Genomic DNA, 44,941 nt, shown 5'->3' with positions numbered 1-44,941 from the left:
TGTCATCGATTGCACACAAACGGAACACGATTCCACGGAAATCCTTACACTACCGAACACCGTTGGAAGTATTTTTGAGTTACTTAGATGAAGCAGTTTTGTCTAGCTTAATTTGACAAATCAAATTTTATTATTTTTAGTCAATTTTTATTCACCTATAGTGTTGATCAACGACATATAGTACCTGATGACTGTTCAATAGTTTACTTCTCTTTATCTTTTTCTTTTGGGTCCCTATTGATTGAGCTAAGGGCAGCTCCAAAGGCTACGCCTAATGCAATCCCTATTCCAATATTGTCCATCATTATCCCAAAAGCAACTCCTAAGGCTATACAAATTCCCATCCACATCCCAGTATTACCTTTGTTATCGCTCTTCTTCTGTTTACTCATGATAAAGTCCTCCTCGACTTTTTCATCTCAAGCACGCTACATTGAGAAACCTAACGCACCAGTTTCATTGAATTCCTTCATTCCTAGTGACTGATAGAATGCTTTCGTTGCAGGTGAATTCTCAGTAGTTAATATAATCTGCTTTGCGTATCGGATCTCTTTTAACATCTTTTGCATTAAATACTTTCCGATTCCTTGCCTTTGATAATCAGGATGGACCAAAACATCTTGAATATAAGCAATGTATACACCGTCGCCTACGACTCTAATCAAGCCAATTAGACGTTCTCCGTCCCAAGCTGTTAAGTAATGCTTGGCTCCTTCGAGTAAACTCGTTAAGTCCGGATTATCTTGTGTGTAAGCGCTCCATCCGACACTTTCATATAAATAAATCAGTGCCTCGTGGGTAATATCGACTTTCTTTTGGTATTCAATCATTTTATAAATCCATCTTATTTAATACATCGCGAAGTACTCTTAATTCTTCTTCTGTAAAAGTTAGTCCTTTCCCCATTTTGTCGTATTCTGGACTCCAGTCTCGTATATCAAATTTGGGCTCACGTTCATTCCAACTAACTTTTGTTAATTCTTTTGACCAGCCTTTCGCATTCTCACTTAATTGGCCGTAATGTTCTATAATTTCAAATTTAAAGTCTGCCATACTATCTCTCCTCTATTATGCTGTCGCAATATCTGCGAGTTCAAAGTTAATAACTGCTACTAAATCCCTTGGGTTTACTTCCACTGAAAAGCCAACTTTTCCTCCGCTGAATAAAATAAGTTCGTACTCTTTCGCCGATTCATCTAGCACAGTCTTAAATTGCTTCTTCATCCCAATGGGTGAACAACCTCCATGCATGTAGCCTGTGAGTGGAAGTAATTCTTTTTCTTTGATCATATGAATATTTTTTTCGCCAACAGCTTTAGCGGCTTTTTTTAAATTCAATTCTTGCGTTACTGGAACAACGAAGACGTAATGTTCACCCGATTTCCCTTGTGTAACAAGGGTTTTATAAATGGGCGACTCAACCTTTAATTTGTCTACATCTTCCCATTGATAGCCAGTATACTCGATTTTATTTTGCTCAAGCACACGCATCACATTTGTTTTATCTTTTTTCGCCATTTTATCACCTGTCTTTGCCTTCTTTACACTATCATTATAACTGAAATGCAAGCTAGTATAAAATAAGAACAACTTATTCACTTCAGTGAATAACACGAACAATGGTATTTATTATACGTTTATTATCCGCTAATCATTGAAAGGTAGTCCATCTATTGCCTATTATAGATAAAAGTTATTTTTTAAAGGAGGACATCATGAATAAAGCATCACTAAAACATTTAATCGACGTGGCAGCAGGGCGAACATCGGCAGATATCGTCATTAAAAATGCACGAATTGTCGATGTCTATCAAGGGCAATTAATTGAAGGGGATATTGCGATCACAGAAGGCGTCATTGCCGGCATTGGGGGCGATTATGAAGGTAAAGAGGTTCACGACTTAGCAGGTAAGATTGTAGCACCCGGGTTAATCGAACCACATATTCATGTTGAATCTTCCTATGTGACTCCAGAAGAATTTGCACGGTTATTAGCGATTCATGGGACAACAACGGCGCTTGCAGATCCTCATGAGATTGCTAATGTGGCTGGCATGGACGGATTAAGCTACATGATTGATGCATCTCAGAATGTAGGGATTGATATCCGTTATATGATGCCTTCTTGTGTGCCTGCAACGAATATGGAAAACTCTGGCGCAGTTATCACTGCCCAAGATATGGTTCAACCAATTATTGACGGGCAAGTTGATGGTTTAGCTGAATTTATGAACTTTCCAGGTATTATTAATAATGAGGATAGCGTCATTGACAAAGTGATGGTGGCTCGTGAGCACGGCAAGCGTATTGACGGACACAGTCCGATGGTTACAGGTAAAGATTTGAACGCTTATATTGCTGCTGGGGTGGAAAATGATCATGAATGTACTACGATTGAAGAAATGCATGAGCGATTAAGTCGCGGTATGTACGTCTTCTTGCGTGAAGGGTCTGTGACACAAAACTTACGCATGTTACTTAAAGGAGTCACTTCTTCCAATAGCCGTCGCTGTCTTTTATCTGGTGACGATGTCCAAGCAAAGACACTTTTAGAGTTAGGTTATCTAGATAATAGTTTACGAATTTGTGTTGAAGAAGGTCTGGATCCAATAACTGCCATTCAAATGGCAACAATTAATACTGCTGAAGCGACACGTCTGCGTGACCGCGGAGCAATTGCACCTGGTTTACGCGCTGACTTCATTGTTTTTGATAATTTCGATAAATTAACTATTCAACGCACTTATGTTGAAGGAGAGTTGGTTGCTAAAGACGGCGAATATTTAGTTCCGATTCAGCGTGCCAATTACGAAGTCGTTGAATCGAGCGTGAAGTATAAGGATTTTAGCGAAGAGCGTTTAGTTTTACCTTTAGAGTCTGATACTGTCCGTGCCATCGAAGTCGTAGAACAGGAAGTCATTACGAATGAAGCAATTATTCAAGTGGACCGCGATGCTGATGGGATTTTTGAATATAATCCTGACATTCCAGTAGTTAAAATTGCTGTGATTGAGCGCCATCACTTAACTGGTAATGTGAGTGTGGCTCTATTGAAAAATTATGGAATGAAATACGGAGCAATTGCTCAATCGATTGCACATGACAATCATAATGTGGTTGTTGCGGGAACAAATGATTCTGATATGGCTTTTGCTGTGAAAGAATTGGAGCGACTTCAAGGCGGTGTCGTGTTAGTTAAAGACGGTCAAGTCATTGCTAATTTTCCTCTCCCAGTGGGCGGCTTGATGAGTGATTTAACAGCCGAAGAAGTGATGGCACAACAAGATACCATTAATAAAGTTGCACACGAGAAGTTAGAAATTTCTCACCGTGTTGATCCAATTATGACTTTAAGTTTCATGCCACTTTCTGTAATTCCTGCACTTAAAATTACCGACATGGGCTTGATCGATGTAACAAAATTTGAATTTGTTCCAGTATCAATTTCGGAATAAACTCTTATAGAGGCAAGCAACTGCTAACGGGCAGATTCCTTGTTTTTTTGAGTGGATGGTTGTCTGGGCAATAAGGTTGGTATGAAGCGTCACTTTGAGTTCCCATAGTATCGCTTTTCTCCATTTACCAGCCCAAAATAAAAAAGCGACATCATTTTCATGACATCGCCCTTGAATTTCGATTATTTTTGGACTAATTTTTCAATTTGCCCTAAGAATTCTTCGTTAGTATCTGTGTGACGGAGAATTCCGATGAGTTGATCAGTGTATTCAAGAGAATTTCCGACCATCATTTTGCGGAACTTCCAAATCTTGTCTAACTCTTCTTCTGGAATCAGCAATTCTTCTTTACGTGTTCCTGAACGTTGAATATCAATCGCTGGGAAGATACGGCGTTCTGCTAGTTGGCGAGATAGGTGAATTTCCATATTCCCTGTCCCTTTGAATTCTTCATAGATTAAATCATCCATACGGCTGCCTGTATCCACTAAAGCTGTCGCCAAAATAGTTAATGAACCGCCATCTTCAATATTACGCGCTGCTCCAAAAAAGCGTTTTGGGAAGTAGAATGACGCGGGATCTAACCCACCACTTAATGTACGGCCACTTGGTTTAACTACTAAGTTGTAGGCACGAGCAAGGCGTGTGATACTATCCATTAATATAACAACATCTCGGCCATCTTCAACTAAACGCATGGCGCGGTCCAAGACTAATTCTGCAATACGAATATGGTTCTCAGGTTTTTGGTCAAACGTTGATGAAACCACTTCACCATTCACGCTACGTTCGATATCTGTTACTTCTTCTGGACGCTCATCGATTAACATCACAATGAGTTCTGCATCAGGATAATTATGCGAAATCCCATTAGCAATGCTTTTTAATGTTGAAGTTTTACCGGCTTTAGGTGGTGAAACAATAAGGCCCCTTTGTCCAAATCCAATCGGTGAGAACACATCTATTAAACGGTTACTGATTGCATTTTGCTTGTACTCTAATTTAATTTGTTCTTCTGGATATAATGGCGTTAAACTTGGGAAGTGATCGCGTTCTTTCGCTTCTTCTGGGTCTTTACCATTCACGGTTGAAATTTGCATCAAACCGTAATAGCGCTCATTTGATTTTGGTGGACGCGCTGGGCCGGCTACTTTATCCCCGTTTCTTAAATCAAAACGGCGAATTTGTGAATTTGAAATATAGATATCTTCTTGACTCGGCGAGTAGTTAATTGGACGAATAAAACCAAAACCATCCCCAGGTAAAATATCTAAAACTCCTTCAACTTGGAAGAAGCCTTGTTTCTCTTCTTGTGTACGCATAATCGCTAAAGCTAATTCTTTTTTACTTAATTCACTATAGTTAGGGATTTTAAGTTCGCGGGCGTAACCATAGAGCTCTTTTACGTCTTTATTTAATAATGTTGGCAATGAAAATGCATCTGTCATTTTATCAGTTCCTTTTCTTTACTTGAATGTTTGTGGGGAGTTTGTTTTGTGGGCGAGTGGGGGTGATTTGAATACAAAAATATATTTGGACAGAATTTAATTGATCTGCCCAAATATAGTCATGTTTATTATTCTTCGACAGTGTCGTCTTCAATCATTTCAATATCGGCACCAATAGCTTTTAATTTACCTACGATGTCAGTATATCCACGTAAGATATTGCTTACACCTGTGATGACTGTCTCGCCATCAGCGATTAAAGCAGCAATTACAAGACATGCACCTGCACGTAAATCACTTGCACGGACTGGGGCACCTTGGAGTTTCGATGGGCCACTAATGCGGATAATATCACCATCTACTTTGATATTTGCTCCCATGCGGTTTAATTCTGGAATGTGTTTCACACGTTGTGGATAAATTGTATCCATAATGGTTCCTTCACCGTGAGCTTTTAAAAGTAATGGTGTGAAAGGTTGTTGTAAGTCAGTCGCAAAACCAGGGTATGGCAGTGTTTTAATATTAACCATATTTAAGTTGTCAGATTTCTTGATGTCAATCGAATCTTCACCAATCGTCATCATCGCACCCATTTCGTCTAGTTTAGCAATGTAACTTTCGATATGTTCATAAATAACGTTTGTGACACGAACATTTTCACCCATTGCGACTGCCGCTGTAATGTAAGTACCCGCTTCTATACGGTCTGGAATGATTGTATGGTTGGTACCATGCATTTCGTCGACACCTTCAATACGGATCAAGCTTGTTCCAGCACCACGGATATTTGCTCCCATTTTGTTCAGAAGTGTCACAACATCGATAATTTCTGGCTCACGTGCCGCATTTTCGATGATTGTTTTTCCTTTAGCGCGGACAGAAGCTAGAATCGCGTTGATTGTTGCTCCCACTGATACAACGTCCATGTAAATTCTTGAACCTTCTAGGCCATTTGGCGTTGATAAAGTAATCACACCAAATTCGTCTTCAACCGTTGCTCCAAGTGAACGGAAAGCTTTAATATGTTGGTCAATTGGACGAGGTCCTAAGAAACATCCTCCAGGTAGTCCGATAACACCTTCACCAAATTTCGATAAAGTTGCTCCCATAAAGTAATAAGATGCACGTAAACTTTGGATTTTTCCTGTTGGCATTGGAATTGACACCATATCTGTTGGGTCAATCATTAGTGTATTATTTTTAAATTCGGTTTTTACATTAAATTCAGCAAGGATTTCAAGTAATGAGTGAACATCTTGAATATCTGGCACGCCTTCAAGTACAACTGGTGAATCAGCGATAATTGCGGCTGGTATTAGTGCCACCGTACTGTTTTTTGCTCCGTTAATTGTAATTTCGCCGTTTAGAGGTTTTCCTCCACGAATAACTAATTTTTTCATGTTTCGCTCCTTAATTCGTTCTGTCTTGTATATTATTTTTAATTGCTTTATTTATTTCGTTCAAAATCGCCCATTGGCGCTTGTCATCTAGTCCAGCAAGTATTAGTGCTTCCTGAAGGAGACGATGAATTTGTTTCACGTTCATCCCCGAATGACGTTCAACTAGTTCATCACTGACATAAATTACTTCGTGAGCCACGATATTTCGGACATATTTTTCAATATGTCTTAAAGAAATGACTTTCGCTCTCACTTCGTCATTTCTACTATGATCGTCAATGAGTTTTAATAAATGACTCGAACTTACATAATGCTTATAATTGAAGCGGTCGCCGTAATATTTTGTAAAGGTCTCAGCCACTTTATTCGCTTCTTCCTCCACTTTTGCTTGCTTCCACTGTAAACCACGATAAACCGGCGTTCCTTCAACGGTTTCCTTGACAATTGGTTGGATATATTGACTTAATTCCGGCATAAAATCTTCTTCGATAATTAAGCGCAGTAAATCAACCAACAACGGACTGAGTGCACGAAAATAATCCATATATTCAGATCGTTCAAATTGAACATTCATATAATGTGCATAGCTATACACTCGGCGTTCTAGGTATGTGGGCTTGAGTAAATATTGGCGGTCTACTTTGGGAGCTAGTTGCTCAATTTCTCGAATATTTACATCTAGAAAAGCTTGAGCAAGCTGAATTGAGTGAGTAAGGTAGGAATCGTTCAGTGTAGTATTCTCTTTTATATAAGATAATAACGGTCGATATTGATTATATTCCAACATATGATCAATCAACGTCATTTGAGTTTTACTTATGATCGGGGAAGGTTGTGTCACGGATTCATTCTCCTTAAATTTTATATAGTTGAAGTATATCATAACGCTCCTAATAAATTAACATTCTTGTTTTATGATTCTAACATAAGCCCGGAATCCTTCAAAGAAAGGACTACTATATCCATGTTTTTCTTGTTAAAATATGTATAATTCCTCTAATTGAACATTAGAGTGTTAAAAAATATTTTCTATACAGTACCATAACTTAATTACTGTTATGTAAACATTGTATTTCAAAATGAAGGATTTGACTCAGAAAGGATACTTTATCATATGGAAGCTTTAAATAAGCCTCAGAATACGTTTATAAATAGTGCGACCATCAAAATCATTGCGATGGCTTCGATGTTAATTGATCACTTAGGTGCTTTCGTGCTCCTGCCCTGGTTGCAAGCGGGGAATGGTCAAGCTAATTTCGAAACATGGAACTCCGTGTACACCGCAAGTCGGGCAGTCGGTCGGCTCGCTTTTCCGTTATTCTGTTTTTTAATTGTCGAAGGCTTTCAGCATACAAGCGATGTGAAAAAGTATTTAAAACGTCTCGGTATCTTTGCGCTAATTTCTGAAATTCCTTTTGACTTAGCGAGATCGCATACATTCTTTGATTTTTCTGGACAGAATGTGATGTTCACCTTATTTAGTGGGCTGTTTGCTATTTGGTGTATAGAAAAATTTGAGCAACCCATTTACCGCTTTGTGGGGGTTGTGCTCTCCTTAGCATTTGTCTTCATCTTGGACACAGATTATTCTACTTTAGGCGTATCCGTCATTATTATTCTGTACGTCCTACGGGATTTTCGGTTATTCCAATCCCTTTTTGGTGCTTTTGCATTTATCGGCAGTTGGTTTGCGATGCCTGCTTTCATTATTACCTATTTTTACAATGGTTTAAAAGGAAATCTCAGCTCCAAAGCATTCTACTGGTTCTATCCAGTTCATCTATTACTTTATGCACTGATAGCATATTTATTATTATCTTAGGAGGAAAAATATGAAAATAAATTATCCTATTAATGGTACAGAAGAAGAAATCAAAGAAGTTGAAAAAATTTACAAAGATTACCCTGAATTACCTTACATCTCACCAGAACGTAATCTAAGAAAATGGTTCCGTGATTTAGATTTAACAAGCGAAACGCGTGTACCCTTGCGCAATATGCAACGTACTGAAGAAGGCTTATTACCGGGAGATATCATCTTAATTTGGCGCATTTCTTTAGGGACATTCACAAACGAATCAGTGATGCCGAAATACTTTGAATATGATTACGGCATTAACGCTCACCAATCTTTAAAAGACTTAATCGAACACGGTTATGTGGTTCAAGAGTCGCCTTATGAATCAATGGATCACGTCACAGCCACTTTGTTGAAGAGCTTATTAAAAATGAAAAACGTTAAAGGCTATTCAAAATTAAATAAAACAGGCTTAGTGGAAGAAATTAAAAAGCATTATTCCAATGAAGAATTAGATGAATACTTCGATGTTCGCGGCATGCGTTTAACTGATTCTGGTAAAAAAGCTTTAGAAAACAATCAATTTGTGATTGATAAACATCCAACAAAACCAGGTTATTAAAAAGTTTTAGTGTTAGCGAGAGAAATCTTGCTGGCACTATTTTTTAGGTGGTTTTTTGGTGTACTTGAGCCAAATGGCAAAGTTATTTGGCTTGAGTTAGACCAACTAGAGACAAACCGCATCACCATTTGGCTTGAGTTAGACCAACTAGAGACAAACCGCATCACCATTTGGCTTGAGTTAGACCAACTAGAGACAAACCACATCACCATTTGGCTTGAGTTAGACCAACTAAAGACGAACCGCATCGCCATTTGGCTTGAGTTGCAATTTATTCTCTATCTATAAATTATCAGACAGAAAAACCCGTTCTAACCAAGATGAATCTCGGTTAGAACGGGTTTAGTTTAGTATTGGGAATGAATTATTAAGCTTTGTTTGATGATCCAAATATATCCATTGTTTCTTTAGTTGTCGCAACAATTGCATCTTTACCAGGTGCGATTACTTTACGTGGATCATATACTTTATCATCCGTGTTTAATTTTTCACGAACAGCTTTTGTCCATTGTTGTTGTAATTCAGTGTTAACGTTAATTTTTGCATGTCCAAAGCTAATTGCTTTTTTAACTTGGTGTTCTGGAATTCCTGAACCACCGTGTAATACTAAAGGCATACCAGTTGCTTCAGAAATTTCTTCCATTTCTTTGAAGCCTAATTTTGGTTCGCCATCGTAAGTTCCGTGAACTGAACCTAATGCTGCTGCTAAAGCATCAACGTTAGCTTCTTGTACTAAACGTACACATTCAGCTAAATCAGCATAAGCAACTCCACCGATAACTCCGTCTTCTTCTCCACCAACAGTTCCAACTTCACCTTCAACTGAAGCACCGTGCTCGTGAGCATATTCAACAACTTGTTTTGTCATCGCAATATTGTCGTCGATTGGGTGATGAGATCCGTCAATCATTACTGATGAGAAACCAGAGTCAATTGCGTCTTTACATGTGTCAAATGAAGATCCGTGGTCTAAGTGTAGAGCAACTGGTACTGTAATGTCCATTGTTTCCATTAAAGCGTTAACCATTGCTGCAACAACTTTAGTTCCACCCATATATTTAGCTGCACCTTCTGATACACCTAAGATAATTGGTGAGTTGTTTTCTTTTGCAGCTGTTAATACAGCTTGAGTCCACTCAAGGTTGTTAATGTTGAATTGTCCTACAGCGTACCCTTCTTCTTTTGCTTTGTTTAACATATCTGTCATACTTACTAAACGAGTCATACTTAAAATTCCCCCTATAATGTTATTTTATACGTTTATTATACTCCAAAAACCGCGCTATTGCTAGTAAATAAGCAGATTGGCGCTATGGCTTGATTTGTAGGCATTTTAATTGAACTTTTTTCACTTATTCATTTAAGGGGTTAAATTTGATTAGAGATTATTTTGTCATTTTTGATGATTTGATAATATAAAATACTGGCGGTTGGTTTTATTTTCACTAAATATTAAAAAAAGTGCTTAGTTTATGACAGAGTGTTAGTAGAGGTACAGTAATATCAGGTCGACGGATCGCACATGATACCGTTGGAGCGAAGCGACTTACGGAATCAGTAGATCAGCGAGACGGAAGCTCAATCACAATATAACGCCGAAGTGATTAGCTAGAGTCGTGCCACTACGGTCACCGAAACTAACACTCTGGAATAAGCGGGATTACCATTATATTCTTTTCAATATTAGTCCCCAAAAACTTAAAAAGAATCTAGCTTTTCAACTAGATTCCTTTAATAAATTTTTATGCTTCAGCTAAGCGTTTGTTGTTTTTAACTGTTGACGTACTTGTGTCAATATCCACTTTATTGTCCAATGTTTTATAATTATTAGCCTTCAATTGAGGTAATGTAATCATGAAACCGAAACTGATAATGTACAGCCCCGCTAAGAAAAGCATTACTAAAGGTACACCTGACATATCTAAGATGTAACCAATGATGACTGATGAGAATCCCCCAACAGCACGTCCCACATTCAAGATTGTGTTATTCGCAATCGCACTGATTTTGTAAGAGTATAAGCGTGTAATAACCGCTCCGTAACCTGCGAACATCCCGTTCACAAAGAATCCAACGATAGCTCCACCGATTAAGATTGATGTTGAGCTATTAGCAAAAGTGAATAAATATACTGCCACAGCAGAACTTATTAAGAAGATTCCGTAAGCTAAGCGTGGGCCAATGCGGTCTAAGATTTGCCCGAAGACAAACATTCCGATACACATACCGATGATTGTTGCGATCATCCAAGTTGAAGAACCACTGACACTGACGCCAACATTTTGTTGCATCATTGTTGGTAACCAGTTCATCATACCGAAGTAACCGGCGATTTGAACAGTTGTCATAACCATTAAAACGATTGTTTGATACGATGTTTTTCGGTCTTTGAATAAATCTTTAATGCTACCTTGTGCTGATTCATCATCTTCATCTGAATAACTTTCAATATGTAATTCTTCTTCCTTAACTGTACGACTCACCCAAACTACGATTAAAATTGGAAGTAAACCGAATAGGAATAGTCCGCGCCACCCGAATATTGGAGCAATCAATCCTGCAAGTAGGGCTGAAGAAATGGAACCGATTTGCCCAACAATTCCGTTTAATGAACTGATGCGTCCCATTTTTTCACTTGGCACGATTCCGGCCATGATTGAGATCGCCACACCATATTCACCACCGACACCAATCCCGGCAATAAAGCGCATTGCATATAAGTAATAGATATTATTTGTAAAGAAGATTAATCCTGTGGCAATTGAAAAGATTAAAATTGTCCATTTAAAAACTTTTAGTTTGCTGTAACGGTCTGCTAAGATTCCAAATAAAATTCCTCCGAACAACATACCGAAGTTTGTAATAGTCGCAATCCACCCTGCTTGTGCTCCTGAGATACCTAATTGAGAAATGATTGTAGACATCGAAAAGGCTAGGAACATAACGTTTAAATCATCGGTTCCTGACGCGACAATGGCTGATAATAAAGCGTTACGTTGTGATTTGTTTAAGTTTTTCATTTTGTATAATCTCCTTTAATGAATGCTCTCGGCATTCTTTATTAAAATTGTTATAGATGACTATAGGGACAGAGTTTTCTATGCTTCAAATTGTTTTGACCATTTTGCTGGATCTTGATACCACTCGACTAACGTGTCATAGTAAGCTTTTAATTTCGGATCGCTGACAGCATATTCTACTAGTTCGCGGTAGTTTGTTAATGTTTCAAGTGAGTATTCAACTTCACTAAACGCTTTTTGTCCGCTTTCTAACATGTAGTTAAAGATTGCGGCGCAACCGATAATTTCACCTCCAGCCTGCTCTACTTTTGAAGCGGCGTCCAATACACTTCCACCTGTACTAATTAAATCTTCGACCATGACAACTTTGCTGCCTGGTTTAAGGTAGCCTTCGATGGCATTTTCCTTTCCATGGTCTTTCGCACTTGATCTGACGTAAATCATTGGTAGGTTTAAGAGATTAGCAACAAAGGCCGCATGCGGAATACCGGCAGTGGCAGTTCCGGCGATGACTTCAACGCCTTCAAATTGAGTTTTAATTAAATCTGCTAAAGCTTGTTCGATAAAGTCACGTGTTTCTGGGAAACTCATGATTAAACGATTGTCACAATAAATTGGGGCTTTGAGTCCACTTGCCCAAGTATAAGGTTGATCTGGTTTTAAATTTACTGCTTCAATCGCGAGTAATTTTTCTGCTACTTGTTCTGATACTGTCATGTTCAAATGATTCATTCCCCTTCTATTAATTTAATTCAGCTTGCCATTCTTTCAAGATATATCGATAGGCTTCTACCGGGTCAGGCGCTTGCGTGATCGGTCTTCCCACAACGATATAGTCACTGCCGTTTTTGGCTGCATCTCTAGGTGTCATAATCCGTGTTTGGTCGTCGTTTGATTTTGAAGTCAGACGAATGCCAGGTGTGATAGTTAGAAACTGGTTTGATGTTGCTTCTTTGATGATTGAAGCTTCTAAGGGCGAGCAAACAACGCCATCTAAGCCTGCATTTTGTGTGAGTATCGCATAATTTTGGACACTATCTTGAATCGGCCCTAATATCTTTTGTTCCTCATTCATTTGAGTTTGCGAAGTTGAGGTGAGTTGTGTCACTGCGATTAGTAAGGGTTTGTGATTATTCAAAGCCCCTTCCTCCAGGCCTTCTTTGGCTGCTTGCATCATTTTCAGTCCGCCACTGGCATGAACATTTACCATGTCTACACCACTTTGAGCGAGCACTTTCATGGCACTTTTGACCGTGTTTGGAATGTCATGTAATTTTAAATCTAGAAACACGCTGTGTCCTTCCTCTTTTAAGTAATGCACAAAATCCATCCCAGTTTTGTAAAATAGTTCCATGCCGACTTTTAAATTTAAAGATTCATTTTTAAATAGATTTAGAAAAGCGATGGCTGCCTCTTTAGTGGCGAAATCTAGCGCAATGATTGGTTTTTGTTTATCCATTGTCTCACCTTTCATTCATTATTTTTAATCGAGAGTACAAAAAAACGACCGATAACAGATCATGTTACCGGTCGTTTACGACGTGAAAGAGTGCATAACGATAGTGTTCCCCTTGCATTGTACAAAATGGGTTCACTATTAATCTCTATAAAATGCCTATAAAGAAATCAGTTAGCAACACTTTCGCGTCTCACGGAACACGATTAAAGCTTTACTACTTTTATGGAATTATAGTGATTATTTACACCAATGTCAATTGTTATTTGCGATTGTTTTGATGTTCTAAACTTGCTTCAATAAAGCCTTTAAAAATTGGTTGTGGACGGTTTGGACGTGAAGTGAATTCTGGGTGGAATTGCGGTGCCACAAAGAATGGGTGGTCTTTCAATTCAATAATCTCAACTAACTTCCCGTCAGGACTCACACCTGAGAATGACATACCGTGTTCGCTTAAAGCTTCACGGTACTCATTATTGAATTCATAACGGTGACGGTGACGTTCTTCAATCATTTCGCTTCCGTCGTATAAGTCACGAACTAATGAGTTTTCTGATAATTTTGCAGGGTATAGACCTAGACGTAATGTTCCACCTAAAGTCATATCTTCTGTTTGATCTGCTAATAAGGCAATGATTTTATGTGGTGATTCTGGGTCTAATTCTGAAGAATGTGCCCCTTTTAAGCCAACAACATTACGTGCAAACTCAACGGTCGCTAATTGCATACCTAAACAAATACCAAAGAATGGCACTTCTTCTTCACGAGCATAACGAATGGCTTCAATCTTACCTTCAACACCACGTTCACCAAAGCCGCCTGGCACTAAGATACCATCAACATCTTTCAAGTAAGAATCTACGTTGTCCGCGTTAATATCTTCAGCATTAATCCAAGATAATTCGATATCACTATTGTGGTAGAATCCGGCATGTTTTAAGGCTTCTACTACAGATAGGTATGCGTCAGGTAATTCAACGTATTTACCTACTAGACCAATTTTCACTTTATTCTCTAGATGTAGAACGCGTTGTTCTAATTCTCTCCAACCAGTCATATCTGCTTCAGGTAAATCAAGACCAAAGTAATCTAAGACTAATTGGTCCATTTTTTGCTCTTGTAAGCTTAATGGGATTGTATAAAGTGTTTCAACGTCACGTGATTCAATCACCGCATCCGTTGTTACATCACAGAATAGAGCTAATTTATCTTTAATGCTTTGTGGTAATGCCTCTTCAGTTCTCACCACTAAGATATTTGGCTGAATACCTAATGAACGTAATTCTTTCACACTATGTTGTGTTGGTTTTGTTTTTAATTCTCCTGCTGCTTTTAAGTAAGGGATTAAAGTTGTGTGAATGTAAAGAACATTTTCGTGTCCGATTTCTGTACGCATTTGACGTAGTGCTTCAATAAACGGTAGTCCTTCAATATCTCCAATGGTTCCACCGACTTCAGTGATAACAACGTCAGCGTCAGTTGTTTCTGCTGCACGCATGATTTTGTCTTTAATTTCGTTTGTCACGTGTGGTATAACTTGGACGGTTGCGCCATTATATTCACCTTGACGTTCTTTACGTAGAACTTCATCGTAGACTTTACCGGCTGTGACACTTGAGTATTCATTAACATTAATGTCGATAAATCGTTCATAATGGCCTAAATCTAAGTCAGTTTCTGCTCCATCATTTGTTACAAAAACCTCTCCATGTTGATATGGACTCATTGTACCTGGGTCAATGTTTAAGTATGGATCGAATTTTTGAATATTAACTTTCAATCCTCTGTTTTTAAGTAAACGTCCTAAAGACGCAGCGACGATACCTTTACCAATTGATGACACAACGCCACCTGTAACAAATATATATTTTGCCATTATTGTAAGCTCCTTTTTATATATTTTCGGGATATAAATAGAAAAGCCCCCTATTCCGATGGAATAGGGGTGCTAATTAAGTAGATTGACCTTCCTCTTGAAAGGTGCCCAATTTAGATAATACGATAACTTTGTCGTTTCGTCAATAAAAAATTTTAGTCTTCGTCTTCTTCCTCGAAAACTTCGTCTTCTTCATCTTCAAAATCGTCATCATCGATATCTTCATCATCGATATCTTCATCAAAGTCCTCGTCGTCTTCATCAAGTTCTAGATCATCGTCACCTAGTTCAGATAAATCACGTGCATAGACACCAAGTTCTTGGTTGTCGTCTTCGTCATCCTCTTCATCTTTAACGATTGGAACAACTTCTTCGACTTCATCTTCTTCATCGTCAAAGTCTTCTTCATCATCATAGATATCATCTAGATCTTCTGGATCATCGTCGTTGTAGTCAATCATATCGTCATTTTCGTCAAACGCGTTTAATTTGCGTTTTTTCTTGCGTCTGCGACGACGTGGTAAATCTTCATCATCAATTGAACTTACAATTTCTTCATCGATTGAATCGATGGGATACCAAGCGCGTAGTCCCCAACGGTTATCTCCTAATGAAATGAAGCGTCCATCAATATTGATGTCTGTATAAAAGCGAGTCATTTTCGCTTCCATCTCTTCTTCGCTTACATTTAAATAGTCTTGAATCGCAACCATTAATGCAGTGAAATCATAGACATCACCTGTCTCTTCAAGAATTGCATGTGCAACTTCAATCGAAGAAAGTTCTTCAATATTTTCATTCTCAAATTGTTTTAAAATCAAAGCTTCCACTTCCTTCCTCGTATTCTAATATATTACCGATTTAATTACGATAATGCAATTGAAATTCATAGTCTCCAAGCGGTTCTTCGTTAATTAATACTTGGTATTGAATCATTAACTTCACGCCTGTTTCTGTTTCAGAAAATTGAACTTTTTCGGTCTCAACTGCTAATTCCCATAGCCCTTGCGGGGTCATATAGGATGTATATGTTTGTTTAGATGGATTAAACGTTAATGTATATTGCGGTTGTTTAATCTCTGCTATCAGATGCCCTGCGTCACGTTGAGTATACCACTTTACTTCAATTGGAATATCTTCGCGGTCGACGTAGGAGATTTTTGAAAAAGTCTTTAAATCAACTAACTCTCCTTTAGTCTCTAACAACCATTCATCTTTATGAGCTTGCTTATGATAGCGAATCTTTTGATCAACTTCAAGATAAATATTTTTTCTCTGCACATTTTCACCACACAATCTATAGTTATTTACTATTATAATCGATTTTTTGTTATAATTATACATAACTATAAAATAATTACAAAATGAAGGAAGGTTTCTATGCTTTCAAATCAAGAATATATATCATCCCAACAATGGCTTGTATTTTCAGAACAAGATAATCCATCAAAAAGGGATCCAAACAGTGCACTCAGTTACCAAGACAGCTTCATCCGCTGGGTTCCAGCTCTAAACGATGACGCTCGTAAACCTTATGGTGTCGTACACTTCTATCCATTTGACTATCCAACTATCCTACTTGGGGCAAAAGATACTCGTCTGCCAGAACTGGGCAATGCGAATAATTATCTCGTTGACCTTGGATACACACTAGTTCAACGTCCTCATGGTGGCTTAGCTGTTGTTAATGACCCGGGTGTCATAAACTTTGGACTGGTGAGTGATAACCGTCATTTTGACTTATCGATTGATCATGCTTACGAGCAAATGGTTGCTTTAGTGGCGCAGTCCTTAGAGCCATTCGGCGTCAAAGTAGAAAGCTATGAAATTCCAGATTCTTATTGTCCTGGAAAATACGACTTAGTTGTCAATGGGCAAAAAATTGGGGGCATTGCGCAACGTCGCTTCAAATCTGGTGTCACAACGGCTGCTTACTTAAGTGTCAATGGTGACCAACAAGCACGCGCTGAATTACTCCAGGCTTATTACCGTACAGGTGAAGCGGGTAGTGACTATCCTTTAATCAATCCTAACTCAATGACAACGATTGAAGCAGTCATCGGTGAACCAATTCAAGTCGATGCATATCAAAAATTATTAATTTCAACGATGGAGAAATACGGTTCACTCACTCAAGGCGACTATGAAGACCCTGAATTAAAAGCTTTATACGAAAAAGCATTCGACAAGACAACCGCTCGGTCATACAAAATCCAATTTAATCAATTACCTTAAGGAGTTAATGATGGCTACTAATAATGATAAATATCAATTACAAATCTTGCCTCGAGAGAAAGTATTTCGCGATCCCGTTCATGACTACATTCATATTCAAGATTCGATTATCTTAAAGTTAATTGATACGGTCGAATTCCAACGTCTGCGTCGAATTCGTCAACTTGGGACGTCTTCTTACACCTTCCACGGTGCAGAGCATAGCCGTTTCAACCATTCTTTAGGTGTGTATGAGATTACACGTCGCATCATCAACAATTTCGTACGTAATTATCCTAGTCTCGAAGCCGGTGATGGCTTATGGGACGATAGTGAACGCCTTGTTGCCTTATGTGCGGCACTTCTGCATGATATTGGTCACGGGCCCTTCTCACATACGTTTGAAGGGATTTTCGATACCGACCATGAAGTAGTCACTCAAAAAATTATTATGTCACCAGATACTGAAATTAATCATGTATTGAAGTTAATGGGTGATGATTTTCCAGAAAAAGTTGCCAGCGTCATTAATAAAACTTACCCTAATCAGCAAGTCGTTCAATTAATTTCCAGTCAAATTGACGCTGACCGAATGGATTATTTAATTCGCGACGCCTATTATGCTGGCGTGAGTTACGGTGCTTTTGATATTACTCGAATTTTGCGTGTCATTCGGCCATTCAACAATCAAATTGTATTTGATTTCTCAGGGATGCACGCAGTTGAACACTATATTGTGAGTCGCTATCAAATGTATATGCAAGTGTATTTCCACCCCGTTTCACGCGGAATGGAAGAAGTGTTACGTAACTTACTTGCTCGTGCCAAATATTGTTACGACCAAAAACCGGAAACAATGAGACATTCCATTGATTTGTTGATTCCTTTCTTAGAAGGTGAATGGGATTTAGAAGACTATTTACGTCTAGATGACTACGTTTTAAGTAGTTATTTCTCACATTGGTTACTTGAAGATGACGACATATTGAAGGATTTAGCTTACCGTTTCTTAAACCGGAAACCATTCAAGTCACTCTTATCGAGCGATGACCAGCGTGATGAATTAACGTCTTCAATTCAAAACGAAATGCGGGCTGAAGGCTTCGACCCAGAATATTACTTTGGTGAAAATAGTTCCTTTGACTTGCCCTATGATTTCTATCGCCCAGACTCAACAAGTACGAGAACACAGATTGATTTCTTAACAAAACAAAATCAAGTCGTTGAATTGTCACAAGTCAGTGCCTTAGTGCAGTCGTTAACCGGAGTACCGCGTGGAGAGCAACGCTTGTATTATCCTCGTGAAGTCTTACACACGATACTTAAAATCCCTGAAGTAGATTTAACACCTGATCAGGAAAAAATAATCGCTGCTTATAATGAAGAGACAAATGATGTCACGTTTAATATTCAGCAGAGATTATTTTAGTTTTTATGGTTTGGGCTAAATGCTCATTTCCCCAGCAGTTTTGGTTGTATAACCGGAATTGTTGGGGATTTTGTTTGTGGTGGGGTGTGGGCGTACCCCTGAGATTTTTTCAGGGACATTTTTTCGTATTTCGTGTCCCTGAGATTTTTTCAAGGATGGTTTGGTGCCCTGAATAGTTCTCAGAGATCCTTTTCGGCATTTTGCATCCCTGAGATTTTTTCAAGGATGGTTTGGTGCCCTGAATAGTTCTCAGGGATCCTTTTCGGTGGTTTGCATCCCTGAGATTTTCTCAGGGATGGTTTGGTGCCTTGAATAGTTCTCAGGGATCCTTTTCGGCGTTTTGCATCCCTGAGATTTTCTCAAGGATGGTTTGGTGCCTTGAATAGTTCTCAGGGATCCTTTTTGGCGTTTTGCATCCTTGAGATTTTCTCAAGGATGGTTTGGTGCCTTGAATAGTTCTCAGGGATCCTTTTCGGCGTTTTGCATCCCTGAGATTTTCTCAAGGATGGTTTGGTGCCTTGAATATTTCTCAAGGAAACATATTCCTTACACTTGATTTTCCCTACCAAAAAAGGATACGCCACAATGACGTATCCAGGATAATCTAAGCTTGATTCAAATAATCTAATGCGAATTCAACGTGGAAAGATGCCATGATTGGTAATACATCTTCATCTAAATTGAATTTCTCGTGATGCAAACCGTATGAAGTTTCTTCAGAACTACTTACCCCAACGCGAGCATATGTTCCTGGTATCTTAGTTAAGAAGTCCGCAAAGTCATCTGATCCCATACTTGGTTGGCTTTGTTTGATGACGTTTGCTTCTCCGACAATTTTCGCTCCCGCACGTTGGGCACGTAATGTTGCATCCTCGTCATTAATGTTTGGCGCTGCAGCCGGATAGTTTTCAAACTCAATCGTTGCACCAAATACTTTCGCAATATCATGAGCCGTTTCTTCTATCTTAGCTAAAAAACGTTCGCGTGTTTCATGACTTAATGTACGTAATGTCCCCTCGATTTTTGCATGATTGGAAACAATATTATAACGCGTACCTGAAGTGAATTTTCCAATCCCGATCACTGCTGATTCTAAGGGATTCAGTAAGCGGGATACTAAGTTTTGTAATTCCGTTACAATATTTGCTCCGGCAGCTAAAGCATCAACGCCAGTATGTGGGCGGGCAACATGGGCACTTTTACCTATGACATTAATTGTAAAGATATCACAAGATGCCATAGTAGGTCCTGGCACTGCTTGAATGGTACCGACTGGTAAGGCTGGGTCTACATGCATACCAAACACTTGACCTACGCCATCTAATAGACCACTTTCGATAAATTGGTACGCACCGCTCCCAATTTCTTCTGCTTGTTGGAAAGCCACTAAGACAGTTCCAGCAAACTGTTCACGGTGTGATACTAAATAAGCAACCGCCCCAAGAAGCCCTGAGTTGTGGGCATCATGACCACACGCATGCATTATCCCTTCATTTAATGATGGGAAATCATGACTAGTCGCCTCTGTGATTTCTAAGGCATCAATATCCGCACGCAGTAATACTTTTTGCTCGCGTTGGCTTTGGGTCGCATCATTCTTTGTTCCTGTAATCGTCCCTAAAGTTCCTGTTTCACCTACTTTTTCAAAAGGAACATTGAGATCCGTAAGTATTTCTTGGATTTTCTCAGCTGTTTTAAATTCTTTTAAACTAGGTTCAGGATGTTGATGGAAATGACGACGCCATGTTACGATTTGTTCTTTATTTGCTTGAATTTCTGGAATAACTTGTACCAATTTAGTTCCTACTTTCTATTGCCTTTATTACTAAGTTTCTACTCTGCCACTTCTGTGACCGTTTGATTCTCAATATCAACGTCGTATTCTCTGAATACCGGGATTAATGAACCGTCACTTGATTCTTTAATAATTTCAGCAATTTCATCTGTTTGGAATAACTCGACGATTTTTAAATATAATGGGTTGTCTTTGTCTTCTTCACGGGCTGCAATCACATTAATGTACATCGGATTCACATTATCTAAATTATGAGCATCCGCAAAAATCGCATCTGAAACTTTAAGTCCTGCATCTGAAGCAAAACCAGTATTAATAATTGCCGCATCAACATCTTGCAGTACTACAGCTGCCATTGCTGGGTCTAATAATTCAAACTGTAAATCTTTGGGATTATCTAAAATATCTTTCTCTTCTGGGAAAATGCCCGCCGCCTCATCGACATCAATTAACCCAGCAATTTCTAAGGCTTGAAGCGCGCGTCCATAAGTTGATGGATCGTTTGGAATCGCTATCGTTCCGCCATCTGGAATATCTTCCACTGACGTGTGTTTATCAGAATATAAACCTAATGGCGTAATTAATGTATTCCCTATCGGTGTAATTGTTCCATTATTTTCATCATTCCAAGAAAATAGAAACGGATACCCTTGCGTAGCGTTTAAATCTAATGAGCCATTTTGTAAGGCTTCATTTGGTTGATTGTAATCTGAGAATAGCACAAGTTCAATTTCAATGCCTTCTTGTTCTAGCGCATTTTCAACGACAACATCCCAATAATCATAAGCATTTGAACTGGCTAAGCCTATCGTTACTTTATCACCTTCAAATTCCCCTTGGGCAGAGGCTTGAATTGGTAAAAAGCTTGCGATAGTAATGATTGATAAGAATGAATATAATAATTTTTTCATTGCGAACCTCCATTTTTTATTAAAAAAGCGTAAGTAATATCTACAACCACTTTCTTCATTGTAGCTTACTTACGCTTTAAGTTTGTTTCTTTTAATGTGTTTGGCTATTCAGCTGATTCTTCGGACTCAGCTTCTTCTGATTCAGATGATTCTGATCCTTCTTCGCCTTCTTCAGTCCATGCTGGAACATCTCCACCGTTACTTGCTTCAGCTAATTTTTCAGCGACTTCGTCTGTTTGGTATAATTCTACGACTTTAGCAAATAATTCGTTGTCTGCGTTGTCACCATTTACTGCGATAACGTTTTTGTAATCATCTGGTAAGTCTGCAGGATTTTCAGCATCTAGGAAAATAGCATCCTCAACACTTAAACCAGCGTCTAAAGCAAATGTGTTGTTAATAACTGCTGCATCCACATCTGGTAAAGCTTGCGCAATTTGTGCCGCTTCTAATTCTTCAAATTGAATATTTAATGGGTTATCAGTTACGTCCGCAACTGTTGGTAAGATTCCTGCTTCATCATCCACTTCAATTAAGCCGGCTAATTCTAAGCCTAATAATGCACGACCACCGTTTGTTGGGTCATTAGGAATTGCAATTACTGCGTCTTCTGGAATTTCTTCAATCGACGTAATTGATTCAGAATATACTCCTAAGGGTGTAACGTATGAGAAACCTAAGGCTTCAAGATTACCATCATTTGCTTCATTCCATTCGTTTAAGAAAGCCACGTGTTGGAAAGCATTTAAATCTGTTGATCCGTCTTGTAAAGCAACGTTTGGTTGAACATAATCTGTAAATAATACTAATTCAAGTTCAATACCTTCTTGTTCTAGGGCCTGTTCTGAAACAAATTCCCAAACCTGTTCTTCTGCTTCACTTACGACACCAACGGTTACTGTTTCGCCTTCAAATTCACCTTGAGCTTGAACTGCTGAAGTTGCTCCAACTAAAACACTACCCGCTAATGATAATACACCTAATGATTTTAAGAATTTTTTCATGATAAATCTCTCCTTTTTTATGTTTATTCAGTATCTTCTTCTGTTGATTCTTCGCTTGATTCTTCAGTTGACTCTTCTGATCCATCTGTACTTTCAGCTGGCTCATAGCCTTCCCATGCTGGAATACTTCCACCGTTACTTGATTCAATAATCACTTCTGCTACGTCAGCCGTTTGGTATAGTTCTACGATTTTTAATAGTAATGGACTTTCAGCATCTTCAGAACGTGCCGCAATGATATTACGGTAAGTATCACTTAACTCTTCTGGTGTATCTGTATCTACGAAGATAGCATCTTCTGTTACAGATAAACCTGCGTCTTCTGCATGACCTGTGTTAATAATCGCTGCTGCAACATCTGGTAATGATTGTGGAATTTGAGCTGCATCTAACTCGATAATTTCTAGATTTAATGGGTTCTCAGTAATATCATCAATCGTTGGTAATACGCCTACAGCGTCATCCACTTCGATTAATCCAGCGATTTCTAAGGCAAGTAAAGCACGCCCGCCGTTTGTTGGGTCATTAGGAACTGCGATACTGTCGCCATCTACAATTTCTTCAACTGATGTAATTTTGTCTGAGTATAAGCCCATGGGTGTAACTAATGTAAAGCCTAAGTTTACTAGATCTTCGTCATTTGCTTCGTTCCAGTTTTCTAAAAAGGCAACGTGTTGAAAGGCGTTTAAATCTAGAGAGCCATTTGCTAAAGCTTCGTTCGGTTGGTTATAATCAGTTAAAAGTGTCACATCAATCTCGATACCTTCTTGCTCTAAAGCTTTGTCGGCAACATAGCCCCAAACTTCTGCACCATTATCTCCAACAACACCTACATTGACTTTCTCACCTTCAAATTCTCCCGAACTTTCTTGTGCAAATGCCACTTGAGTAGCTGGCGCTAGAATGAGTGAACTTGTCAGGGCAACTTTTCCTAACTTCTTAAGTAATTTTAACATAGCACTTTCCTCCTTTTATCTTTGACTATTCAGCATCTTCTTCCGTTGACTCTTCACTACTTTCTTCTTGACTTGTTTCTTCGCTGCTTGCGTCTTCAGCATTTTCTCCAATCACTGGCGCATTTTCCCAGGCTGGTTTGTCACCATTGTTAGTTGTGTCATATAAAGCTTGAGCGACCTCTTCTGTTTGATAGTACTCAACGATTTGTAAATATAGGGCGTTGTCTTGGTTTTCTTCAAGAGCTGCAATGACATTTCGGTAAGCTTCATTTAATTCTTCTGGATAATCCGCGTCAACGAAAATGGCTTCATCTAAGCTCAGTCCCGCATCTGTTGCGAAGTTTAAGTTGATGAACGCTGCTGCAACATCTGGTAACGATAAAGCTAATTGAGCTGCATCTAATTCTTCAAATTCCAAGTTTAATGGGTTATCTGTAATATCATTGACTGTTGCTAAAGGTCCAACTTCATCATCTACTTCAATGACACCGGCTAGTTCTAAGCCAAGTAAAGCACGTCCACCATTGGTTGGATCATTTGGAATAGCAATTGTATCGCCTTCTTGTAAGTCATCTAAAGATTCAATGTTTTCAGAGTAAGCACCCATTGGCGAAACAAAGGTATAACCAATGCCAGTTAGACTTCCGTCATTTGCTTCATTCCAGTCATCTAAAAAGGCAACGTGTTGGAAGGCATTTAAGTCTAGCGAACCGTCTTGTAATGCAATGTTTGGTTGAACATAGTCACTGAATAAAACTAAATCGACCGTGATTCCATCGGCTTCTGCCTTCTCAACAACGACATTCCAGACTTCTTCTGAAGGCCCAGGAACAATCCCAACTGATACTTCTTCACCTTCAAATTCACTTTGTGCTTGTACTGGAACACTTGCACCTACTAATAAACTTGCTGCTAATCCGACAACACTTAAACTTTTTAACCATTTTCTCATTTTCATCCCTCCTTGTTCATTGATATATTGACTGTTCTATTATTTGACATTTGAATTACTTTCGACATAAAATAAAGTACAAAAAAACTCCCATCCTATGAAAAGGACGAGAGTATAAACTTCGTGTTACCACCTTAATTTGTCATTTCATCACTGAAATAACCTCTACCAGTACATTTGTTTAAATAATATTAACTATATACTGTGGCATCTCTAACGGGTGCATCCGTTCATCCTTATTGCGTTACGCATTCAGAATGACCGCTCAGTAGCCATTTTCAACCGATCGTCACTTACTCACTTTCACCAAACGTGAGCTCTCTAAAAAGTTTGATTGATTTACTTTCCACATCAAAGCGTTTTATTTATCTGTTGAAACTATAATAGTACACAAATTTTACTTTGTCAAACATTTTATTAAAAAATATGTTAGACTTAAGAATATTATTAGAGGAGTTGATGAGAATGGATTATAAAAACATTAATAAACACTTACTAAACACGTCGGAGAATCTCATCCGACTTTTTAACGATCAAATCAGTCATATTGAAGGATTGTTATTTTTCAACGTTGGCGAACCAGATTTTCCGACCCCGGAAAATATTAAACAAGCAGCCATAAAATCAATCAATGCCGATCAAAGTTTCTATGCCCATTCTCGTGGTGTGTATGAATTGCGTGAGGCGATTCACCGTTACTTAAATCGTAAATATGATTTGGATTACTCACCGGATGATCAAATTATCGTTACAGCAGGTGCGACCCAAGCATTATATTTGGCGGTAACTGGCTTAGTGAATCCAGGCGACGAAGTCTTAGTCGTCGACCCGAACTATGTTATCTATAATACACAAATTTCTTTATCAGGCGCAAAAGCTGTAGCCATCGACGTTAGCTCAACTCAATTTAAGCTGACACCTGAATTGTTAGAAGAAGCCATTACAGATAAGACAAAGGCTTTGCTTTTAAATCACCCGACAAACCCTACGGGAGTTACTTATACTCATGATGAAATTGAAGCCTTAGCTGAAGTCATTAAAAAACACCAAATTTATGTCATTTCAGATGAAGTGTATTCAGAATTTAGTTACGGATCTAAGCATACATCGATGGCAAAATTTGCACCTGAATTAACTTTATTAATTAATGGAACGTCAAAATCCCATGCGATGACCGGATGGCGCTCTGCCTTCTTAGCGGGACCTGCAGAATTAATTAACTCAATCTACCCGTTGCATCAATCAGTTCTAACTGCCATTAGTACCCAAATTCAATATGCTAGTATCGAAGCTTATGATAATAGCGACGCCGAAATTCAACTCATGTTAGAAGACTATCAAGCACGCCGTGACTTTCTTATTGAAGGTTTAAGTGAATTGGAATATGACTTCATTGTTCCTGAAGGCGCATTTTATCTTTTCAGTAAAATTCCAGCTTGGTATGAAGGAGACGATTACCAATTCTGTCTAGATTTAGCCCATGAAGTTAAAATTGGTGTCACGCCTGCTCAAATTTTTGGTGAAGCTGGTCGCGGACACTTTAGAATCAGTTATGTTTCAAGTAAGGCCAATTTAAAAATATTACTCGAACAACTTAAAGCCTTCGAAACAGCCTATAAACAGAAGTAAATATAGATGAATAACAAAAGCACTCAACGCGGGTTGAGTGCTTTTTGTGATTTTGATTAAACTAGGATTCGTTTTAGATTCGAGTGATCGATTAGTGCTAATCAAGCATTCGTTTCAGATTCGAGTGATCGATTAGTGCTAATCAAGCATTCGTTTCAGATTCGAGTGATCGATTAGTGCTAATCAAGCATTCGTTTCAAATTCGAGTGATCGATTAGACGAATATACTGGTCCAATAATCGTGGACAACTCCAAACAAACTAATTTCATTCGTGGACTCCAGTTATTTCTGTCATAATAAACGCAGACACGGTGCGTCCATGACCTTGGAGTCAAATCTTACTTTTCAATTTGTTCGATCGTTTCTTTGGGAACGGATCCGTTCCCTTTCAATGACCCAACCATCATATAAAATCGCTCCGGCAAGGCTAAGTCAGAAATATCTTCCACATGTAAGGTAACAGCATCCTCTTCGCCTGCTTTCAATTTCTGCATTAAATCTGGTTCGACAATCGCTGCTGAGCCCATCGCAAGGATATCTACATAATTTAGCGCTTCTAACAACTTATCAAGACTTGTTAAATCCCCAGCGCCAATAAGTAATGTACGATCTGCTAATAATTCGTGGACAACTTCATTAATTACTTCACCTTTATGCTCACCGAGACGGGCTTTGTTTTTAAAGCCGTTAGGTCCAAATTGAGACACATGAATATAATCCACACCCAATTCAGCTACTTGGTCAATTAAATATAAGGCGTCGTCAAAGTTATAGCCAACTATCTCGCCATGAATCTCTTCTGGACTTATACGGTAACCAATGATGAAATCGTCTTTTGCGTATTCATTTGCTACTTCTTGAACGGCTTTAACTACAGCTAAAGGAAAGGCTGCTCGTTTCTCTCGATTTCCACCCCACTCATCCTCACGTTCGTTCGATAATTCTGAGAAGAATTGTTGAATTAAATAATGATTCGCCCCATGAATTTCTACACCATCAAAACCTGCTTCGATCGCACGTTTAGTAGCATCTGAAAAGTACTGTACAAATTCATAAACTTCTTCGTTTGTCATACCAGTGACTGGATAATCTAAGAAAACAAAGTCTTTTGTACTAGGTCCATACACTTTTTCTTCATCTTGATAGGAATACTTAGCTTGGCGACCTGGATGAAAAATCTGAAGCATTGCTTTTGCACCCTGTGCTTTCATAGTACTGGCTAATTTCTTCATACCAGGCATGTGCTCATCTGATTGGATACCTAAACCATAGCCAAAAGCATTACCAAATGGTCCTACATTCGCTGCTCCAGTTAATAATAAGGCTCCAGTTTGACTGCGTCGTTCAAAATATTTGATGTCATCATCACCGACAAAGCCCTCGTAAGTTGACCCTGCTGCCACCATTGGTGCCATCGCAAATCGCGATGAAAGCTGACTGCCATTAGGAAGGTTTACAGCTTGGAATAGTCTTTCATATTGCTGATTCATTAAATTTAGATTCCTCCTTTAGGGATCGCTTTATATTTTATTGAACATTTTCGCAAGCTGTTTGTATGAATTTAAGCGTTCGTTCTCACCATGAATTGGTGCATAAACCATTAATTCATCGATACCTAATAATTGTTGTTCTTCCTCTAAGATAGATTGAACTTTCTCAGGTGTCCCTTTAATTATGAAGCGTTTTTCATAATGATTATTTAAGTAATTTAATTCTTGTTCAGAATATTTATAATCTTTCAGCTCTTCGGGACTGACATTTTTAATCATACGTCCGCGTGACAAGGCCAATTGTGATAGTTCCATAGGTTTAGCCAAGTAATCAGCTTCTTCTTGTGTATCAGCCACGACAATTAAGTAACTGACCATCACAGATGGTTTTTCAAAGAAACGGCTAGCTTGAAATTCATTGCGGTATTGTTTGAATACTTCAGGGTCTGTTTCTAAACCAAAGAATTTCGCAAAACTATAGCCTAAGCCCATTTCTCCCGCTTTACTTGCAGATTGACCAGAAGATCCTAACATCCATGGTTGTGTTAAAGTCAATGTTCCTTGTGGCATCGCGTTCGTTCTTCCATAATAGCCATCTGCTTGTTGGTCTGATAAGTAATCCAGAATGATTTCAATCTTGTCGTATTGATCATCAAAAGAGTTAGGTTTACCTTGTGCCAGTGCAACAATTTCATTCGGACCACTTCCAGGTGCACGTCCGAGTCCAATATCAATGCGGTCGGGAGCTAATGCTGTTAAAGTTTTGAAGTTTTCTGCTATTTTCAATGGTGAGTAATGCATAATCATTGTTCCACCCGTACCTAAGCGGATTTTTGATGTCACCGCAGACATATAAGCTGCTAATAATTCTGGCGATGAACTTGCGTGGGTCGGTGAGTTATGATGTTCTGCAAACCAATAGCGTTTGTAATTTAACTTTTCTATCTCTTGAACAAAGCGCTTTGTTCGCTCAAATGCTGCCTCAGGGGTTTCTCCGTCATTTAATGTAACTAAATCGTGTACGCCTAATTCCATATATAAATCGTCCTCTCATATTGAATATTCTTATCTTCATTGTAACAAGTGAATAGATAAAAAGATTGTTATATGCTTTAAATTTAAGGAAATACTCCTTTGTACTAGGTAGTTATTTTACAATTAGGTGGTTTCATTATATGATTACTTAGATGATACTAACAAAAGGAGTGATTAGATGGCTGGGCATTCAAAATGGAAAAATATACAAAAACGAAAAAATGCACAAGATTCTAAAAAAGGTAAAATCTTCCAAAAGCTATCCCGTGAAATTTATGTAGCTGCAAAAAACGGCGGCGATCCAGATATGAATCCTTCACTGCGTCTCGTACTTGATAAAGCAAAAAGTGCGAATATGCCAAATGATAACGTTGAGCGAGCAATTAAGCGCGCAACGGATTCAGCTGATGGCGCAAACTATGATGAAGTTGTTTATGAAGGTTATGGACCGGGCGGAATTGGTGTCTTAGTTTATGGACTAACAGATAACCATAACCGTACAGGAACTAATATCCGTACAGCTTTTAATCATAATGGTGGTAATTTAGGTGAGAAAGGTTCTGTCGCTTTTCAATTTGAACGTAAAGGTTATATTGCAATTGAACGTGAAGGTTTAGAAGACGACGAAGATACTTTAATGATGAATATTCTTGAAGCGGGAGCCGAAGATATGGAAATGTCAGAAGATGTTGTTGAAGTTTACACAGCTCCAACTGATTTTACTGCTGTTCGTGATGCTTTAGCTGAAAACTACACTTTAGCTCAATCTGAATTAACGATGAAACCAAATATTTCTGTGCCACTTGATGAGGCACTTGTAGAAGATTTCGAAGCTATGATCGATATTATTGAAGATGACGATGATGTCACTGATGTTTATCATAATGCAGAGTATTAATAATCTTTAAATTATCAGGCCAGTGAGGTGCGCATGCATGTTGCTGGCCTATTTCTTAACTCATTTTAACTGAATAATTGCACATTTATCCATATCAATAGCAGTCTACTTAGATTAGCTTTATACTTTAATAAAGCTAATTGAAAGAGGTGCTCATAATGGAAACTTACTTTAAAATCAAAAGAGGGAAATTAGCTACAGCTATTTTCTTAATCATCGGCTTAGTCTTTACTTGGTATGGAGCCACATTTTCTCTTGTCCTTTTCCCGATGCTCGGCCAAGACAACTTTGATAATCAGTTAAGTATTATTGCGTTTATCCCCCTGATTTTTTTAATTATTGGACTCATTCTTTTGGGTTACTCGATTTATTCAATCGTCAACGCAACGTATATCACGGCTAGTGAGGATACAATTCAATATCACAAGGAGACTTATGATGTTAGTCGTATTCATCGTTTTGTCTATCGTTCTCGCTTTATTCGAAGAAAACGCGGAAATGATCATACTGAAGAAATCGTCATCGAAGGTGAAGATGGTGCGATGATTATGAATATTACGAATAAAAACATGCGGACTAAGAAAGTTCTAGAATTAATCAGGGAACATTATCCAAATATTCCCCTCATTACGGAATAAAATTTACGAATTAATCGACAATTTCGCCTTTGTGTCTATTATCTCGAATTAGAGGTTTACATTCATTCAAACACCCTTTATAATATAAACAGTAAGTTAATTATTTAGAAATAGAGGAGAATTTAATTATTATGGCAGAATTTAAACATGTAATCAAAAACCGTCGCTCAATCTACGCTTTAGGTACAAACAGCGAGTATTCAATCGAAGACATCGTAGCTACAATCCGTGAAACTCAAAAAGATGTTCCTTCAGCTTTCAACAGCCAAACATCACGTTTAGTTGTTTTAACTGGTGAAGCAAACACTAAACTTTGGAACTTAATCTTAGATGTTCAAAAAGAAGTTTTAGACCAAGCAACTTGGGACTTCATGTCACCAATTATGGAAGGTGCTAAAAACGGTATCGGTACAGTATTATTCTTCGAAGACCGCGATGCAGTGGCTAAAATGCCTACTCAAGGTCAACGTACTGAAGCATATAAAGAAAACAACTCAGCTAACTCACAATACGCTACTTGGTTAGCACTAGCTGAAATGAACTTAGGTGGATCACTACAACACTTTAACGTAGGCTACGAACAAGGATTTGATAAAGCAATCCGTGAACTATTCGCCCTACCAGAATCATACGAATTAGTGGCTCAAATGCCATTTGGTTCAGTTGAACAAGGTGCTGGCGAGAAAGAATATATCGATTCAGAAGTACAAGTTCAATTAATTAAATAATTTAAACAACAAACCCCCATCATTCAGTTGATGGGGGTTTTTACTTACGCTAGTCTGCTGAGTGACTTACGTAAAATATATAATGCGAATATAAATGTCATAACTTCAACAATCATCATCGTGAGCCACACACCGATAAGGTTAAACCACAAGGCCATCACAAGTAGCACCGGAATGATTAAAATAAAACCACGCAGTGCCGATAAGATAAGCGAAGATCTCGCTTGATTGATCGCTGCCAAATAATAAATCACAATAAAATTCATTCCCGTAAATAAGAATGACATAAAGTATAATGGAATCCCTTGAAGCGCAATCAGTGCCATCTCTTGATTTTGTTCACTATTAAAAATTGCTACTAACCCGTCTGGGAAAAAGAAACCTATCCCAAAAATAATTAAACTAAGGAATACCGCCGCAATGAGCGCAAGTTTTAACACATGTTTTAATTCTTTCGAATTTCCTTGCCCTAAGAACTTACTTGCTAGTGGTTGAAAACCTTGACCTAAGCCTGTAAATAAAGCAATTACTATAATATTAATGTTGGCAATAATTGCATAGGCTGATACAGCAATATTTCCAACCAATCTTAATAAGACAATATTGAATAAAAACATCACGACGGCCGAAGAAAACTCGTTAAAGAATGAAGAAAAGCCTAGACTCACAATGTCTTTAAGTTTCTTAATTTGCATACTTACTTTATTAAAGTGCAAGTGATGATCAATCCTGTGCCAATGTAAAGTTGCTACTAAAATCGACGTTATTGGTGAGAATACCGTCGCAATTGCCGCTCCTTTTAACTCCATTTGTAAAGGGAATATAAAGATATAGTCTAATACGATATTCACTAGCCCTCCAGTTAGCATCGCAATCATCGCAAGACGTGGATTATTATCATTTCTTAAAAATGAAATAAAGACAAAATTGACCATAAACAGCGGTGAAAAGAACATCAATATATCATAATAGCTTTTCGCTAGAGAATAAGTCCCTTCATTCGCACCTAAAAATCGCAAAATGGGTTCCGAGAACAAACTGGTACTCGCTGCGAAGATAATTGAACCAATAATAGTAAACATAAAAGTCATATTAAATAAACGGTTCGCATCCTCGAAATGCTTCTTACCTAAGGCAATTGCAAATAAAGTTGCCCCACCAATTCCAAACATCCAACCAATCCCATTAAATACATTAACCATTGGTAATACAATATTTAAAGCTGCTATACCCCGTGAACCAACACCATTTGCGATAAAGAATGTATCCGCAAAGATAAACAGCGATTGTCCCATCATACTTAACATCGCTAAGGATACATATTGCAAAAACTGCTTTCGCGTCGTTGACGCTTGATTACTTATGTCTACCATATTCATTTCCTCCTCAAACAAAAAAGACTCCCTCCCTTTTGTTTCTAAGACCTACACAAAAGGAAAAGAGCCTACTATTTCATCCGGTGATAAAATAATTGCTTTGCTTTAATTACAAGCATTGTAGCAACTTAATATTTTAAAGTCAAACCTCTCCGGATTTTTTAATTGGGTTGTTTTGAAAAGTAATAATCGACAGCGTATTTGAATGTCGCAAGTAAATGAGCTCGCGCTTCTTTCGCAATTGGCGTATTTGGTTGAATGATATCAAAGGCATGATACGCCCCTTCAAATAATTTAAAATGCACTGGCACGCCAGCCTCAAGTAAATGACTAATATAGCTGACTGTTTCATCGAAGAAAGGCTCCATTGTTCCAACATGTGTATAAGTTGGCGGTAAATTTGAATAATCTGTCGCTTGTGCTGGTGAAGCGTAGATAGGTAGGTTTTCTGCTTGGTAATCAGGACCTAAATACATCTTCCAAGCAACTTCATTATATTGGCTGTTCCATACTGGGCTATTCTCTATTTGCGCTGAAGCTGTCTGTCTACTTGCATCTAACATAGGGTATAAAGGGATTTGAAAGGCAATATTCACTTCCCCGCGGTCCCTTGCTAAAAGTGATAGAGCTGCAGTGAGTCCGCCACCCGCACTATCACCACCAATAAATAGTTGATCAGACCGGACACCGTACTCTGATGCAAGATCTTTTAACCATTGTAAAGCTAAGTAAGCATCTTCTAATGCCGCAGGATAAGGTGCATCGCCAGATAGTGTGTAATCGGGTGCAACGACAACAGATCCGCTTACTCTAATAAAGTCATCAATAAGACTTGCATCCTGCTCCGGTGCACCTAGTGAGTAGCCACCCCCATGAAGCCAGAGTAGCCCGGGTGCTTTATCAATTGAAGCATCCCATTGTTTACCTGAATGATTTAGAAAGATTTCTTTATCTGATGACATTCGTTCACGGGGTCGAAAGACGCATAATCGAAGCAATGATCCGTCTTTACGTGGAATCCACACTTCTGTTAAGCGATTGGGTCCTGAGTATTTACCATATAAAGCTTTTTGAGAAAAGCGCCCTAACTTTTTCATTTTTCGTTGATTCATCTTAGGTTGTAAACGACGAATCCATTTTCCTACTTGACGTAATTCTGGATGGAGCATATCTGTCGTTATTTTCATAATCTTCGCCTCCTTGTAATTTTATTGTACTGCACTTTATCCCAAGTTGCATTCGATACGATTTATTCGTTTGAGGAAATGTTGTAGAGAACGTGTTTTTCTAATAGGATTGGATTTTTAATTGACATCTTTGACCAATCCTGATATTATGGTTAAATAGTAATCATTACCATTTGCAATTTTAAATAAAAGGAGTTCAAAATGCGTATTAATATTTTAATGGAAAGCAAAGAAACTGGCGAGCGTTTATACTTAACAACGAAAAATCGCCGTAATAACCCTGATCGACTAGAACTAATGAAGTACTCACCAAAATTAAAACGTCGTACTTTATTCACAGAAGTTAAAAAATAAGGAGGATTTACATACTTGGCCAAAAAATCAAAACAAGCAAAATACGAAAAACAAATCGCCCTGGTAGAACAATATGCAGACCTACGTCGTGAGTTAAAAGCAGCGGGAGACTATGAAGGTTTAAGTAAATTACCCATTGATTCAAACCCTAACCGCTTAAAACTGCGCGATAAAATCGATGGCCGTCCACGAGGCTACATGCGAAAATTCGGAATGTCACGAGTTAACTTTAGAAAATATGCACATCTAGGGCAAATCCCGGGTGTTCATAAAGCCAGCTGGTAATTGAAGTAAAGGAGCAAATATCCATGGGAGCAATGAATGCATCAAGTGCTTATCGTCACTTAAAAAGTCCAAATATCAAAACTCGCAAACGCGCGTTAAAATTAATTAAAGAAGCAAAACGTAAAAAGAATTAAAGTTGTGATACACCTTGTAGACCGATTGGTTTATGAGGTGTTTTTTTGATTTTCCCTATATAAATACCCCCTAAATTCGTGAATGAATTTAAGGGGTGATTATAAATCTATCTAATTTGAACTGAGTATTATATGAAACCTCACGACAAGGGAAATTGGTCAGCTAACGGGATTTGTCATCTCATGACAAGGGAAATTGAACAGCTAACGGGACGGGTCATCGCATGACAGGGGAAATTAAACCGCTAACAGGACTGGTCATCGCATGACAGGGGAAATTAAACGACTAACGGGACTGGTCATCGCATGACAAGGGAAATTGAACAGCTAACGGGACTGGTCATCGCATGACAGGGGAAATTAAACGACTAACGGGACTGGTCATCTCATGACAAGGGAAATTGAACAGCTAACGGGACTGGTCATCTCATGACAGGGGAAATTAAACGACTAACGGGACTGGTCATCTCATGACAGGTCCCGTTAGACTATTCCTCCTAATAAGGAAAATACTTTATCGTTTTTTCTTAAACTGAGCCGTATCATGAAGCTATCTATATTTCGATTAGTCTTCTACTGAATACTTAACTTCAATGCTTTTAGATTTTCCTGCATAGCTTCAATATAGCCTAAGTCCTGGTCTTGAGGAGCTACTTCTAAATCGTATAATTGAGCGACCTCTACTCCGGTTTCCAAAGCAATCGTCTGAGCGATAGAAGTATTTCCTCCTTGTTGGTAGTAGATGATTGAAGCATCAATTTCGTCGATAATTTTAGCTATCTCACCAATCCGTGCTGGGCTTGGCTCGACCTCAGTTGATAATCCACCAACAGATATTTGCTCAAGTTGATAGCGATCGGCTAAGTAACCGAACGCTTCGTGTTGAACAACGAATGATCGATTCTTTGCATCAGCAAAAGCTTGCTCATAATCCTCATGTAAAGTTTGTAATTTCTGGTTGAAAGCTTCAGCGTTCGCTCTATATTCACTTTCTCCTTCAGGATCTGCTTGTATCAAGGCTTCTTGAATTCTATTTACTTGATCGATTGCTAAGACAGGGTCTAACCAACTATGAGGGTCCAGCTCATCGTGGTTATCAATATGTACGTTTAAAATTTCTGATTTGATGAGTACTTCACCATCATTATTCATTCCTAATGCTTGAACCGAAAAGCTGGAATTAGATGCTTCATATTCAAACAGTTCCGTCGTTTGATCTTCTACTCTCTGCCAGTCTTCCCCTGGATAGTTTACTTGCCATCGCCATTCCGTCACGGCTTCCGTTGAGTTAGCTTGCAGTGTTATCACATCGCCAGTATGATAATGATCGGATAAGCCGATAATTTCCACACCCATTGCCTCATAACCTTCCTCTTCTGCTTCAGTGAGATTTTGCTCTGAATGATTATGATGCTGTTCTGTTCCATTTCCACTCGCTTGGACAATTACAAGCTCTTCTTTGTCAAAATTGTTAAGTAGTGATTCAACCCAATGTTCCATTGTGTCACTACTATAAACAAATACATCTGCATTATTAACTGCCACAATATTATAGACACTTGGTTCATAGCCATGAGGACTCGCATTGTCTGTCACCAATTGACTGACGTTAATTCGATCACCTCCAACTTGTTTAACAAATTCATACATTGGATAAAATGAAGTAACAACAGTTATTTTTTCTTCTTCAGATTCATTAGCAAATGCAACCTTCGACATCCCTAGGTTATTTACGATTAACATGCTAATAAACATCACCATCAAGTGTTTGCTATATTTTTTTAATATCATACACAATCTCCTTTTCTAAATAGGACTGCAGTACAAAGTGCACTCTTAGTGGGCTAACATATCGTGGACTAAGCCTGAAGCATCTAGTTCAGAAGGATAGTATGTTGGCCAGTGATCAACCTCCTCTAGTAATTCATCACGATTATCCCCCCAATATAAATGAAAATGAGCGGAATCTGTCGGAGAAATACTATGGTCACTAAATTGAATAAACTCTGGCATATCCGCTGCTTGGCCATCTACTTTTTTGAAGATAAAACGCACTCCTCGATTACCACGATCATAAGTTAAAACTTCATAACCATCATATTCATATTGGGCACTTACTTCATTTTCATCTTCATAATAGAATGTAAACGTATCATCATTAATAACAATTCGATTCAAATCAGTTTCATAACCTGTCGTGTAATATTCTTTGTATGCTTGAGCTGTCATTGTGTCGTTCTCGCTAGCTTTAGATTCAAAAACTTCATCCAAATCCCCTGACTCAAGATAAGGATAGACCGATTGCCAATCGCCTTCCCAATCAGATAAGTCACGATCAGCTATCTCATCATTATAGAAGAATCCATTATAAATTCGTTCCCCATTCCCATCTTCATCCCCACTATGGTGGTCATCAATAACAACTTCGACCACTTCTGAATCTTCAATTAAATCTCCATTACTTTCTAGTAATGCAGCTTTAATTTGTAAACCATTAGTCGTAGCCTCTCTTGAAAATATCTGACTTGTTAAACCCGCTACGGGTTCCCACTCCGATGCTTCACTGTCCTTGATATACCATTGCCATGACCCTTCAGTCTCTCCCTCAATTGAAGCAACTAACTCAATCTCATCCCCCGTATGATAATGTTCCGCCAATCCTTCAATAGAGATCGACGTTGCTTTTTCTTGGCTCTCTGTTACTTGACTTTCCTGTGCTGTAACCATTGCTTCTCCCCCGGGCGCTATTGCCACCAAAGTTATGCTTGCCAACGAAATCAATAATACTTTTTTCATTTCTCATTCCACCTTTTCTGTAAATAGTAATAATTACTGTTTAGACTCTATATTTTATTTACCTATGTGTCAAGATATTTTTCTATAATATTGAATGAAAATTTATTCATATGATCCTACTTGTATAATATTTAACTATCTATATTAAAGCGATTAAATCGAACTATTCTAATGATACAAATTGATAAAACTAAAATATTTTCGTTAAAATTATCAAATTTATTCGCTTTAGAAATAAATGTAATTGACCACCCTGGTCAATAATGCTAGAATTCAAATAAGTTGACCAGTGTGGTCATTTATAGAAAGTAGGTGCTATATGTTTGAAAGTCAGCAATTTAATCGAATTGATGATGCAAAGAAGGAACGCATTCTAAGTGCAGCTTTTAAAGAATTTGCTGAGAAAGGGTTTGATGACGCTTCAACAAACCGGATTGCTAAGGAAGCGAATATTAGTAAGGGGAGTTTGTTTAATTACTTCAATAACAAAGAAGGTTTGTTTAAGTATTTAATTGAATTATCTTTAGAACGCATTGATACCATGTATTTTCAAAAGGTAAATTATGACATTACGGATATTTTTGAGCGGATTATTCATTTTTCAGAAATAAAAAATCAAGAATACCCTAGATTTAAAGATACGTTTGATTTTTTAGGTCATATTTTTGTAAATATATCCCGCTACACAACTATATGTGAAGGCTTACCGCAAGCTAAACTAGCGATTGAAAAGCAAGTTGATAAAGTATTAAATAAAGACATTGATTTAACTAAATTTCGTGAGGATATTGATGCGGAGAAAGCGTTGAATCTAATCTATTGGTCAATAGAAGGTTATCGGAATAAGCTTGTGACACAATTTTCTGATACGGATTTTACAGAAATCAATTCAGCAGACCTAACACCACATTACGATGAATTCTTTGCTTACATTCATTTATTGAAGACAATATATTATAAACCAGCATACGTTACTGACGGTTCTAAATAAGGAGGACAACATGTCAAAAGTCATTGAAGTAAAAAATTTAACGAAGAGCTTTGGAAATTTCACAGCCTTAGATAAAGTCAATTTAAATGTTAACAAAGGTGAAGTCCATGGCTTTATTGGGCCAAATGGTGCTGGTAAATCAACGACAATTCGAGTTCTGCTAGGTATGTTAAAAGCAGATTCGGGGCAAGTTAAAGTATTTGACCAAGATGCGTGGAAACAATCCGTTGATATTCATAGACGCATTGCCTATGTCCCAGGTGACGCAAATCTTTGGCCAAACCTCACTGGGGGTCAAACCATTGATCTGTTACTGAAGATGCATGGAGGTCCAGTGAACCAAACTCGTCTGGATGATTTAATTCAGCGTTTTGAACTTGACCCGACTAAGAAGAGTCGAACTTATTCAAAAGGAAACCGTCAGAAAGTTGTTTTAATCGCCGCTTTTGCAGCAGATGTGGATTTTTATATCTTAGATGAGCCTACTTCTGGATTGGATCCATTAATGGAACGGCTTTTCCAAGAGCTCGTCTTTGAAGCAAAGGAAAATGGTAAAAGTGTGCTCCTATCGAGTCATATCTTATCCGAAGTGGAACGTCTGTGTGATAGTGTGTCGATTATTCGTAAGGGCCAAATTATCGAGTCAGGCACACTCGATGAGTTGCGTCATTTAACTCGAAGTAAATTAACGATTCAAACTGAAATGCCAGTGCCTGGTTTGGCTCAATTAGAAGGTATCCATGATTTGGTGGAGATGGACGATAATCATTATCAAATGCAGATTGAAAGTCAGAGACTTAAAGCAATTATGCAACATCTTTCAGACTTTAATTTAGTTAAGTTAGAAAGCCAACCGCCAACTTTAGAAGATTTATTCCTACATCATTATGAGAATCCGCAAGGAGGTCAGTAATTTATGCTCACACAGCTTTTTAAAGAGACTGGCCGGATTTTTAGTTTATTATTTCGACAGCATCGACTAAATATATTTCTTTGGCTGGTTGGAATCGTTGGACTAACTATAAGTGTGGCTTACGTTTATCCGATGATTTATGAAAATCAAAGCGACTTAGTTGGCCTAGGTATTACAATGCAAAACCCAGCCATGACAGCAATGCTAGGTCCTGCACAGTCACCATCGAATTATACGGCTGCGATTGCTTTTGCTGGAGAGATGTTGTTATTTACAGCGATTGGCATGGCTGTTATGAACATTTTATTAGTAAGCACAACAACGCGGTTGGATGAAGAAGAAGGCCGGTTAGAGCTCGTTCAATCATTACCTGTTGGAAAATTATCCTATACTACCGCTTCGACTTTATTAATGCTTATACTCAATGGAGTCATAACAATAGTGATTGCGGTCGGTTTAGGTGTTATGGATAATGCAGATTTTACTTGGGAGGCTTCATTATTGTATGGAGCTGTTCTTGGGTCCACTGGGTTATTCTTTTCAGGAGCTACCATTGTCGCTGCTCAATTAAGTGAGACAACACGTGGAACTCGCGGGATTGCTTTCACTGTACTCATTCTTTCATATCTTATTCGTGCAGTTGGTGACGTTAGTAATGAAACTCTGTCACTTTTCTCACCATTAGGTTGGACTGTGCGTACTGAAGTGTTTGCGACGAATGAATGGTGGCCAATCATTGGATTAGCGGTTGGATCAGTAATTCTAATTGACGTTGGCTTTATATTAAATCGTCGTCGCGATATTTTTCAAGGACTACTACCGCAACGTCCAGGTAGAAAAAATGCTTCTTGGTTCTTAAAAACTTTACCAGGTTTTGTTTGGAGTCAAGAAAAGGTTAAACTCATTTCATGGGCTTTAGGAATTTTCCTTATAGCAGCAGCTTTTGGTGCAATCTTAGGTGATCTTGAAACGTACTTTGCTGACATGGATATTTTGCAAGCTTTTCTACCAAATTTAGACACTGCTACTTTAACTGAAGAATTTACACGATTATTGTTCGCGATTATGTCGCTATTTACTGGCATCCCGGCTGTTACGATGATCACGAGCCTGAAGCATGAGGAAGATATTGGGCGATTGGAAAATATATACAGTCGTTCTGTTTCACGCACGAAGTTGTTACTGACCTATTATTGTATCGGTTTAGTATTTATTGCAATTATGCAACTTTTAATGGCGATAGGTATTTACTACCCTGCCAGCCTTGTGATGGACGAACCTTTATCTCTAGTAACTTTTGTTGAAATGGCCTTGTTATATGTTCCTAGCATATGGTTCCTTTTAAGCTTGGCAACGTTCATACTCGGCTTTATTCCTAAAGTCATGCAATTAATTTGGCTTTACTTAACATTCTCTTTCATCGTGAGTTATTTAGGTGAACTTATGGAATTTCCAGAATGGTTAAATAACTTATCTGTCTTTTACCATACGCCAGTGGAATTCGATGGGTTCCCTCTACTTGTCATAATCGTTGTAGCTATTGTACTATCGGCGCTTGGTTTCATTGGATATAACCGCCGTGATTTGAAAAATTAATAGTAAAAAACCGCTAAAGCATTTTTCAACTTTAGCGGTTTTTCTAGTTTCTTTCTCTAATACGGTTACGGTAATCATTCACGAAGTTAGGCCAATCGGTCTTGATGACGTTGACTCCGTATTTTCTCATAATACTCCAGACATAAGTTTCACTACAAAGAATTGCGGCTGTATCGTCCAGCACATCGAATAGTTTATACTCTCTACCAAGGTGTTCAGAATTGGCAATAATCATCATATCTTGGTGAATCAGTTTATTTAACCAATTACTTTCTAGCAATGAATGATGATTTAAATCATCAATTCTTAAATCAACACCAATTAATCGAATATTTTCATAAGACTTTACTCGTTCAAAGTCAGCTTGTTCGTAGGCAATCGCAACGAATGGTATATTCACATTCGCTTCGTTTAACAACTCTAATGACTTTGGTTCAGCTGGTGCTTTTAGGAATAATAATTCTTTCTTACCTGATTTGATTAATATGTCAAAAAGAGCTTCATCATCCCAGTAATCTGACGTTCGATCTATATTTACAATATAATTTATTGGAAGCCAATCTAGAAAGTCTTCTAACTTTTCTACTCGGTAGCCAGATTTTTGTCCATTTGAATTGAGTAACACTAAAGAATCAATCTCTTCAGAGGTCATCTCTTCAAACTCTTTATCAACATCTAGTAACATTCTTACGACTAATTTATGAAATAAATAATACACGCCGTCAGCTGAGCGACATACGTCGACCTCTATAATATCTGCTCCCGCTTTTTTAGCGGTAATTGCAGCTTGACGGGTATTTTGAATTACATTCCCACCCCAGAATCCGCGGTGGGCCATAATTAAGAACTTTTTATCATCTTTGGTTTGTTTAATAATATTTTCACTCATTTTATTCTCTTTCTTTTAATTTTTCTATTAACTATTTTTTTAATTATATTTTCGATTAAGGCTAAAAATACCTGTCAGTTTGTAAAAGGTATACATTGCGAATATACTCATATTGTAATCGATTACCTACATTTGTCATTATAACACCGACTTGAGGGTAATGATATGCCTTTTCTATGTTTTCCTTAATGATATTAATAATATTCATTATCTAGTATTTAATAACGCTTGCACATTTTAATTCCGTGTGTTATCTTTGTATCACATTAGAAAAATTAAAATTCAAGGAGAAAACTAAATGATTCTGTTTACAAACACAAAATTAAACAACGTCGTCGTCGACGCTGTCAGGACTTAGCTTATTCGATAAAAATTCGAATATATGCCAAGTCCTATTCGTGTTTGTTGACAGAATAGGATTTTCTTTTTAAAAGCCCTATTCTATCCGCAAGATAGAATAGGGCTTTTTATTTTTCTATTGAAACTTAAAAAAGGGGATTATTATTATGAAACTAAGAAAAATGGGACTAAAATTACTATCAATGCTTACTTTAGGGGCTAGCTTAACGCCTGCTATGCCCACTGCAAATGCACAAGAACAGGAACCAATTCGCATTGGTGCGAATTTAGAACTCTCTGGATACGGATCAGCTTATGGTGTACCTATCATCGATAATCTGACATTAGCTGCTGAAGAAATCAATGAAGCGGGCGGTTTATTAGGTGGCCGCATGATCGAAATTATTGACTATGACAATACTTCGAACAAAACTGAAGCAACATCCATTGCGACACGCCTAGCCGGTGAAGATGTAGCAGCAGTTCTTGGCCCAGCAACATCAGATATGATTTATGCATCACGCCCTTCTGCCATTCAAAGCCAGTTACCGACAATGTATCCAGTTGGAACGTCTGATGATCTAACAATCGATGAGAATGGTGATGTAATAAGCAATATCTTCCGTTTAGCTTTTACGTATTCTTTCCAGGGTAAAGCTGCTGGTAGATATGCTATGGACGAATTAGGTGCAACAAACGCAGCAGTTATTACTGACCAATCCAATGATTATTCGGTTGGTTTAGCCGATCCTTTTAAAGCAGAATTCGAAGCTTTAGGTGGGACAATTACTGAAGAACTCTTCTACAACGCTGGCGAACAGGACTTTATGGGTCTATTGACTTCATTGGCTGCCCTTGATTTTGATGTTTTATATATACCTGGTTTCTTTAGTGAAGGTGGAATCATTGTTCGACAAGCGCGTGAAATGGGTCTAATGCAACCAATTCTAAGTGGACATGGCTTCGCAAGTGATACATTATTAGAAATTGCTGGCCCACAAAATGCAACAGACTTATATATTACTTCTCACTTCCATACTGGTAGTGAAAACCCAGGCGCTCAAGAATATGTTGCGAAATTCGAAGAACGTTACGGTGAATCACCTGACACATTTGATGCTTTAAGTTATGACGCTACCCACTTAATCTTCCAAGCCATTGAAGAAGCAGGAACAGATGACCCTGAAGCAATTCGCGAATCAATGGAAAATATTCAGTTTGAAGGAATCACTGGTGCATTCCAATATGATGAATACCATAATGCCGTAGAAACTGCCCCAATGTTACATTATATCGATGGAGAAGTAGCTGAAGTATTTGAAGTTGATGGGAACTAATAAATAGACAGATAAACGGAGCTTACTTCTAGTGAGTTCCGTTTTTTATTGTCATAAAACTATAGCACGAATAAAATCCATTAATAATGCTTGCACATTTAAATTCCATGTGATACCTTTGAATTACATTAGAAACCATTAAAATTTAAGGAGAAACTCCAATGCTTCTGTTATCAAACATGAAATTAAATAACGCCATTATTATTATTATTAACGGCCTCAGGACTTAGCTTATTCGAAAAAATCGAATAACTGCTCAGTCCTATTCATGTTTGAACACAGAATAGGAAAATCTTTTTAAAAGTCCTATTCTATCCGAAAGATAGATTAGGGCTTTTTATTTTTTCTATTGAATATTATAAAAAGGGATTATTATTATGAAATTAAGAAAACTAGGATTAACGTTACTTTCAATGCTTACTTTAGGGACAAGTTTAACACCTGCTATGACTACTGCACAGGCACAGGATCAAGAACCAATTCGCATTGGAGCAAACTTGGAACTGTCTGGTGTCGGATCAGCATACGCTGTACCAATGATGGATAATCTAACATTAGCTGCCGAGGAAGTTAATGAAGCGGGCGGTCTCTTAGGTGGTCGAATGGTCGAAATCGTAGAATACGATAACACATCGAATAAAGCAGAAGCAACTTCGATTGCGACTCGTTTAGCTAGTGAAGGTGTTTCTGTAGTTTTTGGTCCTGCAACGTCTGACCTAGTTTATGCATCCCGTCCAACTGCGGTTGAAAGTCAGTTACCAACTATGTATCCCGTAGGAACAGCAGACGATTTAGCTTTAGATGAGAACGGTGAAGTTATCAGTAATATCTTCCGTTTAGCCTTTACTTATACATTCCAAGGAAACGCAGCTGCAAGGTTTGCGATGGACGAATTAGGCGCAACCAATGCAGTGGTTATTACTGACCAATCAAAAGACTATTCTGTTGGTTTAGCTGAGCCTTTCAAAGCAGAATTTGAAAATTTAGGCGGAACAGTTGTTGACGAAGTGTTCTATAATGATGGCGAGCAAGACTTTATGGGCTTACTCACTTCAATTGCTGCCCTTGATTTCGATGTCTTATATGTCCCCGCCTTCTTCAGTGAAGCTGGAATCATCGTTCGCCAAGCACGTGAAATGGGTCTAATGCAACCAATTCTAAGTGGACATGGCTTCGCAAGTGATACTTTAACTGAAATTGCTGGCGCTCAAAACGCTACTGATCTTTACTTTACATCGCACTTCCATACAGGTAGTGACAATCCTGGTGCCCAAGAATACGTTGCGAAATTCGAAGAACGCTTCGGTCATGCACCCGATACATTCGACGCTTTAAGTTACGATAGCGCTCACTTAATCTTCCAAGCAATCGAAGAAGCAGGGTCAGATGATCCAACAGCGATCCGTGACGCTATGGAAAATATTCAATTCGAAGGCGTGACTGGATCATTCCAATACGATGACCTTCATAATGCCGTAAACTCCGCTCCTATGTTACATTTAGTAAACGGAGAAGTGACTGAGGAATATGTAGTGGATGGTAACTAACATAACATACAAACGGAGCTTACTTTATTGTAAGTTCCGTTTTTTTAACGAACCAAAAAAATAATCCTCACTCTTTACTAGAGTAAGGATTATTAAAAACCGATATCTTATTATGCCGAGGGCCGGAATCGAACCGGCACGGTAGTCACCCACCGCAGGATTTTAAGTCCTGTGCGTCTGCCAGTTCCGCCACCCCGGCAATAAAAAAAGTGGTTGGTCGTGACAACGACAAACAGAAGTATACCATCTAATTATATTATATGTCAATACTTTCTTCATAATTTTATTATAATAATTTAATTCCTCTGTTGTCAAATGAGAGTGTAAAATATCTTGTGTAAATAGAAAAAAGGAAGCCCCTTCTGTAGAATAGAGTTACCACACTACATTCACAGAAAAGAGGACTTCCCTATGAACAATCTTACTACAGATATCTTACAGA

44 protein-coding genes, 1 tRNA gene, 1 pseudogene and 1 other annotated feature are annotated in these 44,941 nt (G+C 38.2%); of the genes and pseudogenes, 19 read left to right on the top strand and 27 right to left on the bottom strand.

Annotated features, from left to right (window positions below):
* Nucleotides 1-116 (top strand): annotated as a pseudogene (locus tag ACEN33_RS03830) (IS30 family transposase); the annotation flags it as partial.
* Between the two features lie 87 nt (nt 117-203).
* Here the strand turns inward: ACEN33_RS03830 and ACEN33_RS03825 are convergent.
* From ACEN33_RS03825 to ACEN33_RS03810, 4 genes are read right to left on the bottom strand one after another with little or no spacing between them, the layout of a single operon-like run.
* Nucleotides 204-392, bottom strand: coding sequence for a hypothetical protein (locus ACEN33_RS03825; RefSeq protein ID WP_138404520.1), 189 nt, complete (start codon nt 390-392; stop codon nt 204-206).
* 36 nt (nt 393-428) lie between these two features.
* Nucleotides 429-830: a GNAT family N-acetyltransferase gene (locus tag ACEN33_RS03820; RefSeq protein WP_138404521.1), complete on the bottom strand. Its 402-nt coding sequence runs from the start codon at nt 828-830 to the stop codon at nt 429-431.
* Between the two features lies 1 nt (nt 831).
* Nucleotides 832-1,053 carry a YdbC family protein gene (locus ACEN33_RS03815; RefSeq protein ID WP_138404522.1) on the bottom strand — a complete coding sequence of 74 codons (222 nt, stop codon included), beginning with the start codon at nt 1,051-1,053 and terminating at the stop codon, nt 832-834.
* Between the two features lie 15 nt (nt 1,054-1,068).
* On the bottom strand, nt 1,069-1,518 hold the full coding sequence (locus ACEN33_RS03810) for an aminoacyl-tRNA deacylase (protein ID WP_138404523.1): 450 nt from the start codon (nt 1,516-1,518) through the stop codon (nt 1,069-1,071).
* Nucleotides 1,519-1,715: 197 nt separating this feature from the next.
* Here ACEN33_RS03810 and ade point away from each other — a divergent pair, with 197 nt between their 5' ends.
* Nucleotides 1,716-3,455: an adenine deaminase gene (ade, locus tag ACEN33_RS03805; protein WP_407094620.1), complete on the top strand. Its 1,740-nt coding sequence runs from the start codon at nt 1,716-1,718 to the stop codon at nt 3,453-3,455.
* A gap of 182 nt (nt 3,456-3,637) precedes the next feature.
* Here the strand turns inward: ade and rho are convergent, their stop codons facing one another.
* The 3 genes from rho to ACEN33_RS03790 form a co-directional block, all read right to left on the bottom strand.
* The gene (gene rho, locus ACEN33_RS03800) at nt 3,638-4,903 is read right to left on the bottom strand and encodes a transcription termination factor Rho (protein ID WP_138404525.1); all 1,266 of its coding nucleotides are present in this window, start codon (nt 4,901-4,903) and stop codon (nt 3,638-3,640) included.
* Between the two features lie 128 nt (nt 4,904-5,031).
* Entirely contained in the window at nt 5,032-6,303 is a 1,272-nt protein-coding gene (locus ACEN33_RS03795; RefSeq protein ID WP_407089073.1) for a UDP-N-acetylglucosamine 1-carboxyvinyltransferase, read from the bottom strand.
* 10 nt (nt 6,304-6,313) lie between these two features.
* Nucleotides 6,314-7,144 (bottom strand): hypothetical protein, encoded by an 831-nt coding sequence (locus ACEN33_RS03790; protein ID WP_407094618.1) that lies wholly within the window; start codon nt 7,142-7,144, stop codon nt 6,314-6,316.
* A 273-nt stretch (nt 7,145-7,417) separates the two neighbouring features.
* On the opposite strand from ACEN33_RS03790, the gene ACEN33_RS03785 reads away from it, so the two are divergent.
* From ACEN33_RS03785 to ACEN33_RS03775, 3 genes are read left to right on the top strand one after another with little or no spacing between them, the layout of a single operon-like run.
* Entirely contained in the window at nt 7,418-8,125 is a 708-nt protein-coding gene (locus ACEN33_RS03785; protein WP_338487114.1) for a TraX family protein, read from the top strand.
* A 10-nt stretch (nt 8,126-8,135) separates the two neighbouring features.
* Nucleotides 8,136-8,723, top strand: a complete 588-nt coding sequence (locus ACEN33_RS03780; protein WP_407094617.1) for a hypothetical protein — start codon at nt 8,136-8,138, stop codon at nt 8,721-8,723.
* Nucleotides 8,724-8,750: 27 nt separating this feature from the next.
* Nucleotides 8,751-9,011: a hypothetical protein gene (locus tag ACEN33_RS03775; RefSeq protein ID WP_407093617.1), complete on the top strand. Its 261-nt coding sequence runs from the start codon at nt 8,751-8,753 to the stop codon at nt 9,009-9,011.
* Nucleotides 9,012-9,090: 79 nt separating this feature from the next.
* Here ACEN33_RS03775 and fba read toward each other — a convergent pair whose 3' ends face one another.
* The 7 genes from fba to ACEN33_RS03740 all read right to left on the bottom strand — a co-directional run bounded on the left by fba (nt 9,091) and on the right by ACEN33_RS03740 (nt 16,356).
* The gene (gene fba, locus ACEN33_RS03770) at nt 9,091-9,948 is read right to left on the bottom strand and encodes a class II fructose-1,6-bisphosphate aldolase (protein WP_407094616.1); all 858 of its coding nucleotides are present in this window, start codon (nt 9,946-9,948) and stop codon (nt 9,091-9,093) included.
* A gap of 517 nt (nt 9,949-10,465) precedes the next feature.
* Nucleotides 10,466-11,743, bottom strand: a complete 1,278-nt coding sequence (locus tag ACEN33_RS03765) for an MFS transporter (protein ID WP_407089065.1) — start codon at nt 11,741-11,743, stop codon at nt 10,466-10,468.
* Between the two features lie 78 nt (nt 11,744-11,821).
* Nucleotides 11,822-12,460, bottom strand: coding sequence for an orotate phosphoribosyltransferase (gene pyrE, locus ACEN33_RS03760; RefSeq protein ID WP_338487104.1), 639 nt, complete (start codon nt 12,458-12,460; stop codon nt 11,822-11,824).
* 25 nt (nt 12,461-12,485) lie between these two features.
* Nucleotides 12,486-13,202 carry an orotidine-5'-phosphate decarboxylase gene (gene pyrF, locus ACEN33_RS03755; RefSeq protein ID WP_407094615.1) on the bottom strand — a complete coding sequence of 239 codons (717 nt, stop codon included), beginning with the start codon at nt 13,200-13,202 and terminating at the stop codon, nt 12,486-12,488.
* Between the two features lie 259 nt (nt 13,203-13,461).
* Nucleotides 13,462-15,075, bottom strand: coding sequence for a CTP synthase (locus ACEN33_RS03750; RefSeq protein ID WP_407094614.1), 1,614 nt, complete (start codon nt 15,073-15,075; stop codon nt 13,462-13,464).
* Between the two features lie 155 nt (nt 15,076-15,230).
* Nucleotides 15,231-15,896, bottom strand: coding sequence for a DNA-directed RNA polymerase subunit delta (gene rpoE / locus ACEN33_RS03745; RefSeq protein ID WP_407094621.1), 666 nt, complete (start codon nt 15,894-15,896; stop codon nt 15,231-15,233).
* A gap of 40 nt (nt 15,897-15,936) precedes the next feature.
* Nucleotides 15,937-16,356, bottom strand: coding sequence for a DUF1934 domain-containing protein (locus ACEN33_RS03740; RefSeq protein WP_171031304.1), 420 nt, complete (start codon nt 16,354-16,356; stop codon nt 15,937-15,939).
* Between the two features lie 99 nt (nt 16,357-16,455).
* Between ACEN33_RS03740 and ACEN33_RS03735 the strand changes: the two genes are divergently transcribed.
* Together ACEN33_RS03735 and ACEN33_RS03730 are read left to right on the top strand one after the other, a co-directional pair.
* The gene (locus tag ACEN33_RS03735; RefSeq protein ID WP_407094613.1) at nt 16,456-17,310 is read left to right on the top strand and encodes a biotin/lipoate A/B protein ligase family protein; all 855 of its coding nucleotides are present in this window, start codon (nt 16,456-16,458) and stop codon (nt 17,308-17,310) included.
* A gap of 10 nt (nt 17,311-17,320) precedes the next feature.
* A complete protein-coding gene (locus ACEN33_RS03730) occupies nt 17,321-18,718 on the top strand; it encodes an HD domain-containing protein (protein ID WP_407089056.1) in 1,398 nt (465 codons plus the stop codon).
* A 604-nt stretch (nt 18,719-19,322) separates the two neighbouring features.
* On the opposite strand, the gene ACEN33_RS03725 is transcribed toward ACEN33_RS03730, so the two are convergent.
* From ACEN33_RS03725 to ACEN33_RS03705, 5 genes are all read right to left on the bottom strand, one after another.
* Nucleotides 19,323-20,513: a M20 family metallopeptidase gene (locus ACEN33_RS03725; RefSeq protein ID WP_407094612.1), complete on the bottom strand. Its 1,191-nt coding sequence runs from the start codon at nt 20,511-20,513 to the stop codon at nt 19,323-19,325.
* 38 nt (nt 20,514-20,551) lie between these two features.
* Nucleotides 20,552-21,424 carry a MetQ/NlpA family ABC transporter substrate-binding protein gene (locus ACEN33_RS03720; RefSeq protein WP_407094611.1) on the bottom strand — a complete coding sequence of 291 codons (873 nt, stop codon included), beginning with the start codon at nt 21,422-21,424 and terminating at the stop codon, nt 20,552-20,554.
* A gap of 104 nt (nt 21,425-21,528) precedes the next feature.
* Complete coding sequence (locus tag ACEN33_RS03715) at nt 21,529-22,428, bottom strand: MetQ/NlpA family ABC transporter substrate-binding protein (RefSeq protein ID WP_407094610.1); 900 nt, start codon at nt 22,426-22,428, stop codon at nt 21,529-21,531.
* A 23-nt stretch (nt 22,429-22,451) separates the two neighbouring features.
* Nucleotides 22,452-23,384, bottom strand: a complete 933-nt coding sequence (locus ACEN33_RS03710; protein WP_407093619.1) for a MetQ/NlpA family ABC transporter substrate-binding protein — start codon at nt 23,382-23,384, stop codon at nt 22,452-22,454.
* Between the two features lie 25 nt (nt 23,385-23,409).
* Nucleotides 23,410-24,336, bottom strand: coding sequence for a MetQ/NlpA family ABC transporter substrate-binding protein (locus ACEN33_RS03705; protein ID WP_407094608.1), 927 nt, complete (start codon nt 24,334-24,336; stop codon nt 23,410-23,412).
* Nucleotides 24,337-24,435: 99 nt separating this feature from the next.
* Nucleotides 24,436-24,700 (bottom strand) — a binding site (T-box leader).
* A gap of 101 nt (nt 24,701-24,801) precedes the next feature.
* On the opposite strand from ACEN33_RS03705, the gene ACEN33_RS03700 reads away from it, so the two are divergent.
* A complete protein-coding gene (locus tag ACEN33_RS03700; RefSeq protein ID WP_407094607.1) occupies nt 24,802-25,965 on the top strand; it encodes an aminotransferase class I/II-fold pyridoxal phosphate-dependent enzyme in 1,164 nt (387 codons plus the stop codon).
* 339 nt (nt 25,966-26,304) lie between these two features.
* On the opposite strand, the gene ACEN33_RS03695 is transcribed toward ACEN33_RS03700, so the two are convergent.
* A complete protein-coding gene (locus tag ACEN33_RS03695; protein ID WP_407094606.1) occupies nt 26,305-27,456 on the bottom strand; it encodes an NADH-dependent flavin oxidoreductase in 1,152 nt (383 codons plus the stop codon).
* A 30-nt stretch (nt 27,457-27,486) separates the two neighbouring features.
* The gene (locus tag ACEN33_RS03690) at nt 27,487-28,491 is read right to left on the bottom strand and encodes an LLM class flavin-dependent oxidoreductase (RefSeq protein ID WP_407094605.1); all 1,005 of its coding nucleotides are present in this window, start codon (nt 28,489-28,491) and stop codon (nt 27,487-27,489) included.
* A gap of 178 nt (nt 28,492-28,669) precedes the next feature.
* Here ACEN33_RS03690 and ACEN33_RS03685 point away from each other — a divergent pair, with 178 nt between their 5' ends.
* The 3 genes from ACEN33_RS03685 (at nt 28,670) to ACEN33_RS03675 (ending at nt 30,755) form a co-directional block, all read left to right on the top strand.
* A complete protein-coding gene (locus tag ACEN33_RS03685) occupies nt 28,670-29,389 on the top strand; it encodes a YebC/PmpR family DNA-binding transcriptional regulator (protein WP_407089039.1) in 720 nt (239 codons plus the stop codon).
* Between the two features lie 158 nt (nt 29,390-29,547).
* Nucleotides 29,548-30,027: a hypothetical protein gene (locus ACEN33_RS03680; RefSeq protein ID WP_407093624.1), complete on the top strand. Its 480-nt coding sequence runs from the start codon at nt 29,548-29,550 to the stop codon at nt 30,025-30,027.
* 131 nt (nt 30,028-30,158) lie between these two features.
* The gene (locus ACEN33_RS03675; protein WP_407093625.1) at nt 30,159-30,755 is read left to right on the top strand and encodes a nitroreductase family protein; all 597 of its coding nucleotides are present in this window, start codon (nt 30,159-30,161) and stop codon (nt 30,753-30,755) included.
* A gap of 44 nt (nt 30,756-30,799) precedes the next feature.
* Here ACEN33_RS03675 and ACEN33_RS03670 read toward each other — a convergent pair whose 3' ends face one another.
* Nucleotides 30,800-32,128, bottom strand: coding sequence for an MATE family efflux transporter (locus ACEN33_RS03670; RefSeq protein ID WP_407094604.1), 1,329 nt, complete (start codon nt 32,126-32,128; stop codon nt 30,800-30,802).
* Nucleotides 32,129-32,292: 164 nt separating this feature from the next.
* Complete coding sequence (locus ACEN33_RS03665) at nt 32,293-33,318, bottom strand: alpha/beta hydrolase (protein ID WP_407094603.1); 1,026 nt, start codon at nt 33,316-33,318, stop codon at nt 32,293-32,295.
* A gap of 201 nt (nt 33,319-33,519) precedes the next feature.
* Between ACEN33_RS03665 and rpmG the strand changes: the two genes are divergently transcribed.
* The 3 genes from rpmG to ACEN33_RS03650 are packed head-to-tail and all read left to right on the top strand — an operon-like array spanning nt 33,520 to nt 34,091.
* On the top strand, nt 33,520-33,672 hold the full coding sequence (gene rpmG, locus ACEN33_RS03660; protein ID WP_338487054.1) for a 50S ribosomal protein L33: 153 nt from the start codon (nt 33,520-33,522) through the stop codon (nt 33,670-33,672).
* 15 nt (nt 33,673-33,687) lie between these two features.
* The gene (gene rpsN / locus ACEN33_RS03655; protein ID WP_138404918.1) at nt 33,688-33,957 is read left to right on the top strand and encodes a 30S ribosomal protein S14; all 270 of its coding nucleotides are present in this window, start codon (nt 33,688-33,690) and stop codon (nt 33,955-33,957) included.
* Between the two features lie 23 nt (nt 33,958-33,980).
* On the top strand, nt 33,981-34,091 hold the full coding sequence (locus ACEN33_RS03650; RefSeq protein ID WP_171031333.1) for a putative metal homeostasis protein: 111 nt from the start codon (nt 33,981-33,983) through the stop codon (nt 34,089-34,091).
* A 573-nt stretch (nt 34,092-34,664) separates the two neighbouring features.
* Here ACEN33_RS03650 and ACEN33_RS03645 read toward each other — a convergent pair.
* Together ACEN33_RS03645 and ACEN33_RS03640 are read right to left on the bottom strand one after the other, a co-directional pair.
* Complete coding sequence (locus ACEN33_RS03645; protein WP_407094602.1) at nt 34,665-35,882, bottom strand: metal ABC transporter solute-binding protein, Zn/Mn family; 1,218 nt, start codon at nt 35,880-35,882, stop codon at nt 34,665-34,667.
* A gap of 45 nt (nt 35,883-35,927) precedes the next feature.
* Entirely contained in the window at nt 35,928-36,887 is a 960-nt protein-coding gene (locus ACEN33_RS03640; RefSeq protein ID WP_138404920.1) for a metal-binding protein ZinT, read from the bottom strand.
* Between the two features lie 319 nt (nt 36,888-37,206).
* On the opposite strand from ACEN33_RS03640, the gene ACEN33_RS03635 reads away from it, so the two are divergent.
* The 3 genes from ACEN33_RS03635 to ACEN33_RS03625 are packed head-to-tail and all read left to right on the top strand — an operon-like array spanning nt 37,207 to nt 40,387.
* Nucleotides 37,207-37,878, top strand: coding sequence for a TetR/AcrR family transcriptional regulator (locus tag ACEN33_RS03635; protein WP_407094601.1), 672 nt, complete (start codon nt 37,207-37,209; stop codon nt 37,876-37,878).
* Nucleotides 37,879-37,888: 10 nt separating this feature from the next.
* A complete protein-coding gene (locus ACEN33_RS03630) occupies nt 37,889-38,791 on the top strand; it encodes an ATP-binding cassette domain-containing protein (RefSeq protein ID WP_407094600.1) in 903 nt (300 codons plus the stop codon).
* 3 nt (nt 38,792-38,794) lie between these two features.
* Nucleotides 38,795-40,387 carry an ABC transporter permease gene (locus ACEN33_RS03625; RefSeq protein WP_407093633.1) on the top strand — a complete coding sequence of 531 codons (1,593 nt, stop codon included), beginning with the start codon at nt 38,795-38,797 and terminating at the stop codon, nt 40,385-40,387.
* A 43-nt stretch (nt 40,388-40,430) separates the two neighbouring features.
* Here the strand turns inward: ACEN33_RS03625 and ACEN33_RS03620 are convergent, their stop codons facing one another.
* Entirely contained in the window at nt 40,431-41,276 is an 846-nt protein-coding gene (locus ACEN33_RS03620) for a glycerophosphodiester phosphodiesterase family protein (protein ID WP_407093634.1), read from the bottom strand.
* A gap of 506 nt (nt 41,277-41,782) precedes the next feature.
* On the opposite strand from ACEN33_RS03620, the gene ACEN33_RS03615 reads away from it, so the two are divergent.
* Entirely contained in the window at nt 41,783-42,952 is a 1,170-nt protein-coding gene (locus ACEN33_RS03615; protein WP_407094599.1) for an ABC transporter substrate-binding protein, read from the top strand.
* 377 nt (nt 42,953-43,329) lie between these two features.
* Complete coding sequence (locus tag ACEN33_RS03610) at nt 43,330-44,499, top strand: ABC transporter substrate-binding protein (protein ID WP_407094598.1); 1,170 nt, start codon at nt 43,330-43,332, stop codon at nt 44,497-44,499.
* A gap of 113 nt (nt 44,500-44,612) precedes the next feature.
* On the opposite strand, the gene ACEN33_RS03605 is transcribed toward ACEN33_RS03610, so the two are convergent.
* A tRNA-Leu gene (locus tag ACEN33_RS03605) sits at nt 44,613-44,698 on the bottom strand.
* Nucleotides 44,699-44,941 lie beyond the last annotated feature (243 nt).

Origin of the sequence: Ruoffia sp. FAM 24228 (assembly GCF_045528575.1) — a bacterium.
GTDB lineage: Bacteria > Bacillota > Bacilli > Lactobacillales > Aerococcaceae > Ruoffia > Ruoffia halotolerans.
This window is presented reverse-complemented; position numbering and strand designations above follow the sequence as displayed.

Bases quoted from the DNA above. Each gene is read 5' to 3' on its own strand.
- ACEN33_RS03825 (WP_138404520.1), bottom strand. From the start codon at position 392: ATGAGTAAACAGAAGAAGAGCGATAACAAAGGTAATACTGGGATGTGG.
- ACEN33_RS03820 (WP_138404521.1), bottom strand. From the start codon at position 830: ATGATTGAATACCAAAAGAAAGTCGATATTACCCACGAGGCACTGATT.
- ACEN33_RS03815 (WP_138404522.1), bottom strand. From the start codon at position 1,053: ATGGCAGACTTTAAATTTGAAATTATAGAACATTACGGCCAATTAAGT.
- ACEN33_RS03810 (WP_138404523.1), bottom strand. From the start codon at position 1,518: ATGGCGAAAAAAGATAAAACAAATGTGATGCGTGTGCTTGAGCAAAAT.
- ade (WP_407094620.1), top strand. From the start codon at position 1,716: ATGAATAAAGCATCACTAAAACATTTAATCGACGTGGCAGCAGGGCGA.
- rho (WP_138404525.1), bottom strand. From the start codon at position 4,903: ATGACAGATGCATTTTCATTGCCAACATTATTAAATAAAGACGTAAAA.
- ACEN33_RS03795 (WP_407089073.1), bottom strand. From the start codon at position 6,303: ATGAAAAAATTAGTTATTCGTGGAGGAAAACCTCTAAACGGCGAAATT.
- ACEN33_RS03785 (WP_338487114.1), top strand. From the start codon at position 7,418: ATGGAAGCTTTAAATAAGCCTCAGAATACGTTTATAAATAGTGCGACC.
- ACEN33_RS03780 (WP_407094617.1), top strand. From the start codon at position 8,136: ATGAAAATAAATTATCCTATTAATGGTACAGAAGAAGAAATCAAAGAA.
- fba (WP_407094616.1), bottom strand. From the start codon at position 9,948: ATGACTCGTTTAGTAAGTATGACAGATATGTTAAACAAAGCAAAAGAA.
- ACEN33_RS03765 (WP_407089065.1), bottom strand. From the start codon at position 11,743: ATGAAAAACTTAAACAAATCACAACGTAACGCTTTATTATCAGCCATT.
- pyrE (WP_338487104.1), bottom strand. From the start codon at position 12,460: ATGACAGTATCAGAACAAGTAGCAGAAAAATTACTCGCGATTGAAGCA.
- pyrF (WP_407094615.1), bottom strand. From the start codon at position 13,202: ATGGATAAACAAAAACCAATCATTGCGCTAGATTTCGCCACTAAAGAG.
- ACEN33_RS03750 (WP_407094614.1), bottom strand. From the start codon at position 15,075: ATGGCAAAATATATATTTGTTACAGGTGGCGTTGTGTCATCAATTGGT.
- ACEN33_RS03735 (WP_407094613.1), top strand. From the start codon at position 16,456: ATGCTTTCAAATCAAGAATATATATCATCCCAACAATGGCTTGTATTT.
- ACEN33_RS03730 (WP_407089056.1), top strand. From the start codon at position 17,321: ATGGCTACTAATAATGATAAATATCAATTACAAATCTTGCCTCGAGAG.
- ACEN33_RS03720 (WP_407094611.1), bottom strand. From the start codon at position 21,424: ATGAAAAAATTATTATATTCATTCTTATCAATCATTACTATCGCAAGC.
- ACEN33_RS03715 (WP_407094610.1), bottom strand. From the start codon at position 22,428: ATGAAAAAATTCTTAAAATCATTAGGTGTATTATCATTAGCGGGTAGT.
- ACEN33_RS03710 (WP_407093619.1), bottom strand. From the start codon at position 23,384: ATGTTAAAATTACTTAAGAAGTTAGGAAAAGTTGCCCTGACAAGTTCA.
- ACEN33_RS03705 (WP_407094608.1), bottom strand. From the start codon at position 24,336: ATGAGAAAATGGTTAAAAAGTTTAAGTGTTGTCGGATTAGCAGCAAGT.
- ACEN33_RS03700 (WP_407094607.1), top strand. From the start codon at position 24,802: ATGGATTATAAAAACATTAATAAACACTTACTAAACACGTCGGAGAAT.
- ACEN33_RS03695 (WP_407094606.1), bottom strand. From the start codon at position 27,456: ATGAATCAGCAATATGAAAGACTATTCCAAGCTGTAAACCTTCCTAAT.
- ACEN33_RS03690 (WP_407094605.1), bottom strand. From the start codon at position 28,491: ATGGAATTAGGCGTACACGATTTAGTTACATTAAATGACGGAGAAACC.
- ACEN33_RS03685 (WP_407089039.1), top strand. From the start codon at position 28,670: ATGGCTGGGCATTCAAAATGGAAAAATATACAAAAACGAAAAAATGCA.
- ACEN33_RS03680 (WP_407093624.1), top strand. From the start codon at position 29,548: ATGGAAACTTACTTTAAAATCAAAAGAGGGAAATTAGCTACAGCTATT.
- ACEN33_RS03675 (WP_407093625.1), top strand. From the start codon at position 30,159: ATGGCAGAATTTAAACATGTAATCAAAAACCGTCGCTCAATCTACGCT.
- ACEN33_RS03670 (WP_407094604.1), bottom strand. From the start codon at position 32,128: ATGGTAGACATAAGTAATCAAGCGTCAACGACGCGAAAGCAGTTTTTG.
- ACEN33_RS03665 (WP_407094603.1), bottom strand. From the start codon at position 33,318: ATGAAAATAACGACAGATATGCTCCATCCAGAATTACGTCAAGTAGGA.
- rpmG (WP_338487054.1), top strand. From the start codon at position 33,520: ATGCGTATTAATATTTTAATGGAAAGCAAAGAAACTGGCGAGCGTTTA.
- ACEN33_RS03650 (WP_171031333.1), top strand. From the start codon at position 33,981: ATGGGAGCAATGAATGCATCAAGTGCTTATCGTCACTTAAAAAGTCCA.
- ACEN33_RS03645 (WP_407094602.1), bottom strand. From the start codon at position 35,882: ATGATATTAAAAAAATATAGCAAACACTTGATGGTGATGTTTATTAGC.
- ACEN33_RS03640 (WP_138404920.1), bottom strand. From the start codon at position 36,887: ATGAAAAAAGTATTATTGATTTCGTTGGCAAGCATAACTTTGGTGGCA.
- ACEN33_RS03635 (WP_407094601.1), top strand. From the start codon at position 37,207: ATGTTTGAAAGTCAGCAATTTAATCGAATTGATGATGCAAAGAAGGAA.
- ACEN33_RS03630 (WP_407094600.1), top strand. From the start codon at position 37,889: ATGTCAAAAGTCATTGAAGTAAAAAATTTAACGAAGAGCTTTGGAAAT.
- ACEN33_RS03625 (WP_407093633.1), top strand. From the start codon at position 38,795: ATGCTCACACAGCTTTTTAAAGAGACTGGCCGGATTTTTAGTTTATTA.
- ACEN33_RS03620 (WP_407093634.1), bottom strand. From the start codon at position 41,276: ATGAGTGAAAATATTATTAAACAAACCAAAGATGATAAAAAGTTCTTA.
- ACEN33_RS03615 (WP_407094599.1), top strand. From the start codon at position 41,783: ATGAAACTAAGAAAAATGGGACTAAAATTACTATCAATGCTTACTTTA.
- ACEN33_RS03610 (WP_407094598.1), top strand. From the start codon at position 43,330: ATGAAATTAAGAAAACTAGGATTAACGTTACTTTCAATGCTTACTTTA.